Raw genomic sequence first — 48,221 nt, forward strand, 5'->3', positions numbered from 1 at the left:
GCTGGTGGCCCTGCCCCTGCGTCGCAGGAGGACTGCCGCATGAGCTCATCACGCCGCAAACTGTTCTTCGCGGCCCTGCGCCTGACTGCCGTACTGCTGGTCCTGGCGGCCGTAGTCGGCCTGACCTGGTGGGGCACCCGCACACCCCGCGCCACCAACCAGAATGTGACCGCCATTGCGATGCCTGCGCCTGGTGCGGACATCGTCTACGGCTGCCCGGCGGCGCCGCGCAACACCATCGGCGGCGTCGACGTCGGGGAGGCGGCCAGCACGACCGCCATCACCGCCCGCGACGAGGACTCAGTGCTGACCTACGGCACGGAGGAGATTGGTGGAACCACCACCCTCGCCCAGGCCGACGGCGGCATCCTTACCGTGGGGGAGCCGGCCGGCGGCTCCGCCGGCGCCATCGGCACCGTCACCTGGCTGACCCCCTCCGGCGATTTGCGCGGACTGGCCGCCGCCCCGTGCACCACGCCCGCCTCCGTGGCCTGGATCGTGGGCGGCTCGGCCGACATCGGCGCCTCCTCCGAGCTGCGGCTGACAAATCCCGGCCTGACTACCGTCACCGCGACTATTCACCTGTACGGCTCTACCGGTGAGCTGACGCTGCCCTCCTCCGGACAGGTTTCCGTTAGTGCGGGGCAGACCGCGACCCTGCTGCTCGAGGTTGCGGGGGCGGCGGACGACCGGCTGGCGCTGAGCGTGGAGGCCGACGGCGGCACGCTCATCCCGGTCCTGGTGACCGAGTCACTCGACGGGGAGACCCCCGCCGGCGTGGACACGCTGACGCCCGGTGCCGCCCCGGCCACCGAGCTGGCCATACCCGGAGTCGTGCTCGTGGACGCCGCCGATCAGGGGGAGGCCCAGGTTGACGGTGCCGTCTCCTCCGATGCGCCGCTGGTGCGGGTGGTGAACCCCGCAGACGTGCCGACGACCGTATCCATCTCCCTGCTTGGCTCCGGGGGCGAGGAGCAGTTGGCCGGTGCCACCGCGGTGGTCGTGGATGCGGGCGCGGTATTCGACTTCTCGCTGGCGGGTGTGCGGCCCGGCGCCTACGGGGTGCGCGTCACGTCTGATACGCCCGTCGGCGCCGCCGTGAAGCTCGTGCGCAGTGCGGGGGAGTACCCCGACCGCTCCGGAGCGCTTGCACACGATATCGCCTGGGTGCAGGCAACCACCGATGCCACTAGGGGCTCAGCCCTGGCACTGCCGCGGGCGGGTAGCCTGGAGCCAACCGTGGTGCTGACCAATACCGGACCGGATGCCGCCACGGTCGCCCTGGCATCCGTGGGCGGGGACTGGGAGCAGGAGCTCAGCGTGCCCGCGGGCGCTACGCTCACCGTCCCGACCCCCGCAGAGGCAACCGCACTGGAGATTTCCGGTCCCGCCGGCCAGCAGGTGGTGGCGGCCGCCGTGGTCACCGCCCAGGTCGGGGAAGATGTGCCCGGAGAGCTCATCTCCGTGCTCCCGGCCGTGCTTGATGCCGATGTCCAGGGGACCCGCAGCCTCCTGCTGCACTGACCCCGGCTGGGCGCAGACGGCGCCGGCCCGCCCGGAATGATCGTTTAGGGTGGGGGCGTGGCTCGGTCATCCCAACTGCCCCCGGCACCCATCCCGGCGTCCCCGCGTCGGCGCGACCGCCACGGTCGCGGGCTGCGGGGCCCGCTGCTGCCGCCCCACCTGCCCGCCTGGCGTACCCGGGCCGAGCGCTTCGACGCCATGGTGATCGCCGCCGCCGACGCACTGTCCCGCCGGCACCCGGAGATCACCCAAATGCAGTTCGCCGTCGAGGAGGTTCCGCCCTCAGACCCCGCACCGTGGGAGCAGGGGGTTGTGCTCGGCCGGGGATTCGCTGCGGAGCCGCGCGCCGGACTGCCCACCCGGATCGTCCTGTACCGGCGTCCCATAGTCTCCCGCGCCGCAGACGACGCCGAGCTGGCAGAGCTCGTGCGGCGCGTCGTAGTTGAGCAGGTGGCGCTGGTGCTCGGGCGCCGTCCGGAGGAGATCGACCCGGATCTGTGAGCACTGCGCCTGGCGCAACGCTGCACCGCCACTCCCGCGGCTACCGCACCCGCCGCCCCGCGCGCGGTAGCCTGCGGGCGTGAGAAGAGTCCGCCACTGCCGCAGGCCCGGATGCGAGAACCCGGCCGTAGCCACCTTGACCAGCGTGTACGCCGACTCCACGATCGTGCTCGGCCCGCTGGCCACGCAGGCCCAGCCGGAGGCCTACGACCTGTGCCAGAAGCACGTGGAGTCCTTCACCGCGCCACGCGGCTGGCAGGTAATCCGGCTCGCCACGGACTTCCAGCCGGCACCGCCGTCGGACGACGACCTGACCGCCCTGGCCGACGCCGTCCGGGAGGCGTCACGCGCGCCGCGGCCCAAGCCGCAGCCGGCCGAGCACGCCGGCCGCCCCACCGGCCTGCTGCCCACATCACTGACCGCCCCGCTCCCGGATCACCTGACCGGACTGGGCGACGGCGAGATCACCCGGCGGGGCCACCTGCGGGTGCTGCGCGGCGAGAAGACCGAGGACTGAGCCGCCCCGCGGTGCCATCCCAAGGTACCGCCCCACGGTGGCCCGCCGCTCCCGCCTCACTTCCCCTGCGCGGGTGCGGCCACATCAAACGGCGCCGTGCGCAAGGCGGCGCGCGCATCGTCCTCCAGGCGCCGGTCCCGCAGCTCAAGCATGAACTCTCGGTCCCGCCGTGCCGCGAGCAGGGCCGCCAGGAAGCGCTCCGGGTGCGTGTGCGGGGGCGGTGGCGGGGCCACGTAGGGCTCCGCCTGCGCGGCCAGCTGCAGCCCCAGCCGCAGCCGCGCCTGGGGCTGCATGGATGACGCCCGCTGCAGGAAGGTCCGGATGACGAGCGCCAGGTGCCCGGGAAGGGCGCGCAGATCGGCGTCGGCGGCCCAGGCGGCCAGCTCCGGGGGAATGAGGATCGGCGGCGCATCAACCCCGCCGCTGCGCTCACGAACCGCATAGGTGCCCGCCAGCAGGTCGCCCAGGCGCTTGCCGCGGCGGGTGACCACGCACGCTGACACCGCCGGCACCCCAGCGAGCAGCCAGATCTCGACGACGCCCACCAGGACTCGCACCAGGCTGTGGCGCAACCGCACCGCTCCGCCGTCGTCGCGGACGATGCGGGAGCCGGTGACCATCCGCCCGGCGGAGCGCCCCCGCGTGAGTACCTCCACTCCCAGCGGCACCACCACCATCCAGCCCAGGGCCACCAGGGCCACCAGCGCCATCACCAGCGCCTCGGACGGGTGGGGAATGACCCGGTCACCGATCAGGAGGCCCGTGACCACGGAGACCAGCAGGCCGGCGGCATACAGGGCGTAGTCGATGAACCCGGACAGGATGCGAGATCCGGGGGAGGCGGGAAGCACCTCCAGAGCTACGGCCTCACCGGTGATCATCAGGTCCGGCGTCATCATCCGCTCGGACGAGGCGGCAGCCTCATTCACCATGACAGACTCCTCTCGTGGACATTGACGCCTTTGCCGCAGCGCACCGCGACCAGTGGGACCGCCTGGACCAGCTCACGTCCCGCCGTCGGCTCACCGGAGCCGAGGCGGACGAGCTGGTATCCCTTTACCGGGCCACTGCCGCGCACCTGTCCCGGATCCGCACCGGCGCGCCCGACCCGGTGCTGCTGGCCGAGCTGTCCACCAGGATTGCGGCGGCGCGCGGACGCATAACCGGCACGCGCGAGGCGCGTATGAGCGATCTCAGGCGCTTCTGGGTGGCCAGCGTCCCCGCAGCCCTGTACCGGCTGCGCTGGTGGACCGTGGCGGTGACGGCGGTAGAGATCGCGATCGCCGTGATCGTGGGCGTGTGGACGCTGCGCAGTCCCGAGGCCATGGCCGCGCTCGGGTCGCAAAGTGAACTGGACACCTACGCGCAGGAGTCCTTCGAGGCCTACTACTCCAATTACGCCCCCTCGGAGTTCGCCGGCCAGGTGTGGACTAACAACGCCCGCGTCGCCGCCCTGTGCGTGGCCAGCGGCATCACCGGGGTGCTGCCGGCCTACGTGCTGTTCGCCAACGCGGTGAACGTCGGGCAGGCCGGCGCCATCATGGCTGACCACGGCCTGCTCGGGCAGTTCTTCGCCCTGATCACCCCGCACGGGCTGCTGGAGCTGACCTGCGTATTCGTGGCCGGCGCCGCGGGCCTGAAACTGTTCTGGACCATGCTGGCGCCCGGGGACCGGTCGCGCGGCGTGGCGCTCGCGGCGGAGGGCCGCGCCCTGATCACAGTTGCGGCGGGGCTGACGGTGGCGCTGGCGGTCTCCGGATTCATCGAGGCCTTCGTGACCCCGGCACCGCTGCCTTGGCTGCTCAAGGGCACGATCGGTGCGCTGGCCCTGGCGGTGTTCTGGGCCTACACCCTGCTGCCGGGGCGTCGGGCGGTCATGGCCGGGCACACCGGAGACCTGGAGACCGACGAGGCCGGCGCGATCCAGGCTGAGGCCGGCTGATCGGCCGACTGGTCCGGCAGCACCGCCGGACGCCCATACGGCCGCGGTGCCGCGCGGCTTACCCATCACAGCCTCCCCGCAGCCTTGAGCGCCAGGTAGGCGTCGGCAAGTGCCGGAGCCAGGGCGCCCGGCTGCTCCTCCACCACCTCCACGCCGGCGCGGCGCAGACGCGCTCGCACTGCGCTGAGCTCTACCAGCTCGCGCTCGGCGGCGGCAGCCGTGTAAACGCTTTCGGCGTCATCACGCCGGGAGCGCAGGTGCTCCAGGCCCGGATCGGTGGCGGAGGCCACTACTACCGTGTGCTTGCGGGCCATAATGCCCAGGGCCCGCAGCATGTCGGCGTTCGCTCCCGCCCCGTCCAGCCCGGTCAGCACCACTACCAGGGCGTGCTGGGACAAGGACGCCTCCACCGTCGCCGCCACCAGGGTCCAGTTGGTCTCCACCAGCGCCGGCTGCAGCGGGGCGAATGCGTCCGCCAGCGCGCCCAGGAGGGCGGATCCGGACACGCCCCGCACCTGCGCCCGGGTCTGTACGTCTGTGGCCACGGCGTCCACCCGGTCCCCGGCGCGCGCTGCCAGCGCCGCCAGCAGCAGCATCGCCTCGATCTGCGCGTCCAGCCGGGGAGCGTCATCCAGGCGCGCCGCCGCCATCCTCCCGGTGTCCACCACTATCAGTACCCGGCGGTCCCGCTCCGGCCTCCAGGTGCGCACCACCACCTCCGCGCGTCGGGCCGTGGATCGCCAGTCGATGGAACGCACGTCGTCGCCGACGACGTACTCGCGCAGGGAGTCAAACTCGGTGCCGGCCCCGTGCACCATTACGGCGCTACGCCCGTCCATCTCCCGCAGCCGGGACAATTTGGAGGGCAGGTGCCTGCGGGAGGCGAAGCGGGGCAGCACCCGCAGCCTGGCCGGCACATGCAGCGAGGCCTGCCGGCCGGCCAGCCCCAGGGGGCCGCGCACGCGCACGGTTACCAGGTCGGCGATGCGGTCGCCACGCCGGGTGGGGGTCAGCTGGGTGCGTAGGCGGCGCTGGCGCCCAGCCGGGACCGTCAATGCGCGGCGCTCGTGGGAGGCACCTGCCGAAGGCTGCCAGGCGTCCCGAACCAGGGCGGACATGCTGCGCCCAGTGGTGTTGAACAGGGTCAGCGTCTCGGTGACGGTCTCACCCAGGCGGACGGAGCGGGGCACCGACCTGGTGGCGCGCAGGCCCCGCGGCGAGGGCGCCGCCGCCACATCCACCGCCACCAGCGCAGCCACCAGGGCCGTCCACGCTACGACGGTGCCCGGGCGGGGCACGAGCGGCACGAGGACGGCGCCGGCGGCAAGCAGCCAGACGGCGCGCATGGTCAGGTACACGGGTGCCTCCTTAGCGCGATCGGCTACCGCGGCACCGGCACCGCACGCAGGGCACCGTTGACCACTGACTCGGTGGACACGCCCTCCAGCTCGGCCTCGGCCCGCAGCTGGATGCGGTGGCGCAGCGTCGGCAGAGCGAGCGCCTTGACGTCGTCGGGGGTGACGAAGCCGCGCCCCGACAACCAGGCCCAGGCCTTGGCGGTGGCCAGGAGCGCCGTCGCCCCGCGGGGAGACACGCCCAGGGCGACCGACGGCGAGGTGCGGGTGGCCCGTACCAGGTCCACGATATAGGCGAGCACCTCCGGTGAGGCGCTGACGGTGCGCACCTGCTCCCTAGCGGTTGCCAGGTCCGCGGGAGAGGCCACGGCCTGCAGGCCCGCCGCCGGCAGGTCCCGGGGATTGAATCCGGTGGAGTGGCGGGACAGCACCTCAAGCTCCTCACCGCGCTCCGGCAGGGGCAGGATGAGCTTGAGCAGGAAACGGTCCAGCTGCGCCTCCGGCAGCGGGTACGTGCCCTCGTACTCCACCGGGTTCTGGGTCGCCACCACCATGAATGGATCGGGCAGCGCGCGCGGGGAGCCGTCGACCGACACCTGGTGCTCCTCCATCGCCTCCAGCAGGGCGGCCTGGGTTTTGGGCGGGGTGCGGTTGATCTCGTCGGCGAGCAGCAGGTTGGTGAACACCGGGCCCTCCCGGAAGGAGAACTCGGCGGTGCGGGCGTCATAGATCAGCGAACCGGTCACGTCGCCGGGCATCAGATCGGGCGTGAACTGCAGGCGCTTGGTACCAATGTCAAGGGAGGCGGCCAGGGAGCGCACCAGCAGGGTCTTGGCCACCCCGGGCACACCCTCTAAGAGCACGTGGCCACCGGCGAGCATGGCGATCACCAGCCCGGTGACGGCCGGATCCTGGCCGACAACCGCCTTGGCGACCTCGGCGCGTACCGCCCGCAGCCGGGCCCGGGGGTCGTTGCCCGGGGGCGTAGTTGCGTGCGGCTCGGCACTGGCCGAGGCGCGGACGGGGCCGGCTGCGGCACCTGGCGAGGCGGACGCTCCCGCGCTCGCGGGCTGCCCTGTGCCGGGCTGTGCTGTCCCGGGTCGCGCAGTGGTGGGGTCCGCCACGGTGCCGTATCCGCGGACGCCCGTGGTGGGCAGGGCCGTGGTGGGAACGTCGCTCTCGTCGAACTGGCGCGCCGGGTCATTGTGTGGGGAAGGGGGAGTGGTCATCGCGGGTGGACCTCGCTCTCGAGTAGTTCCAAGCGAACGGCCAGATCCGCCAGGACGTGGTCATTCGCGGGGGTGGGCCCGTACAGGGCATGGTCGATTGCTTCTGGGGGCCAGCCGGTGGCCCGCGCAGCCGCCTCGACGAGTTCGCCGCGGGACGCGGACGGCGGCATTCCGAGGCTGCGGCCGAGCCGGAGAGCGGTTCCCGACCGCAGCGCCTGAGCGGCGCGCTCACGGTCGCCGGCCCGGCGGTACAGGCGGCCGCGGCCAATGGCGGTCTCGGTGGCGCGCACCACCACCGGCAGGTCCTCAGGCACAAGTCTTCCGAAGCGGCGCCCCCGCGTGAAGGCCAGCGCGATGACGACGCCGCAGCCCAGGAACAGCAGCACCGGCAGCCACGGTGGCAGCGAAGGCCTGTCCCACAGGGTTGAAATGGACGACGCTCGGGAGGCATCGAACCAGACCAGCCGGTCGTTGTGGCCAAGCGCGCGAATCGCCAGCGCCGCGTTCCCGGCCGTGGTCAGGTTCTCATTAGTGACAATGCGCGGGTCGGCGATCACCCGCAGTGTGCCTCCGCCCTCCAGCGGCGCGGTGGCATAGGCATAGGCGTCCTCCCTAACCGGGAAGCAGCCCACAGCGCCGCTGACGTCATCCAGGAGGACCGAGCCGGTCGAGCCGGCCAGCGAGGCCGCAGCCACGGCGTCGGGGTCGGCGCACTCCGGCCGCAGTGAGGTGTCGGCGCTCGCGGAGACGCCGACCGGGGTCATGTCGGTCAGGTCCTGAAGATTCTCGTAGAGGGTTCCCAGGACCACTACGTCCTGCCCGGTCCGGGCCAGTCGGAAGCGGTCGAGGTAGCTCATCTCCCCGGCGTGGAGCACCACCACGGTGGCGCCGTCCGCGGCAGCACTGACGGCGGCGTCGGCGGAGCTGACGCTACTGACATCGATCCCCTCGCTGCGCAGCAGCTCGGCCAGAGCCTGGGTACCGTTGGCACGGGAGTTGTTGATCGCGTAGGGGACCTTGGATGACTGCGGCGTGGTCCACAGGGTGGCCAGGGCCACGAGTACGAGGAGCGCCCCGGCGGCTATGAAGGGGCGCCAGCGGCTCAGCCGCTCGCCCAGGCGCGCCCCCACTACCTGATCGCCGGTGTGCGCAGGCGCGGTGCCCTCGCCCCGATCCGGGGCCGTGGTGGTGCTCATGGTGTCACCTGCCTGGCCGGCGTCGGCAGGGCAAGAGGCGCTCGCGTGACCCGCTCGGCGAACTCGCGCATCCACGCGTCCTGGGAGGGGGTGGAAACGACGCTGCCGTAACGCACGGAGTCGAACAGCCGGGCGGCCTCATCCATCTCGGCTGCCAGCTCGCCCAGCGGACGGGCTGCCAGCCCCGCCGCCTCGTGCGCGGTCATGCCCGGATAGTCCTCCAGCGCGCCGCGCTCATCGAGTGTACGCACTACTGCCCGGAAGCGCTCGATCACGGCGGTTGCCCAGTCTCCCTGGGCGGCAGCGGCGTTGGCGGCACGGGTGAGGGCCGAGGCGTCGCGGTCGTCCTCGAACAGCACGCCGTGCGCGCGCCTGGCGCGCCGTGCCCAGGTGATACGGGTGAACATGACCCCCAGGGCGACAACCAGGGCGAGCACCAGCACCACCACGATCAGCACGGACAGCCACGATGGCACCCCGGGCACGGCCCCGCGCGGGTCCAGGTGCTCCGCGAGCCAGCGCCAGGCGCGCTCCCACAGGGTGGCGGCGTGGTGATAGGCGGGCTTGGCCAGCTCCTTCTCGGCGGCGCGACGCGCGGTGTCGGCGTCGGGCGTGGCCGGAACATCCAGGGGTGGCAGGCCACACAGCTCCCGCCCCGAGTAGGGGACGTGGACGGCTGCGGGCACCGGTGGCATCGGGATCATGCGGAACCTCGGGCGCCGATCGCGGTCAGACTCCGGCGGAGCGGCGCAGCTCGACGTCCAGGCCCTCCTGACGCATGCGCAGGTCGATGTAGACCAGCGCGGTTGCGGCGGAGGAGAAGGGCCGGATCAGCGCGTCGAGGAGGCTGCCGATGAAGGCCGACACCATGATCAGCACAGTGGACGCCCCGATCCCGACGAGCAGGGTTCCGGCGCCGCTGAGGGCGCCGATGGCGCCCCCGAGAACCGCGGAGACGGTGCCAACCAGCAGGCCGACCAGCAGCTGGACGCCCAGCACGCGCCAGAAGTACCCCCGGGTCAGCTGCCAGGAGCGGCGGATGCCCTCCCAGATGCTGACGTTCTCCAGGATCAGCGCGGCGCCCGCCACGGACAGGCGCACGCCCAGGAAGGCCGCAGCGATCAGGCCGCCGACGCCGAGCAGGAAGCACACCAGCATGATCAGTCCCAGGTTGGCGGAGCTGCCGGAGTCGTCTAGGGCGAAGACAGAGCCGATTAACAGCCCAACGGCGCCGAGGGCGGCGACGAATGCGGCCAGTCCGGTGACCAGTTCCACCAGCAGTGCCTGGCCGATCAGTGCCCACAGCCGCGGCCGGACGCGCTCCCACACCTCGGCCGGCGTGGCGATGCGGCCCAGCACCGAGCGCGATACGGTCACGGTCAGCAGCCCCGTCAGGACGGTGATGGCGAAGAAGTTGATCGCCGTGCTCACTAGTGACAGGCCGGTGGAGCCGCCGAGATATGAACTGAGCGCGTTAAAGACTTCCTGGTCGGAGCCGACGGAGGCGTAATCGTACTCGTTGTAGGAGTCAATGATACTGATCTGGTTGGACAGGGTGCTGAATGCCAGGAATGTGAACAGCGCGGATATCAGGCCGGCGGCACCCATGACCACTATGGCCGGCAGGAACATGGCTCGGGGGTTGGCCCGCAGCGATTCGAAGGCGCCGGTGATGATCTCGGTGATGGTGAGCGGCCGCAACGGGATGATGCCGGGCTTGGGCGCCACGAAGAATCCGCCCGGACCTGCCGTGTAGGTGCCCGCCTGCTGGGCGTATTGGGAATACTGGGCACCTCCCGCGTAGGAGCCTTGACCCTGGGGCGCCTGCTGGCCGTAGGCGGGCTGCTCCGACTGGGCGTAGGTGCCATAGCGGGGCGCGGACGCCGACTCCGGCTGCTGCTGCGGGCCGGGTTCAGGGGATGGGCTCGCGTGAGTCCCTCCGGTGGGTGGCTGCCACCCGGTGTTGTCGGTGCTCATGGGCATACTGTGTCACGGCGGGGAAACCGGCGCTCTCCACCCAGAGGAGGAGATCAGGTGCCGGGGCCGCGGCCTTCGCGGCTCGGGCCGCCCGGCGCGACGGTGCGCGTACACGCTCCGACACGCCCGGGCGACGCCCCGCGGCGGGACGGATTTTCGTGGACGCTCGCGGGGCCCGGCGCCGACTCCGGGGGCCTCGCAGGGGCGATAAGACAGGGGTACCGGGCCAGAAGTCCCGGCCCGACAGCTGCTTAGTGTCAACTTAACGGGATATGATGAAAGTCATAGTGCACCATATCGGTGGCGTTTGTGGCTGGACTACGTGCCAAGATAGGCGCCATGCGCACTCGCATTCTGGTCGTTGACGATGACACTGCCCTGGCCGAGATGATCGGCATCATGCTCGAGGCGGAGGACTACACTCCGTCCTTCTGCGCCGACGGCGCGAAGGCTCTGGAGGCCTTCCGGGAGACAGACCCGGACTTGGTCCTGCTGGACCTGATGCTGCCCGGCATTGACGGCGTGGAAATCTGCAAGCTGATCCGCGCCGAGTCCGATGTGCCGATCATCATGCTCACTGCGCGTACGGACACCCAGGATGTGGTCGCCGGGTTGGAGGCCGGCGCGGATGACTACGTCACCAAGCCGTTCAAGTCCAAGGAGCTGCTCGCCCGCGTGCGCACCCGCCTGCGCCGCAATATCGACGCCAATGGCGCCGAGCACGTACGCGCCGGGGACCTGGACATCGATGTCTCCGGCCACCAGGTGCACCGCGGAGAGACGGTCATCAACCTCACTCCCCTTGAGTTCGACCTGCTGGTGACCCTTGCGCGCACGCCCTGGAAGGTGTTCACGCGCGAGGAGCTTCTGGAGCAGGTCTGGGGATACCAGCACGCCGCAGACACCCGCCTGGTCAACGTTCACGTGCAGCGCCTGCGCGCCAAGATCGAGAAGGACCCGGAGCACCCCAGCATCGTGGTCACCGTACGCGGAGTCGGCTACCGCGCCGGCGACGGCAAGTGACTGCGGGCGCGGTGGCCTCTGGGCCCCGCCCGCACCGCAGGCCTAGCCTCGCGGCTCACTGATCGTGGACGCCCAGAGCCCGGTCCGGAACGCGGGGCGCCAAGGCGCGCCGTCCCCACTGCGGGCGGCACGCCGGTCCCTTGGCACCTCCATGGTGCTGTTCGCGACCGTGACCGGAGTGGTGCTCATCGCCGTCCTGCTGGTTGCCGTCACCATAACCATCCGCAACGACGTCTTCGCCGAGCGGCGTGCCGCAATCCTGGCCGATGCCCGCCAGCGGGCAGTGACCACCCAATCGGTATTCGACGCGGCCGCGGTTGAAACTGCTGAGGACCTGACCGCCACCGCGCAGGCGCAGCTGTCAGCCATCAACGATTCCTTCGCGGGCGCGGGCGGTAAGGGGGTAGCACTGCGCCGGGCCTCCGGTGAGGCCTCCAACACCATAATCAACGACCTGGCCACCGATGCCGACCTGGCTGCGCTCATAACCGAGGAGCTCGCGGCCCAGGTGGAGGCAGGCGCACCCGGCGCCCAGTACTCCCAGCCCGTGGGCATCCCCGACGGCCACGGCGGCACCGACCCCGGGCTGGTCGTCGGCTCCCGGATCAACCTGCCCCTGGCGGGTGGGTACGACTTGTTCCTCGTCTATACCCTGGCGCCAGAGCAGCACGTCATCGACCTGGCTACCCGCGCCATCATCATCGCCGGCGCAGGCTTCTTGCTGCTGCTGCTGCTGGGCCTGTGGGCCCTGACCTCCCGTGTACTCATCCCCGTGCGCCGTGCCTCCCTGGCCGCCCAGCGGCTGGCCGGCGGGCACCTCCAGGAGCGGCTGCCAGTGGCGGGGGAGAACGAGATCGCTACCCTTTCCCGCTCCTTCAATAACATGGCCGATTCCCTGGAGGCGCAGATTCAGGCCTGGGAGAGCCTGTCGAAGGTGGAGAAGCTATTCGTATCCGACGTGTCCCACGAACTGCGTACTCCACTGGCCTCCATTCGGCTGGCGGCCGAGCAGATCTGGCAGGCGCGTGACGAGATCAAGGATCCTTTCGCCGCACGCAGCCTGGAGATCCTCATGCGGGAGATTGATCGCTTCGAGCAGATGCTGTCCGACCTGCTCGAGATCTCCCGCATCGACTCCGGACGGGTCCAGCTGCGATCCGCGGAGGCGGATATCAGCGCCGTCGTACGTGGCGTGCTCGACCTGGTTGCCGTGCACGTAGAGGCCTCCGGCTCCCCGATCCGCCTGCACTTGCCCGATGCTCCCGCCGTCGCCGAGGTGGATGTGGCCCGGGTGGAGCGCATCGTGCGCAACCTGATAGTCAATGCGCTCGAGCACGCGGAGGGCTCACCCATCGATATCACGGTTGCCGCCAGTGACGACGCCGTCGCCGTACGTGTGCGCGACCACGGGGTGGGCATGAGCCCGGACGTGGTCAAGAAGGTCTTTGACCGCTTCTACCGCGCCGACCCCTCCCGCAAGCGCACCCTGGGCGGCACCGGGCTGGGCCTGTCCATCTCCCTGGAGGACGCCGTCCTGCACGGGGGCACGCTCGTGGCCTGGGGGTGGCCGGCCGACGGCGCCTCCTTCCTGCTCACCCTCCCGCGCCGCCTCGGGCCCGACGCCACCCCCGGTGCTTTCACCAAGCCGGGACCGCTGGACGTGGTCCCCGACGACGCCCCGCCGGTCTCCCGCGTCGGTGCCCGTACCGTGGAGCCTGGCCAGGTCCCGCCGGCGGTCCCGGCGTTGACGCCGTCTCCGGCGTCTCGGCGCTCGGACGTCGAGCGCGACGTGGAGCAGGAGGAGCCTGAGGCCCCGGCCCCAGCGGCCCTGTCGGGCGGTGAGCCGGAGCCGCCCGTACCTGCCGGCGCGCACGGCTCCGGGGAGGGCCCCAGCGCCCGCACCCCGGAGGACGTGGACGCCCGCAGGAAGCAGGGGGAGGTGCGCCGGTGACTGGGGCCGAGTCCAGTGGCTCCTCCGCTGCGCCCGGGCTCACTCGGCAGATGCCCCGGCGCAGCATGCTCGCCGCCATGCTCCTAGGTGGGGGAGCGCTCGCCGCGTGCACGGCGCTGCCCACGTCCGGAGAGATCACCGAGTCAGATCTCCCGGGCATCACCGAGGAGCAGCTCATTCAGACCGCGGCCGGCCCGGTGGACGGCGCGACGCCGGATGAGATCGTCACCGGGTTCCTGCGTGCCTGCGTAGCCGGCCTGTTCGATGACTTCGCCACCGCCCGGGCCTTCCTCACCGATGCCGCCTCCGCCTCCTGGCAGCCGAGCGCCAGCGTAGGGATCTACGAGGGCTCCACCATGCCCGTCGTCACGGTAGTCGAGCACGAGGTCACGGTTACGGTGGACCTGATCGGCACTATCGACGCGGGCGGAGCGTTCACCGCGGCGTCCGAGCCCGACCATGCCTGCCACTATGTGCTCAGCGCCAACACCTCGGGCCAGTGGCGTATCGCCGAGCTGCCCGCCGGCATGCTGCTGTCCGATGGCGACCTGAGCGCGGGCTTCGCATCGGCCCCGTTGTTCTTCCTGACCCCGGACCACTCCCGCCTGGTACCCGAGCTGCGGTGGCTGCCCCGGCACGAGTTTCCCCGCCGCCTGATTGAGGCGCTTCTGGGCGGGCCCTCGCACTGGCTTGCCGCAGGTGCGACCACGGCGGTGCCCGAGGCGGCCGCGGTAGGCGATGACGGTGTAGTCGTCGAGGCGGGCGTCGCGAACGTGGACCTGACCGGACTGGGCGGTCCCCACGCGCTGGAGGGCTCACAGGCAGCACTTGTGGTGGCGCAGATACGCGCAACCCTGGTCGGGGCGGCGGACATCACCCAGGTACGGGGTGTCGTCGTGCGCGCGGACGGGGAGGAGCTCGGTGGCGCGGCGCCGCTGCCCGCGGTTGATGCGGCGCCGGGAGCGGTCGTCGGAATGTGCCTGGGGGCGGTGGTGCAGGGGACAACCTCGACGCGAACCACTTTGGTTACGGCCCAGACCCTGGGTGCAGGAACGGCCTCCCACCCCACGCTGGGCGCGGATGGAACTGTCTACGTCCTGAGCCGTTCGAGCCTGCTGCGCGTGCCGCCGGGGCAGAGCGCGGCGGACGTCATTATGTCGGTGGGCGATGCCGATTCCGGGGAGGACTCGGGGACCGGCGCAGAGCAGGATGCGCAGGACGGCGCGCGGGAGGACCCCGACCCGGGCGCTGCGGCCGGGCCCGGCGGCGTCGGGCTGCTGCCGCCTGTCGCCGACCGCCACCACTGGGTCTGGACCGGTGCCGAGGGCGAGCTCCTGGCGGTTGACGACCGTGGTAGGAGGGTTAGGCCGGCCGCCGCCTGGCTGGACGGTCGGAAGGTGATTTCCTTTGACGTCTCAGCCGAGTCCAGCCGCATCGTGGTGCGTCACAGCGCGGGCACGGGCGCGGCCGACGAGCGCGTTAGCGTGGCGGCCATTACCCGTGACGAGGGCGCTCCGGCAGGCCTGGGCGAGCCGCTCGAGCTGCCTGCGGCGACCGGGGCGCGCACCGGCGCAGTCGTGTGGTACGACGCGCTGAGCATCGCGGTCCTGCCCACGGCCCCTGAGGGGCAGACGCCGACCGGAGTCCTGCGGGTTCCAGTCGGCGGGCCACTTGCCACCACGATCACCTCCCCGGCAGCGGTTGCCATCACCGCCGACCGCGCCACCGGGGCGGTGCAGCTCACCGACGCGGCGGGGCGCATCTGGCAGCAGACCGGCACAGCCTGGCGCGTAAGCGCCACCGACGTGACGGACATCGCCTACCCATTGCCCTGAGGCGCAGGCAGGGGCGGGACGGCGGTGGGGCCATGCCGGCCGGTGCAGGCACCGGCATACAGCGCGCCCCGCATGCGGCACAGCGCATGCGGGGCGGGTGAATGACCGATCCGGCCGGGTGCGCGGGGGTCAGTCGGCGGGGGAGACCTGGGCGTTCAGGCGGATCACGCCGTAGGTCCAACCGTGCCGGTGGTAGACCGCGCAGGGCTGCATCGTGGACTTCTCAATGAACAGGTAGAAGGGGTGACCGACCAGCTCCATCTGGTACAGCGCCTCGTCGACCGTCATCGGTACCGCCTCGTGGAGCTTCTGCCGCACCACCACAGGAGAGTCGCCCAACTGCGACTCCACGGCCACGCCCGGCTCGGTGGGAGCCGTGGGGGAGTCCTCGATGGGGAGGTCATCGGTGTCCGGCAGCTGCGGCTCCTCGGCGGGCGCGGGCGGTACCGACTCCGGGAGGTCGACGATGTAGCGCCGGTGGTTCTTCTTCCGGTCCCGTGCCCGGCGCAGGCGCTCGGTCAGCTTCCCCATGGCGATGTCGAAGGCCGCGAAGCGGTCCGAGGAGCTGGCCTCGGCCCGGATTACCGGGCCCTTGGAGATCACCGTGATCTCAGCGCGCTCGGCCGTGTCCGCCTGGCGCGGGTTGCGCTCATGGGTGATCTCGACCTCGACTCTCTGCACGCGCGGGTCGAACTGCTCGACCTTGGCTGCCTTCTCCTCGACGTAGTCCCGCAGGCGCGAGCTGATCTCCGCGTTGCGGCCGACGACGTTGATGTCCATGGTGGAACCTCTTTCTAAGTCCAAGTGATCCTTGTGAGGGGATCGGGCTGGGGGAAACACCCGCCGCACCTTGCGACGAGCTTCGGAGTGGTCGGCCACCTCCTTGTGTGCTGCCGGTGTACAACCGGGCGCGGAATCTGCTCTCGGCGCCGCGCTGCCGTGTGTGTTACGACACATAAGCTACACCATTTCCGGGGCCGCCACGTACAGCGCACCGTTCGCGGTGGAGCCGGGACGCCGATGCCCTGGTGGCCCGTGCGTGAGGGCGTCCCAGCAGACCGGGGCGCGGGCTACGCGTCCGCAGCGGTGCCCGGCTGGGCCGGTACGCCACTGGGGTCGACCTGGGTGCGTGGCCGACTGGGACGGGCGGGTGCCGACCCGCTGGGTACCGGCCCGCCGGGGACCGTGATCGGGCGCCCGCGGGCCGGCGGGGGAGCCGCCGCCACCACCAGGGCGGCCCCGACTACCGCCCCGGCCTGCCGCAGCGCTCGCGCACAGGCGCCCAGGGTCGCCCCGGTGGTCACCACGTCGTCCACCAGCACTACTCCCGCGCCTTGCACCGGTGCCAGTACCCGCGGCGGCTCGGAGCGGTTCGCCCGCCGCTGGGCCGCCGAGCGGCCCGCCTGGTGCACGCCCCCGGAACCGAGGCGACGTCGCAGCACGTCCGTGCTGGCCACCGTCACGGCTCGCGCCGGCCCCGGGGTGCCGGCAGCAGGCCAGCCCGCTGCCAGGCCCCGCGCGACGGCGTCGGCCAGGTCCGCCGCCACCAGCAGCCCGCGTGCGCGCCGTCGCAGTCCCGACGGCGCCGGCACTACCAGCAGGTGCCCGCTCGAGGCTGCGGCCGCCACCACCTGGTCCGGCAGGTGGGCTGCGAGCCATCCGCCCGCGTCCTGCCCCACCTGGGACATTAGGCGCCCCAAGTCCTCCCGCGCTCCGCTCTTCCAGCCCAGGACCAGGGCGCGGATGGGGCCTGCGTAGGTGGCAAGCGCCCATACCGGCAGGTCGCCGGCCGCGTCGACGTGCTCCACCCGGTGCGGCTGCGCGGCGAGCAGCGCGGCGCACTCCTGGCACAGGGCGACGTCCCAGCGGCCGCAGCCCGCACAGGTCACGGGTAGGGTGAGGCGCAGCGCGGCGGTGAGCGTGCCGGAGCGGGACGGGGGCATGCGGCCAGTGTGCTGGGCCGGCTGCACGCGCGCACGCCACTGCCCCGGGGCCTCCACAGGGAACTGCTGGGGGCTGTCTCCGGGAGCGCCTGTGGACGGGGGCGCAGGACGCGACGGGAGGCGGCGGATGGGGCGGGGCTGCCAGGGCATAGGGCCGCAAGGACAGGGCCGCAAGGAGCGGGCAGCAGGTGGCGGGCCGGCGAAGCGCAATCGCGGCTCTGCGGTGAGCGATAGCACTGATCCGTCCGCGGCGGCGTCGGCGGGATGGCATACCATGGCGGAGTTCGCGCCCGGTCCGCCCGGGCACGGGGCCCGCCCGCCTAAGGGGCCGCGCCGCGGCGGGCTCCCACCAGCTACCAGGGGAGATACCAGCGTGTCGATTGTCGACCGGATCCTGCGCATCGGTGAGGGACGGACCCTCAAGAAGCTCGATGCCCTCGCCACCCAGGTGGAGGCCCTCGCCGAGGACTACAAGGACTTCACCGATGCGGAGCTGCGCGAGCAGACCGCGGAGTTCAAGCAGCGCTACGCCGACGGGGAGACCCTGGACGAGCTCCTTCCCGAGGCCTTCGCCACCGTCGTAGAGGCGGCCGACCGGGTGCTCGGCCAACGCCCCTACCACGTGCAGATCATGGGCGGCGCCGCCCTGCACCAGGGCAACATCGCGGAGATGAAGACCGGTGAGGGCAAGACCCTGGTGGCCACCATGCCCTCCTACCTGCGCGCGCTGACCGGCAAGGGCGTCCACGTGGTCACCGTCAACGACTACCTGGCCGAGTACCAGTCCGACCTCATGGGGCGCGTGCACCGCTTCCTGGGCCTGTCCACCGGCTGCGTGCTGGCCACGCAGAATCCCGCCCAGCGGCGCAAGCAGTACCAGTGCGACATCACCTACGGCACCAACAACGAGTTCGGCTTCGACTACCTGCGCGACAACATGGCCCAGCGTCCGGAGGACCTGGTCCAGCGCGGGCACGCCTTCGTGATCGTCGACGAGGTGGACTCGATCCTCATTGACGAGGCCCGCACGCCGCTGATCATCTCCGGCCCCGCCACCGGTGACGTGAACAAGTGGTACAAGGAGTTCGCCAAGCTTGCCCAGCGCCTGCGCGCCGGCCGCGACTACGAGGTCGATGAGAAGAAGCGCACCGTGGGCGTGCTCGCCCCCGGCATCGAGCGGGTGGAGGACTACCTGGGCATCGACAACCTCTACGAGGCGGAGAACACGCCCCTGATCGGCTTCCTGAACAACGCCATCAAGGCCAAGGAGCTGTTCCACCTGGACAAGGACTACATCGTGCGCGACGGTGAGGTCCTCATCGTCGACGAGCACACCGGCCGCGTCCTGCCCGGGCGCCGCTACAACGAGGGCATGCACCAGGCCATTGAGGCCAAGGAGCGGGTGGACATCAAGGCTGAGAACCAGACCCTGGCCACCATCACCCTGCAGAACTACTTCCGCCTGTACCCGGAGGGATCCCGCTCCGGCATGACCGGTACCGCCGAGACCGAGGCCGCCGAGTTCTCCGGCACCTACGGGATCGGCGTGGTCCCAATTCCCACAAACAAGCCGATGATCCGCCAGGACCAGCCGGACCTGGTATACACCAACGTGGCCGCGAAGCTGGCCGCGGTCGTCGATGACATCGCCGAGCGGCACGCGGCCGGCCAGCCCGTGCTGGTGGGCACCACCAGCGTGGAGAAGTCCGAGCAGCTCTCGCGGCTGCTGGACAAGCGCGGCATCCCGCACGAGGTCCTCAACGCCAAGCAGCATGCACGTGAGGCCGCCGTCGTCGCCCTGGCGGGCCGCAAGGGCGCCGTCACCGTGGCCACCAACATGGCCGGACGCGGCACCGACATCATGCTGGGCGGCAACGCCGAGCACATTGCGGTGACGGCCCTGAAGGAGGCGGGGCTGGATCCGGAGGAGAACGCCGAGGAGTACGAGAAGGCCTGGCCCGAGGCGCTCGCGGCGGCGCAGGAGTCCTGCGCCGCGGAGCACGACGAGGTCGTCGAGCTGGGCGGGCTGTACGTGCTGGGCACCGAGCGGCACGAGTCCCGCCGTATCGATAACCAGCTGCGCGGGCGCTCCGGCCGCCAGGGGGATCCGGGTGAGTCGCGCTTCTACCTGTCCATGGAGGATGACCTGATGCGCATGTTCGCCTCCGGGGCTGCGCAGCGCATCATGAGCTCCGGCGCCTACCCCGACGACGTGCCGATCGAGTCGAAGATGGTCACTCGCGCCATCGCCTCCGCCCAGCGGCAGGTCGAGTCGCGTAACTACGAGATCCGCAAGAACGTCCTGAAGTACGACGACGTCATGACCGAGCAGCGCGAGAAGGTGTACTCCGAGCGGCGCCGCGTCCTGGACGGGGAGGACCTGGAGCCGCAGCTGGCCGGCTTCCGCGCCCAGGCGGTGGGCACGATCGTGGCCGCCCGCACGCAGGAGGGACGCCCCGACGAGTGGGACCTGGACGCCCTGTGGAATGACCTGGCGCACGTCTACCCGGTCAGCGTCACTCAGGAGGACCTGATCGAGGAGGTCGGCGGTCGCGACCTGCTCTCCACCGAGCGCCTGTCCGCCGAGCTCAGCGATGACGCCGCCGTTGCCTATGAGGAGGCCGAGCAGCGTCTCAATGACAACCCCATTGCCCGCGCGCAGCTGGGGGAGGAGCCCATGCGTGCGCTGGAGCGGCGCGTCCTGCTGGCCGTTGTGGACAAGCGCTGGCGCGAGCACCTGTATGAGATGGACTACCTGAAGGAGGGAATCGGCCTGCGCGCCATGGCCCAGCGGGACCCGCTGGTGGAGTACGCCAACGAGGGCGCCCACATGTTCAAGGCCATGATGGAGGGGATCCGGGAGGAGACCGTCGAGCAGGTGTTCGCCAACGCCGCCCGCTTCGATGCCGCGGCCGCCCGCGCCGCAGCCGCGCAGGCGGATGCGGAGGGCGAGTCTGCTACCGCGGCGGCGGGTACCGCTGCGCCGTCCGCCACTGAGCGGCCCGCCCGCGGGCGCAGTGCCGCCGTGGCCTCGGTTATGGGGGCTGCCGGTCAGGAGCCCTTGAAGCAGCGCCTGACCTACACGGCGCCTTCGGAGGACGGCACCGCTACTGCGGCCACCGAGCCCGCGGCTCGAGGCCGGGACGCGGCCCGGCCCGCGGCCGCCGGTGCATCTGCCGGCGGCGCAACGCGGCCGGCCGCCTCTGCAGCAGGCGGAGGCAACCGCAAGCAGCGGCGGGCAGCGGCCAGGAAGCGGCGCAAGTAGCAGGGTGCTGGTGCCGCCCGGTGGGCGGATGCCACCTGGCTCGGGCCTCAGGCGATCTCCAGGGCAGCCAGCAGCCAGCGGCCCCGAAAGGCCTCAAGCCGGGCCGCCGCAGCGCGTACGCGGGCGCCGTCGTCGAGCAGGATCGTCACCTCGCAGGTGCCGTTATCGGACTTTTGGGCGTGGGCCGAGCGCGGGCGTACGCGCGTCGGCGCCTGGCCCAGGAGCCTGCGTGCCAGTCCTGCCCGCCGGGACAGCGCCTCGAACAGCTCCGGCGTGGTCCAGCGCGCCAGGTGGTCGGCTCGGCGCTGGCCGTGTAGTACTTCTGCAGCGGCGGTCACGACTACGGCGGCGAAACGTGCCGGGTCCGGCATGTCATCCCCGGTGCCCGGTGCCTGCCGACTGGCGGTGCCGCCGGTGCCCAGGGAGGGGCGAAAGTGCAGCCGGTCCCACTCCTCGGCCCGCTCGGTGCCCTCCAGGACCGGACGCGGAACCAGCGCCCCGGCGGGGCTGCTCGTCGAGGTGCGCAGGCCCGGGACGGGCCGTAGCGGTGGCGTCGGGCCGGTGCGGCGCCGGTTCCGGCCGGCCGGGTGCGCGGCGTCCTCCTTTGCCTCGAGCGCGCGTAGGTGCCTACGCGCTGCGGCGGGGACGGCGTCGGGGCGGGTATCGGGAACGGTGAGGATGGACATGACGCTTCTCCTGCGCGGTGACGGGCGCGCGTCTGTGCGCGCAGCGGGTGTTTGTTCAGGAATTGGGCTGGTCGGTGAGTGTGGGGACGTCCAGGTCGGTCCCGGGGTGGATGAGCCCCGGGTCGGTGCCGATCTCCTGGGTGTTGGCCTGGTACAGGCGCGGCCAGGCGTCCGCGATTTGCGCCGGCGAGGCCTGCGGGCCCAGCAGCTCGGCGGTGATCGACCACAGTGACTCGCCGACGGCCACGGTATGGGACTCCGATGAGCCGGGTTCCTGCGCGGAGTCTGGTGCGGAGTCTGGTGCAGGGGCGGACGGGGGCGAGCTCGGGGCCGCGGCGTCGGGGTCAGTCGGTACCGTCACGGTCGGCTGCCAGCCGAGGTCATCGGTGCCGACCTCCGATTCCGGGGCGGCGAGTGCCGGACTGGTGGTGATTCCCGCGACCAGCACGCCGGCGGTGATCCGCCGCACCAGGGGCGCGCCCCACCGTTGTAGTGCCCGCGCAGCTGCTCGGGTGCTCCTGCTCGGCGGATTGCCGGGGGCGGAGGCGCCATGACGGTTGCCGGCCCCGGCCGCAAGCGCGAGGAGCACGGATAGCAGGTGCCAGAGTGCACCCAGGGCTCCGGCGGTGCAGGCGAGGGCTGTGATTGCGGCAGTCAGATGGGCGCTGCCCCACCAGGCGGTCGGCAGCTCCAGGAGGCTGCGGGCGCTGTTGGCGGCGGTGCTCGCCAGCACTGGGATCAGGGCTGCGGACAGCACGCCGATCGTGCCAAGCGCAACGTGGCTGCGTACGTGCCGCAGGGTTTGAGTAGTCCGCGTTGATGACGTAGCTGCACACATGACTCGCTCCATCGCTGGTGATGATGTTTGATGATGTTAGATCATTGTAGAGCGATTGAGATGTGTCAAGTGTGTGTTGAATGAGGCTGGGTGTGCCTGAGTGCCGGTTGGATGTACTCAACCCGCAGTCGCCGGGTTTCGTACCGGCGCCTGCGGGTTGGCGGTGAGGGTTTCAGTGAGTGTGCGGCGCTCAGGCGCGGTGCCGTCCGCCCTGGTTGCGTGCCCGGGAGTCGGCCGGGCCGGGCGGCGGGGCGAGGAGGCCGGTGGAGTCTGCTCTGGTAGCGGCGGTAGGCGGCGCCTGCGGCACGTCCGGGCCGGTCTCCGCCGGTGGCGGTGGGGGCGCAGGGGTGCTGGCTCCGACGAGCGGGCCGGGCGTCTGGGCTACAGGGGCGCCGCGGTTGACGACGGCGCTAGCTGCATCTTCCGGCCGACCGCCACCGGGCGCACTGTGGTTGGGCGAGGTGCGGCTGGGGCTGGCGCCGGCTGTCCTGGAGCGTCGGGGCGCCCTTCGCGCTGTCAGGCGGCGGAGCCGGGCCCCGCGGGCTGCTCGTCCCGCGCTGCGCCTGGCCCCCGAGCGCGGGTCGATCTGGTCCACCAGCTCCGCCAGTGCCCGGCCCAGGGGAGATCCCGGCGCGGCCTCAAGCACGCTGCGCCCCTCCAGCAGGCAGCGGTCTGCGGTAGCCGCGTCGTCGGGCAGTAGCGTGACTTCTTCTATGCCGCCGAAGCGTGCAAGTGCCTCCCTGACGGCCTGCTGTGGTGAAGGGCCGGCGGCGGAGGCCCGCACCCGATTGACAACCACCTCAATGCGCCCGGTCGGCCGGGTGCCCCCATCCAGATCGTCGATGAGCTGCAAGAGCCGCCGTATGCCGATCGGATCGCCGGCGCCGACGATCACCACCACATCGGCGTTGCGCAGCAGGTGAGCGGTTACGGCGCCGGGACCGGGCTCCAGGGTGAAGTCGTCGACGGCGTCGTCGACCTGGCCCCCGGACACGTCCACGACGGTCCAGGCGGCCGCGCGCCGGCACTGTTCCCACACCTCCGGCATGGCTGCCGCCGGTAGCTCGCGCCATCGGCCCGCTCGGCCCAGACCGGACAGTAGGCGCCGGTCCTCGCTCACCGGTATGAGGATGCGGCCCAGCGCCTCGGGGTCCAGGCGGCCGCGGGAGGCGAGCCGTGCAGCGGTAGCCAGGGCGGAGGAGTCCTCGGGTAGGCCCAGTAACTGCGTGAGGCAGGGGGCCTGAGTATCTGCATCCACCAAAATCGTGCCAGCGCTGAGTCCGGCGGCCAGTGCGGCGGCAATCGTGGAGCGTCCGGGGGCGCCCTGCGGGCCCCACACGGCTACCAGCCGTCCTCGAGGTTTGTCCGCCTCATTCGCGTGCGCGCGCACTGGCCTCGGAGCCAGATCTGGCGTGGGGGCGAGTGGTGCCGTGGGGGTCGCGGCGTCGAACTCGTCCCACAGGTCCCGCTCGGCCGTCGGCGGGCTCGGTGCGGATGCGCGCGGTGCTGCCGGAGGAAATGGCGGCTGGGGCGGGTCCTCGAGGCCGCGCGCGATGCTCTGCAAGCGGGCGCAGATGCCGGCCGCGGCCGTTTCGGCAGATTCCACGGGCCAGCCTGCTCCCGCCCACCGCTCGCGCTCGGCATCGGGCGCGAGCAGGAGTCCGAACGCGCCGGCGCGGCGCAGGCGGTCAAGCACCGTGCGGTCGAGGTCGTCGAAGGCGGTGTCGGTGACGACGAGTGTGGCCAGGCCGGCCATGGCGGCGCTGAGTAGTTCCGGCGTGTCGGCGCACCGGCGCACCACTTTCAGCCCCGAACCGGGTGCGTCGAGGGCGCGCAGGATGTTGGAGTCGTCACCGGAAAGCGCGAGTAGGACCCCGTGCGGACTGGATGGGGCTGCTTGCGGCTCGGTCATCACTGTCCCTGTCCGGTGGGCACCAGCACGAGCGGGCCGGCCGCGCCGACGGCGCTGAGCACGTCGGCGACTGCCTGCTCAGGCACGAGCACCTCCACCTGCAGGCTGGAGCCGCCGATGAGGCTGGGGCCCGCCTCGCCTATCGAGGCGATCAGCAGCCCGCGTGCAACAACCTCGGCCTGGCCGGGCTCCTGCGCCGTGACCTGGGCGGCGGGCAGGGCCCACAGGTCCACGATGTCTCCCGCGGCCGTACCCGCGGGCAGTCCCGAGGCGAGATTGAGCACAACTGACCGCAGGTCGACATCCGCCGCCTGGCCGATCGCCCCGGATGGCAGCAGCTCGCCGGCCTGGAGGGAACGGGTTGCGACGGCGTCCTCGGGCAGCTCTCCCGCCGCCACGTACACGGTGGTGCCGGGGTGGGAGTCAACCAGGGTCAGCACGCCGTCCGCGGTCAGGTCGGTGCCGGGGGCGACGTCGCGGGAGAGGATGTAGATCTGCTCGGTGTCTGCCGCGGCGTTGACGGCCCAGGCGCCCAGGGCCACCGCGGTTCCGATCAGCACCAGTCCGCCGGCCAGGCGCGGATCACGCCAGGTGGGGCGGCGCGGGCGCCTGCGTGGGGTTGGGCGTGCGGCCCCAGCCGGGCTGGGTGCGCTTCGTCGCGCGGAACTCACTGGGCCCTCCTTGATCATGTGTGCTGCCGTTGAACACCTTGGGAGTGTAATTGATTATCCACAAGTATGTTCAGCTATGGCGTATACGGCAAGATGGTGAGAGCATAGTGCCATGCCGGAGAGTTTTCTGACCATCGCTGAAGTAGCCGAGCACCTGCAGCTGTCTGCCCAGGGGGTGCGGGCCTTGATCCAGTCGGGTGAGCTCCCGGCGATTCAAGTGGGGGCCCGCCACTTGTGGCGCGTGCCGGAGAGCGCCTTTGATGAGTACGTGGAGCGCCAGCTCGCGGCGACTCGCGCGATGGTGGCGGCCGGATCGCTGCGGGCGACCAGGGGCGCGGACGCCTAGCCCGGGTCCCGGACTGGGCGTGCGCGGCGCCGCTGATGCGTTCAGCGGCTGCGTATCACCTCGATCATCGGCAGGGCGATGGTGACCGCGCCGGGAGCGCGCCCCGGGGCGGCGCCGTCGTGGATGACGTCGATGTAGTCGGCCCCCACGCGGGCGAGCCGTCCGGTGAACTCGCCTGCAGCGAATACCACGCGCACGCGTGCGCCGGCGCGCGCGAGCCGCCGCAGTACCGCCTGGATGGTGGGGCGGCGTCCGGCCGGCGCGGGTGCTGGGCCCGGCAGGGGTGTGGCCAGGGCGATTGCGTGCAACGGCACAAGTGACTGCATACCCTCGCTCTCGGTGAGCAGTACGAAGGCTTCCTCGGCGCGGCTGACGACGCCGTCCACGGACGTTCCGCCGCGGGTGCGCAGGTGCACGGTGCGGCCGACGGCGCCGTGTAGCCGGTCGGCCAGGCGCAGGCTGGCTACTTCCGCCTCGGCGAGCTCTGCGGCCTCGGCGGCGAGGTCGGCGCGGCGCTCTGCGTCAAAGCGGCTTTCCAGATCGGCCAGGAGGCTGTCCCAGTTCATGACCGCAGCTCACCACACCTGTGGTGCCACGCCAAGCGGGTGGAGGCGTTGGGGTGGGGGCCCGCTGCGCTTGCTGGGCGCGGCGCCCCGGATTTCAGTGTTGCCCTGCCGTCCGGGTCGTGCCGCGCACCGGCTGGAATCGGGCACACTTGGCCCATGCGTGCTTACCTTCCTGCCACTGCCTCCGACCTGTCCGCCGTCCGGATCAGCCCCCGTATAGCCCATGCGGTCACGCCCGCGCTGGCCGACGCGTTTCCCGAGGAGGATCAGGAGGGGCTGGAGGTCTCTGCGAGCCTGTGCGCCGCGGACTCCTCGGTGCTGCTGCTGGCCGCGCCTGGCGCGGAGGCGGAGGCGGATCGACGCGTAGTGATCGCCGCGGATGTTGAGGATGCGCAGGTGCGGGAGGTGCCGGTGGTGGGCGACGTGCTTCCGGGCACGGTTGAGGTGACCGCGCCGGTGGAGTGGGACCAGGTGGCTGCGCTGCTGGTGGACGAGGCGGAGGCGGAGGCCGATGTGCGCGCCGCGCGCACCGGGGATGAGGCTGCCTTTGAGCGTGCCGCAGATGCGGACCTGCTGTGGTATGACGTCTCCGAGCGTGCCGCGCTTGCGCAGGAGCTGGCCGCCACCCCGCGAGACCGGCACTAATCACACGCCGAAACCGGCACAAGTGACGTGCCGAGACCGGCACAAGTGACGTGCCGAGACCGGCACAAGTGACACGCCGAGACCGACACTGATCACACAGGGAGGGGTGAGCTGCCGGCGGCGGCTCAGTCAGGAGGCGATGACGCGCAGCCTGGAGCCCGCGGGCGAGCGGGTGACCTCGATGCGGTCTGCTACCTGCCGGCGCAGCTCCTCCACGTGGGAGACGATGCCGACGGTGCGTCCGCCGGCCTGTAGGCGGCCCAGCTCGGCAAGTACGTTTTGGAGGGTTTCGGGGTCCAGGGAGCCGAAGCCCTCGTCGATGAACAGTGTTTCCATGGTCACTCCGCCGGATTCGGCGGTGACTACGTCGGCCAGGGCGAGGGCGAGGGACAGGGATACGTAGAAGGTCTCCCCACCGGACAGCGTCTTGGGGCCGCGCACACCGGAGTCGGAGAAGCGGTCGATGATGCCGAGCCCCAGTCCGCGGTCGGTGCGGCTCCTGGAGCCGACCTCGTCGTCTACGTGGACGAGTTCATAGCGCCCCGCAGACATCTGGGACAGGCGCTGGTTGGCGAAGACGAGAACTTCCTTGAACCGCTCTAGCAGCACCCAGGTGGCCAGGGGGGTGGCGGAGTCGTTGTAGCCGGAAGCCACGGCGACGACCTCCCACAGGGCGGCGGAGTCCTTGACCACGGCGGTTAGGGCGGTGGCGGCGTCGCTGACGGCGTCGGCGGCCTCCTGCACGCGGGCCAGGTGGGAGCGGGCCTGCTCCCGCTTCTCCACCGCCGCCTGGTAGGCGGATTCGGCGGCATCCAGCCGTTGGCGCGCGCCGACGACGTCGGCTTCCTCCTCTCCGGTGAGGGAGGCGATCGCCTCATCCTGGGTCAGGCCGTGCCGGACGCGTTCGCGCCGTGCGGCCGCCTCGGCGACCTTCTGCTCCAGTTCCGTCAGCTTCTGGCCGGGCAGGTAGGCGGCGTTCGCGTCCGTGGCGGAGACGAAGCCGGCCTGGGTGACGGCATCTGCCAGTTCGGTACGGGCTTGCGTGGCCGTCCGGGTGGCCTCGGCGGCCTGAGCGAGTAGGGCTGCGAGCTGGCCGGTGGCCTCGGCGGCATCGCTCAGGGCGCGCATGTGGTCGGCGACGGAGTTGTAGGCGCCCTGCGCGGTGCGGCAGTTCTCCCGGTCCCGGGCGAGAGCCTCAAACTGGGAGTCCAGCCGGGCGCCTTCCTGCGCTAGCTCGGCCCGGCGCTGCGCGAGTTGTTCGCGCAGCTGCTCGGTTGTGCTGGTGAAGTCGGCGAGCTGGGACTCCAGTTCTGGCGCTGGTGCGGCGGCTTGCTGTGCGGAGTCGAGTTCACGCTGCGCGGCCTCCAGCGCCTGGGCGAGCTGTGCCGTGGGGGACTGCCCGGCGGCGGTGCGGGCCGTGGCCTGCTCGGCGACCAGTGCCTCGTGGGTCTTGACCTGTGCCGCCAGCTTGGCGTCGGCCTGGCGTTGCGCCGCCTCGGCGGCCTCGACGTCCGCGCGGGAGACGGTCCCCTGGTCGGGGACGGCGGGGGCGGGGTGCTCGGTTGAGCCGCACACCGGGCAGGGCTGCCCGTCAACGAGTTCGGTGACGATCGAGCCGGCGGTGGCGCTGATCCAGGCCTCGCGCTGCTGGGAGACGAGCGCGTTGGCGTCGCGCGCCGCGGCGGTGGCGGCCTCGACGGCGTCATGCGTGGCGGCGATCTGGCCGTCCAGTGCGTCGGCGCGTTGGGATGCCTCGAGGCGCTCGGCGAAGGCGGCCCGCTGCAGGCGCAGCTCGGGCACTCTTGCCTGGGCGGCGCGCGCTGCGGCCAGCGCCTCTTCCAGCTCGGTCTGCAACTCGGGCCGCTGTGCCAGTTGGGCGGCGGCGTCTTCGGTGTCTGCCTGGTTGGCGGTGAGGCGCTGCTGGGCGGTCTCCGCCTCCTGGGCGCGGGCGGCCAGTCCGTCTTCCAGCTTGACGACGGCGCTGAGTGTTCCCGCTCGGGTGCGCAGGGCGTGGCTGCGGGTGGTGATGGTGCGGGCGGCCTGTGTGAGGGCGTCCAGGGCGGGGAGCGCCTCCGCGTAATCCGCGTCGGCCGGTGCGGGTGTGTCGGTGGCTGGGATCAGGGCGGTGAGCGCCTCCAGCGATGCGCGGGCGGGTTCGTATTCGGCGATGGTGAGTGGGGTTGTGGTGTTGTTCCCGGGGTCGGAGCCGGTGGTGGGCGGGCGGTTCTCCTCCAAGGCCGTGATGGCTTGCGTGTGTGCGGTGCGGGCGGCGTCGGCGGAGTCCTGGGCGCGGGCCAGCACGGGGATGACGGAGGCGGCCTGCCGGGCCGCTTTCGCACGGGCGGCGTCGGCGGCGTCCTGGGCGGCGCTGGCGTTGAGCTGCTGCTGCTCGGCCACCAGGCGTGCGCGCCGGTCCAGGCGGTCCTGCAGGGCGATGGCGGCGTTGACGGCGTCGACCGCCTCCTGGCGCGCGGCGCCGGCCGCCTCCAGGGCATGCTGCGCCGGTTCGGTCGGTGCCTGCGCGGCCTGGACGGCGGCGTGAGCTATGGATGTGATGGCCCCGGCATCTGGCACGCGGGCGGACACGAGGGCCTCCAGCTGTGCGGCGGGAGAGGGCGGCGGGGAGACTGGTTCGCCGCCGTCTTCCCCGGGAGAGTCGGCGCTTGCTGCAGGGGACTGCATGTCGGCGGCGGTGCCTACGGGGCCGCCGGCGGGGGAGTCGGTGGCGGCGTCGCCTGTGTCGGTAGTCGCCGGGGGGTCGGATTCGGAAAGCAGGGGTGCCAGGATCTCGGCGCGGGCGCGCAGTACCTGGCGGGCAGACTCCGCCTGCTGCTCCAGGGCACGGCCGCGGATACGCAGCGCCTCCTGCATGTGATCGAAGACGCCCGTGCCGAATACGTCGCGCAGCAGCTGGCGGCGCTGCTTGGATTCGGCGCGCAGGAACTGGGCGAACTTCCCCTGCGGCAGGATGACGGTCTGGGTGAACTGGCCACGGTCCAGACCCACGATCCGGAGGATCTCCTGGCCTGCCTCATCGATGCGCGTGATCGGCTCGCTTAGGGCTTTCCCGTCCGGGGCGGACAGCCGCCACAGCTTCACGGAGGCGTTCTGCTTGGTGGTGCCGCTGCCTCGCCGTTTGGGGCGCATGTACTCGGGTGTGCGCACAACCCGGTAGACGCCGGCGGAGGTGGAGAAGACGAGCTCGACCTCGCTGGGGGCGGTGGGGGCCACCAGGGTGGAGCGGATGCGCTGCTTGGAGGACCCGTCTGAGTCCGCGACCTCCCCGTAGAGGGCGAAGACGATGGCGTCGATGATGGTGGTCTTGCCCGATCCGGTGGGGCCGGTCAGCAGGAAGCGGCCGGAGTCGGCGAAGCGGTCGAAGTCGATGGTCTCGGTGCCGGGGAAGGGGCCCACCCCCGTGATGGTCAGGCGGTGTAGGCGCATCAGCGGTCCTCCTTGAGCTGGGTTTCGGCGCGGGCGGCGTCGTAGGCCGCGGCCATGATGGCGTGCTGGGCCGGGGTGGGGCGGTGACCGAGCATCTCGGTCAGGAAGCGGTCGGCCACGTCCACCGGGTCGGAGGCGCGGGTGACGGTGATGGTTTCGCGCTCGGCCTGTTCGGGGCGGGTGTGGGAGAAGGCCAGCAGGTTGGGGAACCGTTCCTTGAGCTGGGCCATGGTGCCGGGGGGCATGGGGCCGGTGAGTTCCACGCGCACCCAGTCGCGGGTGTAGATCGCGTTCGCGGGGGCGAGGAGCTGATCGAGTGTGCCGTGCAGCGTGGTGGCCCGGTAGGGGGTGGGGGTGGGGATCCGTTCCATGCGGGTCACGCCGGTGGGGCCCAGTTCCAGCAGCACGGAGGACTTGGTGGCGTCGGCCTCGGGGAAGGAGAAGGGCAGCGGGCTGCCGGAGTAGACCAGGCGCGGGCGTGCGGGGGCGTGCGCGGCGGACGGGTGCGCATCAGCGGCAGGCGCGTCGGCCGTGGCGGTGTCGGCCCCGGCGGCGGGGGAGTGCAGCTCTTGGGGGCGGTGCAGGTGTCCGAGGGCCACGTAGTCGAGCCCGCCGGAGGCGTCGGCCAGGGGCGAGCCGCCGAGCGTGGTGAACACGCCCGCCGGCACGGAGTCCACCCCGCCGACGCGGATGTCCCGCTCGGAGTCGGGGCTCGCCTGCCCGCCGACGACAAAGGCGTGCGCCATGGCCAGCGCGGGCACCCTGGACGGGTCGTCGGCCCGCCGCTCAGCCAAGTCGTGCGCCACCAGCCGCAGTGCTGCGGAGACAACCGCCTCGTGGCTGCGCGGCAGCAGGGCGGGACCGCCGGCGGGTACGGGCGCGGCTGCATCGGGGGGACCGGGGAAGGCCGCCGGGTCGGCGGGAGAGGCGGCGTCGGCCTGCGCCTCCGGTTCGACGATCCCCTCCCCGAGGCGTGCGGCCAGCAGGGGTGGCAGGGACTCGCGGGCGGCGTCGGGATCGAGGTAGGGCAGGGCGTAGACGTACAGGCCGGGATGGCCGGCGGCGTCGGGGATGACGACGGGCCGGTCGACGTCGGCCACGCGCACGCGCAGGTCCAGTCCCTCGCGCAGCAGGGCGGCGGCGAAGCCGAGCCGCTGGGCGGAGTCGTGGTTGCCGGGGGTGACCACCACGCGGGTGCGTTCGGCCAGGCGGCACAGGGTGTCGTCGAGCAGGCGGACGGCGGCGGTGGGCGGGATGGCGCGGTCGTAGACGTCCCCGGAGATGACGACGGCGTCCACGCGTTCGGCCTTGACCACCTCGATCAGGTGCTCGGCGAAGACAGCCTGGGCGTCATCGAGCACCCGGCCGTGGAAGGTGCGCCCGAGGTGCCAGTCGGAAGTATGGAGGATCCGCATGCCCGCAGCCTCTCACAAGCCTCCGACACGAATTCCAGGGTCTTAGCGGGTGGCGTCCAGGGGGATGCTGCCCAGCGGCCAGCGTGCTGGATGCGTAGCGGTCAATCGACGGCACGAACCTGGGCTAGGGAGTCGACTTGGGGGACGATGTCGATCTCCCAGCTGGAGTGGTCGGTGGCCGCGTCAACGGTATCGAGGTAATCGACGACCTGCTGGCGTGCCCGGTCGAGGTGGGCTACCTGGGTGTGGTGGTCGTCGTCGAGCTCAAGCTCCCAGCCACCCGACCAGCGGGTCGCAGTGACCGTAACACTTCGGTTCATGCCTCGACCTTATACTGGCGGCTGTGGGGCAAGGCATGGATCAGATCGCGGCTTCGCCTTTTCATCCACTGCCCGCGGACAAGTGGCAGTGGCGTCCGTCCCCGGTGCCCGGACAGATCGTGTATGTGACGACTCGCGATGCCGACGGCGAGGTGAACCTGGCGCCGAAGAGCTGGGTGTCAATGGCCGCCTTCCGCGGGCCGATCATCGGGTTCGGATGTTCCGAGCAGCATCAGACCTGCGCCAATGCGACCGCTACCGAACGCTTCACTCTGAACTTCCCTACCGCCCGGCAGGCCGAGCGGGCCCCAGAGGTCGCGGATGCACCCAGGGAAAGCAGGCTGGCCGTGGCGGGCCTGACGCTGGAAGAGTCACGCGTGGGCGGGGTGCCGCATCTGCTGGAGTGCCCGGCGTACGCGGACTGCAGCCTGACTCGAACAGTGCGGTTTGATGGTGGAGAAGTCTTCCTATTCGGAAGGATCGACCTGCTTGCGATGCACGAGGAGCTTTTACGGCTCCCCACAAAGGATGCCTACGCACGACTCGCTCCGGCCTTCTTCTATGAACCCGGCGTTGTCGGAGAGCTGCGGGTGGGGGTAAGGAAGAATGTCCGAGATTGGCATTAACGTGCCCGCAGCCTCTCACAGACCTCCGAGACGAATTCGAGGTGCTTAACGGGCGGCGTGCAGCGGGCGTATGGATGTGGTTAGCGAGTGCGCGGCACGCACCGTCGGCGGCGGCTCAGGAAGGCGCGTCTTCGAGAAGGCTCTTCCACCAAGCCGCGAACGTGGGGCACCGCCGCAGAAGCTCTTCCGCGCCCGCCCGCTCGGCGAGCTCCCGGCCATCTTGCACTTTGCGGTATTTGCGACAGACTCGGTGGATGCGCTTGGACGGACTCGTATCCGGCCCGTTGTTGACCTCCTCCGGGCCGCCACTCGCCTCGACGGCTTTGACGAGCTGTTTCAGTGCCTTTGTTGAGAAGGCCCCTGTTGAATGACCTGCGGAGATGGAGGCGAGCGCCAGAGCCTCGATCTCATGCTTAACGACGAGTGGGCGGAACCTGGGGTCCTCGAAATGGTCTCGGAGGGCCTGCTCCAAGGACTGCCGGTACGACTCCCCTTTGCCGTTGGCAATATAGCCGGGCGCGTTGCGTGGGTAGCCGTAGAAGTCTATCAGCAGGCCGACTCTGCTCAGATGAGTGTTCTTAAGTAACCTGCGCAGGTGGTCATCATATTTTCGCCAGTTGCCGCCGCCTCGATTTGCACCATGTGACGTGTCGGAGGTGATTACCGTAATAGGTTGTATATAGATCGAGTGAGTCAGTGCCACGGGTGCGAAGACGCTCTCCAAGACGCCTTGCTCGGTTTGTCCTTCAACGAGCACCATGACATGTCTGAGAGCTGTCATTGGACAACCTCGATCGTCTGCTCGTGGAAGGACGGATGGCCCGTGAGCAGGTTCATCTCCCACAGGGCTCCTACCGAGTACTCCTCGAGGAAACCCGCTAGGATCTCGGGGTTGGGGCGTGTGGCGACCGTGGCGCCGTCGACTCGGTTCAGTACCAGAACTTCGCCGATCTCGAAGTGCGACAGCAAGGGCACGGACTGGGTGGCGACCAGGACGCGATGCCCGGTCCTGCCTGCTGCGTGGATCATCTCCGCGAGCAGCGTAATCGCCGCTGGGTGCAGGCCGAGCTCGGGCTCGTCCAGAACTACAGTCGAGGGAAGGTCCGGACCCAGAAGCAGAGTTGCCAGGCACACGAAACGCAGGGTGCCGTCGCTCATCTCGCGGGAGGAGAAGACGCGGTCGAGTCCGCGCTGTCGCCAGCGTAGTCGGAGTCGCTCGTTCTGGTTCGGCTCCAGCACGAAATCCTCGAAGAATGGCGCCGCGGAGCGTACGGTGGACACGATCTGCTCATAGCTGCGAGGGTGCTCTTGTCGGGTCTTGAGCAGGAACGGGCCTATGTTTGAGGCATCGGAGTGAAGCGCAAGATCATCTGCGGTGTTGCTGTACTGCCGCACAGGGGCGTTGGGGGAGACGTCGTCGAAGTGGAATACGCGACATCCGGAGACGATCGGCGCGACGTAATAGGCAATAGTACGTTTGCCCTGCCCCTCGTGAGGAACGGTCTTGCCCTTTCCGTGCAGGTCGCTTCGGGATATCCTCTCCTCGAAGGGACGCTCGTGCCATGGCTGTTGGAACAGGAGATCCTCTGTGACGCGGGGAGCGTCGTCGTCGTCAAGCGCGAGGGCTACGCGGTAGCCGTTGACGGGACGCCCCGGGGCGGCTGCGCCGAAGATCGAGATGCGTGCGGTACCGTCCTCATCTCGAAGGGACGGCGCGATCCCGCCCCGATCCGTGAGGTAGTTCTGGAATGTGTCGTCCCAGACGCGCGAGACAAGCTCAAGGGCGCTGACCAGGTTGGACTTACCAGACCCGTTGGCGCCGATAAGGACGGTGACATCACTCGTCAACTCCAGGTCGAGGTCACAAATCGAGCGGTACCCCTGGATGACGATTCTTCCGAGCGACTCCTGGGCGGCCATGGCACCAGGCTACCGTGTCACTGCCCTCCGGCGGTGTGCCCAAGTCAGGTGATCGCCTTTGAGTCCTGAGATCTTCCGGGGCCCGGTGTTGCCGCCGAACTGCGGGCGGGGGCGGGGAAGAATGTCTGAGATCGGCATAAACGTCCCCGGTCGGCCGGAGGGGCTCTCGGAGAGCCGCGTCATTCCAACGATCGCGAAGTCGCGGTTCGACGCGGTGAACGCGTTTATGCCGAACTCGGACAGTTTGGCGCGCTACTTCCGCCCGAAGAGTCCGCGCAGGAAGCCCGACGGCGCGGCGGGCTCGTCGTCGTGGCCCTGGCAGCGCTGCGACTTGGGCACGCCCGCCAGCGCCTGCTCAATGTGCTGCCCGCAGCCCGCCCAGGTGGGCTTGCCGCACTTCTTGCACGTCACCTTGCGACACATGATGCTCTCCTTGTTTTGGTTTCGGTTGATCGGGTTGAAAGAAAAGTGGCGGTGCCCGGCGTGCCCTGGGCGCCTAGACCAGGGACAGGAAGATCTTCTCCAGCTCGTCCACGGTCAGCGTCTCCGGCGCGACCACCTCGTCCGCCGCGGCTCCGGCCCCGCCGTCGTCGCCGGCGGATGCCGCCCGCTCGGCGTCGACGCAGTTGCGCATCGCGCTGGCGACAATGACGAACCCGGCCCGGTTCAGCGCATGCGTGACCGCTGACAGCTGCGTGATCGTCTCCTTGCAGGAGGCCCCGCGCTCGGCGGCGTCGATGACGGCGTCCAGCTGGCCGCGCGCCCGCTTGAGCCGGTTGACGATCCGCCGCTTCGTCTCCGGATCGCACTCGAGGCCCGGGGCGGCCGGCGCCGTCGTCGCGGCGGCACCTCGAGTTGCAGCATCTTGAGTCTTGGCCACGGCGATCACGCTCCCACCAGGAAGGAGTCGGCGTCGTCACCCAGCCAGGCGCGCAGGGTGATCATGCCGCCGGTGAGAACCGAGGACTTCAGCCCATTGCCCACCAGGATCCGGTGGGCGATGTTCGCCCGCACCCCCACCTGGCAGATCACGCCGATGGGACGGTCGGCCGCCGCCTGCCGCACCTCGTCGATGCGGCCGCGCAGCTCGGTATGCGGGATATTGAGCGCCCCCGGCACCATGCCCCGGGCGACCTCGGCCCTCGTGCGCACGTCCAGCAGCAGGTGGGTGCGCCGGACCTGCTCCAGGTCGCGCACGTCCCACACCTCCACGCTTCTGTTCAGCACGTTCGAGCCCAGCATCCCCGCCAGGTTCACCGGATCCTTCGCCTGACCGAAGGGCGGGGCGTAGGCCAGATCCAGGTCGATCAGGTCCGCGACGCCCAGGCCGGCGCGGATGGCCGTGGCCAGCACGTCGATGCGCTTGTCGACGCCGTCGCGCCCCACGCACTGGGCGCCCAGGATGCGCCCGTCTGGGGTGAAGCTGACCGAAAGGTGCAGCTGGGTGGCCCCTGGGAAATAGCCGGCGTGCTGGTTGGGGTGCAGGTGAATGGTCGTGTACTCGATGCCCGCCGCATCCAGCGCGGCGCGGTTGGCGCCGGTCATCGCCGCCGTCATCTTCCCGACGCGCACAATGGCGGTGCCCAGCGGCGCGGGAATCGGCCGGGCATGCGCAGGATCCATGATGAAGTCGGCCACCAGCCGCCCCGCGCGGTTCGCCGGGCCCGCCAGCGGGACGGGGCGGCGGGCCCTGGTCACCGGATCGGTCGACACGGTGGCGTCGCCGACGGCGTACACGTGCGGCAGATTCGTGCGGCCGTGGTCGTCGACGACGATCGCCCCGCGCTCCAGCTCCAGGCCGGAGGAGACGAAGGCGTAGGTGTCCGGACGCACCCCCGTGGCCAGGACGACCAGGTCGGCCTGCACTCGCGTGCCGTCAGTGAGAAGGACCTCGTCGGCGTCGGCGCCGTGGATGATGGACTGCGCGGCCGTTCCAGTGCGAACGTCAATGCCCAGCCGGCGCAGCTCCTGGGTGATCGGGTAGGCGTGCTCCCGTTCTAGCGGCGGCAGCACATGCTCGGCGAACTCGACGACGGTGGTGGCAATACCGCGCTTGGCCAGTACCTCGGCGGCCTCAATGCCGATGAACCCCGCACCCAGGACGACCGCCGACTTCGCTCCCGCGTCCGCCCACTCGCGCAGGCGGACGGCGTCCTCGACGGTGCGCAGGGTGGAAACGCGCGGAGAGTCCAGGCCGTCGACAGGCGGGCGTGCGGCCTTCGCGCCTGGGGCCAGCACCAGGGCGTCGTAGCGGATGCGCTGCTCGCCAGCGGCGGTGCTCACGATCACCTCCCGGGCGGTGGGGTCTATGCCGGTGACGTCGTGGCCGGTGCGCGCATCCAGGTTGAGCCAGGCACGCAGCCGCTCGGGGGTCTGCACCAGCAGATCATCCTGGTCCTCGATCTCCCCGCCCACGTAGTAGGGCAGGCCGCAGTTGGCGAAGGACACGTGCTGCCCGCGGTCCAGGACGATGATCTCCGCATCCTCGCTCAGGCGGCGCGCGCGGGCGGCGCAGCTCATTCCGCCGGCGACGCCGCCGACGACGACCAGCCGCAGGGGGCGCTCGGAGCCGGTGGGGGATGGGCGCGGGGCGCCGTCCTCAGGTGCAGAGACGGAATCCCGTGAAGTGGCGGGTGGGGTCATCTTCATGCCTTTCGCGTGGTGGTCCTCTGCGGCGCTGTCGGTTGCCCGGCACCATCGGGGCGCACGCCAAGACAATACCCCAGGGGGTATTAATGGAGCCACTCGGGCCCGCGCCCTGTTAACGGCTTCGAATTCGTGTCGGTGGCGCCTGGCAGCATGGCTGACGTGAGCAAGAAGAAGCCCGAGCAGACTCTCGGCCGATCGGCCGCCGCCAGTCCCGATTCCTTCGGAACGGCGTCGGTGTCGGCATCGGTGTCAGGGGTGCGCTCACTCGCGGCTCGACCTGGCGATCGTTCGAGTCTTATGGATCGCATATGGTTGAGCGCACGGGTTGTGGCGGATATCTCGCTCATGCGCACCACTCATCCATCGAAGGAGCAGAAATCATGACTGAACTCACATTGGACGCCCTGCGGGACAAGCTCGCGGACCCGGAGTGGGCGGCGGTCCGCGTGGAGGCCACCTACCAGCCCAGCGGCGGTCCGGGCGCGCGTGTGTATCCGCCGACGTTCCCCATAGCAAAGGGCGCTGCCAAGGACAAGGACCGCTATCTCGTGGAGGAGCGGCGCTGCGATGGTGAGGTTCGTGAGGCGGCGGTGTTGGACCAGGTGCCGTCCCAGGCCAATCGTTGTGAGGAGGCCGAGGCGAGGGCCTGGCGCCAGGGTGTTATCCGAATGCCGATGCTGCGGATGAGGCACGAAGGCGCGGCTGACTTCGAGCTCATCGGTCTGGAAGCGCCCCACCGCGCCTTTGACGCCTACTGGCGCGACTGCATGCTCGGTGGCGTCAAGTTCGACCGGAGCGAGATCGGCAAGGCGATCCTGGCCGCGTCGCCTGCGGATGCAACGGCGCTGCTTGCCTACGACCCTGCCACCCTCGTCTACGGAGGCTGGAACTCCCACCGCAAGGGGCGGCAGGCCAAGTTCCCGCGCCTGTACGCCAGCGAGATCATCGGTTGGGACCCGGAGGAAGGCAAGCGTAAGGCCGGGCGCATGGACCCGGCTAACCTCACCGGATCCCGTGGTGGCGAAGGCGACGAGTGGTCATACTCCGCCGTGAAGGCGAAGAAGGAGGACTCCAAGCTCAGCGAGATTGGACACGGCAATATCGCCCCGGACGTCACCCACGGCGGCGTCACCATTAGCGAGGCGACTCGCACCGCCGTCCTCAGCCTCACCGCCACCCGGCGCCTGGGCTTCGGCTCCATGGATCCCGCCGCCGTCGAGGCCGCACGAGCCCTGCTCGTCGCACTCGGGCTCCTGGGCGACCGGCTCGCCTTTGGCGACGCGGGCCTGTGGCTGCGCAGCGGCTGCGATCTGGTTATGCAGACCGAGCAGCTGGAGTGGATCGGCCGTGGTGGAGTGGCGGAGTCCTTCGCACTGTCCCCTAGAGCGGCGGTCCAGCTGTACGAGGAGGCGCTGCAGGCGGCGCTGGACGCCGGGGTGCCACTGCACCTGGAGACCGTTGAGCTGGTTCCCAACGATGCCCTGCGCAAGGCGATCGACTTCAGCCTGACCAAGGCCGAGTCTGCGGGGGAGTGACATGACCCTCCGCTTGGACATCACGCTCCTGAGCGAGCGCTACGACGCCGGGGGAGGGGAGGATCCGCGTGCCGTGGAGTGGCCTCCCCACCCGGCCCGGGTATTCGCCGCCCTGCGCGCTGTCGCCGGTGAGGATGAACTAGGACCGTTGGAGGAGTTGGAGCGCCTGGCGCCGCCGGTGATCCATGCCTCCAGGGCGGAGACGCGGCGTTCTCGGGGATACGTCGTGACGAACGTGCGTGACAACAAGGGTGGCCACCAGATTTACCCCGCACGCACCAGCGGCTTCCGGCAGCGCACCAGCACCCTGCCTGAGGACGCCCGCGTCCAATTCGACTGGCCGGATGGGGACGCACTTCCCGATGGCACGGTGGCCGCCCTCGACCGCCTCGCCCGGCGCGTGCCGTACCTCGGCCGCTCGACGTCGTCGGCAACGCTCGCCTTCAGCCGGGTGGGGGAGCCGACGCCGCTGCCGGGCCTGACCACCTATGAGCCGACGGTAGGGCGTAGCCCCCTGAGTATCCGGGTGCCTTACCCCGGCTACCTCGACGAGCTCAACGCCCTGTATCGGGAGGATCAACCCGCATGGCAGGCCGCCGGCCCGCGTGCGCGCCGTTTCTACCGTGAAGTCGGGGCGGCGGAGACCAGTGACGAGAGCAGCGAGGAGATCTCTGCGGTGGACGACTTCGATTCCCCCTACCCGGACCTGGTCATTCTCAGATTCGAGGAGCTGCGTCCCTCCGGGCACCTGGTATCCATCTTCACCGAGGCCCTGCGTCGCAAGGTCATGGGGCAGACGGAGGACCCGCTGCCGCCCGCACTGCACGGCCACGGCACCCCCGGACTGCCGCATGTCGCCTACCTGGGGCTACCCTTCGTGGGCAATGAGCACGCCGACGGGCAACTCATGGCTTTAGCCGTCGCTGTCCCCGGGCTGGAACACGACGAACGCCTGCGAATCCTGCGCGGCATCCTCGGGGAGGATCCGGAACGGGAGATCTCGCTCCGGGTGTCCGGCTTCAGGCAGGAGTTCAAGCTCCGGTACGCGTCGGACGAGACACGGCCCTTCACTTCCACCATCGAGCGCTGGACGGACCCCGCGCGGACGTGGGCGACGGCCACGCCACTGGTCCTGGACCGCTACCCGAAGGACGGCGACCTCGCCGCGGCAGTGGCCGAGTCCTTCGTCAACGCCGGCCTGCCGGAGCCGCGTGAGGTCGAGGTGAGCAGAGAGCCCATGCTGTACGGGGCCGTGCGGCTGAAGCCACAGGAGCTGCCCAAGCGCTGCCACGGCCGCCTGTACACGCATGCGCGCGTTGCCTTCGATCGCCCCGTCAGGGGGCCGATTCTGGCGGGGGCGGGGCGCTACTTCGGCGTCGGGCTGTTTGCCCCCGAATATGAGGAGGAGCAGCAATGAATGTCACCGATTTCGAGAAGTTCATGCGGGAGGTGCATGGACATGACCCCTTCCCATGGCAGTCGGCGGTGATCGAGCAGGCGGTGGAACGGGGCACTTGGCCGGCGCTTGTCGACGTGCCGACCGGCATGGGCAAGACCTCCATGCTGGACGTGGCCGTATTCCTCCTGGCACTAAGCGCCGGAGGCGAGGCGCCCGCAGGCCTGGGGCGGCGTCGCATCTTCCTGGTGGTGGACCGCCGGATCGTGGTTGACCAGGCCGAGGCGCACGGGCGACACATCGCTGACGCTCTGGAGGAGGCCGTTGAGGGCGAGGTCCGCTTCGAGGTGGCTCAGAGACTACGTGGCTTGGCGGGAGACGAGGACCACGCACTGCGGGTGGTGAAGATGCGCGGCGGAGCGACCTGGGATGCCGCCTGGCTGCCGCGTCCCGACCTGCCCGCCATAATCACCGGCACCGTGGACCAGGTGGGCAGCCGCCTGTTTTTCCGCGGATACGGGGTCAGCAAAGGACGACGGCCCATCGACGCCGCGCTCGTGGGCACCGACTCGGTCGTCATGATCGACGAGGCCCACCTGGCACAGGCCTTCACCACCTCGCTGGCGTCCGCCCGTCAGGCCGACCGGACCTGCCAGCTGGGGCTGCCGGAGAGCTCGGTGATTCACCTGAGTGCTACGAGTGCGGAGAGGCCCGGGAAGGACCCTGGTGCCTGGGAGGCGTCATTCGATGAGGACGCGCATCTACGGAATAGGACCGCCGCGCAGAGGCTGACCGCGCATAAGCGCCTGACGCTCGTCGACTCGACGGAGAAGAAGATCGTCAAGGACATGGCTGCCCGTGTCGGTGAGCTGGTCGGCGAGCCCGGTTCCCGGGTGTTGGCGGTGTGCAATACGGTCGCCCGCGCCCGGGAAGTGTATGAGGCGCTCACCACCGGGAGGACCAAGCTCGGCGAAGTCGAGGTGCTGCTGCTCATGGGGCGCTCGCGCCCGCTGGACCGTGAGGGGATCGCCGAGCGGGTCACTGAGCTGTTCGGCGCCGGCCGGGAACCAGGCGACCACAAGGCGGTGCTAGTGGCCACCCAGACCATTGAGGTCGGCATCGACCTCGACGCCACGGACATGGTCACCGAGACCGCCTCCTGGGATGCCTTGGTGCAGCGCTTCGGCCGGGTCAACCGGCGAGGAGATCGTGCCTCCGCTTCCATCACAGTGGTGGAGGACCGCGCCAAGAAGCCCCCCGTATATGGGTCGGCGAAGGTGGCTACGGCCGAGTTTCTGCGAAGGATCGCGCAGAACGGGCTTGACGTTTCTCCGCTGGCGCTGCGCCATCTGCCGGAGGACGTGTCGAGAGACCTGATCTCGCCGCCGCCCCTGCTGCCGTTGTTACTGCCCGCTCATCTGGACGCCTGGGCGAGGACAAATCCCGCTCCGGTGAACGATCCGCCGTTGGACCCGTACCTGCACGGAATCAACAAGGCCGCCGCCCGGATCACCATCGCCTGGCGCGACGGCCTGGAGATCAGGAGTGGCGGTGAGAATGCCGAGGGCGACCCTGAGTTGCTGCCCCCAGATCATGCGGGAGCCGTGGTGGAGTCGGTGCCGGTGCGCAGCGAGGAATGTATAGAGGTCTCGCTCATGGCGGCACGTGCATGGCTGCAACAGGGCCAGTTGGAGACCATGGCCGACGTCGACGACTACGACGGCTTCGATGACATCCCCTTCAAGGACAATGAAGGCAATGCCAATCTGCAGGTGTTGCGCCGCGGCTCCGACGATCAGTGGCGGTGGATCACCGCTCGTGAATTGCGGCCGGGAGACACGATCGTCGTTCCGTGCGAGTACGGCGGCCTGGACCGCTTCGGCTGGAACCCCTCCAGCAAGGCGCCCGTAAAGGACATCTCCGAACTTGCCTCCCTGCGACGTGGGCAGCCCATTCTGCGCCTGGACTCCGACCCGGGGAGCCGACTGGGCCTGCCGCCTCTTGAGGGGCTGCGGGAACTGGTGGCCAACTGGCGGAATGCGGAGGAGCCGGAGGACCGTGACGCATGTCAGGGCGCCCTCGTAGAGGCGGCACGCCAGTGGCTGGGCTCGTCCGGCGCCCCCGAGTATCCCTGGACGCCGGAGGATATCGAGTGCTTGCGGAACGCTTTTGAGCACAGCGGTGCCCTCATCTCAACCGGTGTGGACCGGCGCCGTTGGAACGGGAGACGTGGACCTTCCGACGCTGGTTCGAGGGAACTGATTCCGGTGCTGCGGGGTACTGCTCCAGCAGACGACTGGCGGACCGTCGGCACGAGCGGAGTCCGCGCGGGCGGCAATGCCGCATCATCAGTGCCGTGGCGCACCGTCAGCGAGGAGGACCAGGCGGGCACTTCCACCCTCAACAGGCGCGTGACCCTGGCGGAGCACCTTGCGGCGGTGGGCGAGCGCGCCCAGCAGATCGCAACTAGCCTGGGGTTGCCGGAGGAGCTGCGGCGCGTTGTCGTAGACGCTGCCCGCTGGCACGACCTGGGCAAAGTGGACATGCGTTTCCAAGCCATGCTGTTCGACGGTTCCCGAATTGCCGCGGAGCTCGCCCGGGAGCCGCTGGCGAAGTCCGGCATGCCGCCCGGGGACCGCGCCCGACGTCGGCGTGCACAACGGCTCAGCGGCCTGCCCAGCGGCGCCAGGCATGAGGCGTGGTCGGAGGCGATCGTCACCGCCCACCTGGAGGGACTCCCCGAGCCATACCCGGGCGACGTCGAGCTGCTGCGGCACCTAGTGGCCAGCCACCACGGCCGCGCCCGTCCCTTCCTGCCACCCGTTGACGACCGGGGAGACGGTGCGCTTCGGGCGGCGATTGGTGAGGTCGCCGTCGAGGTTCCGCTGCCGGTCGAGTTGCATCTGGCAGACGCGGATCGATTCGCCAGGCTCACTGATCGCTACGGCCGGTGGGGCCTGGCGCTGCTTGAGACAGTGGTGCGCAGCGCCGACATGACCATTTCATCGGAGGGATCATGAGCCAAGTCAAGTTTCCTGCACTGGTTGGCGAATCACCGCTGGCCATCCTTGCCGCCATAGGTACATTTCGGCTGATCCGTGGCTTCGTTGACGACGATGCTCGCCTCTCCTGGGACCCGGACGACCGCGCCCCGGTACTGCACTCGATACTGGCATCGATAGACGCCGTCGCCGAGGAACTGGCGGAGATCGTCACCGAGATGCCCGAGGATGTGGTTGTGCCCGGAGGACCTCCGGGCTTCCCACCGCCTGGGGAAGCGCCTGACAAGCTACGGCTGAAACAGGGACAGTTGTACGAACGCTTCGGCGACGACACTCCGTCGCCCGTGGTGCAGAGATGGCTCGCCAGCCTCGTGACCGACCTAGTCGCTGACCCCCAGGGGCGCGGTGCGATCAGCCAGTTCACCGCGCCCGCAGGCAAGCAGTCCATGGCGACCATGCTGGAGAAGCCTCTGCGGCTGGTGCAGTCCGAGCCCGAGTATTTGCGTCAGGCGCTAATCGGCTGGCGCAGAGTGCCTGGCGTAACCGGCGAGTACCTGGATCATCGTGCCAACTGGGACAGCGGCGAGGACGGCAGAGGCAAGGCCGAGATGCGCGGCGTGCCCGGGGCGACGTGGCTAGCGCTCATGTCCTACCCGCTTTGGACCACCACGGCGGCCGGACAGCAGGTCCGCACCAGTGGGTGGCACAGTCAGCCGGTCGGTCGTGACGACCGCCGCTCGGCTCCTGAACTGAGACTGCCTCTGTGGCGAGAGCCGTTGGGGTTGGCGGCGGTGAAGGCACTGGTTGAGGACCCGGTCTTGGACGGAAAGTGGGATGCGGTGGAGCAGGACAAGCTTCGCGTCATGGGGATCTTCCATGTATGCCGTGCGCATCGTCGTAAGGCGGAAGGTCAGAAGTCCGCGGGCGTATTGGTGACAGTGTCATGAGCATCAACACCATCAGGCCTGACCTGCCGGGACTGCCGGAGACGGTGCCCGCACGCATGCTGAATGAGTTCGTGTACTGCCCACGGCTGTTCCACCTGGAGTGGGTGCAGCAGCAATTCGCCACCAGCGACGACGTCGAGGAGGGGCTGTACCTGCACCGGGTTGTTGACCGGGAGGCGGGGGACCTGCCGGACAAGTCCGAGGCGTGGAACGGGCGGGTCGCCAGATCCGTGTCGCTGTCCTCACCGAGGCTCGGGCTGGCTACCAGGCTGGATCTCGTGGAGGACGGCGGGGACGGGACCGTCGTCCCGGTCGACTACAAGAAGGGACACCCCAACAAGGATGGTGGTGCTTGGCCCAGTGATCGCGTGCAGTCCCTGGTGCAGGCGCTGTTGCTGCGCGAGGAGGGTTACGCCGTCGAGCGGGCCGAGATCTGGTACGCCGAGACCCGGCAGCGCGTCCACATCACCGTGGACGATGCGGCGCTGCAGGAGATCACCGACACCGTGACACGTGCGTGGCGGGTGGCGTCCGACCCGTCGGCGCCCCCACCGATGCGTGACAGCCCGAAGTGTGCCCGCTGCTCGCTGGTGGGCATCTGTCTGCCCGATGAGCTGGACGCACTGCAGACGCCTCCGAAGCAGCGCAGACCGCTGAAGCGGTTGATGGCGCCGATTCTGGAGGGACGCCCGGTCTACGTGACGCTGCAAGGTGCGGTGGTCGGCGTGCGAAGCGACCGGCTGGAGGTGCGCTTGTCGGGCGAGTTGAAGGCCAGCTATCGCCTGATAGACGTAAGCCAGGTGTGCGTCTTTGGGAACGTGACGGTGTCCGCCCAGGCTGCCAGGACCCTGCTTTCGCGAGACATCCCGGTGCTGTGGTTCAGCTACGGGGGCTGGTTCTCCGGCATTGCCGAAGGACTGCCGGGTAAGAACGTGGACCTGCGGATCGCGCAGTTCCGAGCGCCCGAGCAGCAACAGCTTGAGATCGCGCGCCGGATGATCTCCGGAAAGATCCGCAACAGCCGCACGATGCTGCGCCGAAACGCGCGTGGCGAGATGCCCCGAGTTGGCGAGCAGCTCAAGCAGCTAGCCATCCAGGCGATGCAGGCCGAGTCTTCGCAGCAACTGCTCGGGATCGAGGGGACGGCTGCACGCCTGTACTTCGGGAGCTTCTCGGCCATGGTCGGGAAGAACTCACGTGTGGACGTCTCGGACTTCCAGGAGAACGGGCGCACGCGGCGGCCGCCGAAGGATCCGCTCAACGCACTGCTGTCCTTCTGCTACACGCTGCTGGTTAAGGACCTGACTGTCACGCTCATGGGGATCGGCTTCGACCCCTACTACGGGATGTTCCATAAGCCCCGGTTCGGGCGTCCTGCGCTCGCGTTGGACCTGGCGGAGGAGTTTCGGTCCCTGGTAGCAGAGAGCGTGGTGCTGCAGGTGCTAAACAACGGTGAAGTCGGTCCGCATGACTTTCAGAGTCGGGCCGGCGGATGCATGCTGGAGGCGAGTGGCCGCAAGGCCGTGCTCAGGGCCTATGAGCGGAGGCTGGAGCAGGAGATTACGCACCCGCAGTTCGGCTACAAGGCCAGCTATCGTCGCGTCATGGACATCCAGGCACGGGTGCTCGGTGCGGTCATGTTGGGGGAGCTGGATGACTACACGGCGATGGTGACTAGATGAGGACGAACCGACGCCGATATCTCATCGCGTACGACATCCGCAAGCCCGGGCGGCTGCGCCGGATCTGCAAGCTTATGGAGGCCAACGGCGAACGGCTCCAGTACTCTGTGTTCATCTGCGACCTGAACCGGACCGAGCTGGTCCACTTAAGGGCTGACAGTGAGGAGATCATGAACCTAGACGAGGACTCGGTGGTGATCGTCGACCTCGGCGAACTGGGGGAGGACCGCTTCACGTTCGTCGGTAGGCGTGCGGGTCTGCCCACTCAGGGGGCCCAGATTGTTTAGCGAGCGCTCCGGTGCTGCCCCGATCCCAGGGGAGTGCTCGAAAGGGCGGTATGACAGGGTTTTCTGGTTGTCGGCGGACCAGCGGACACGATTCACTTGCCCGTTTCTGCGGCAGCGCTCGCGAGACCGCGTAGAATCCTTGACCAGCCGCGGCAAAATCCGCGAGCTGTCTTCCCGGCCTTCATGGCCGGGCTCCATTGAGGCAGAAGTAACTTCTAACCAGACCAGACCTGACCTGAGGTCTTCCCGGCCTTCATGGCCGGGCTCCATTGAGGCATGATGTAAGCGTATCCGCTAGCACCGGCACGGCGTGTCTTCCCGGCCTTCATGGCCGGGCTCCATTGAGGCTCCTTCCTTAACTGCCCTGCTTGCCGCCCTGCTTGGGTCTTCCCGGCCTTCATGGCCGGGCTCCATTGAGGCATCCCGGGGCGTGTTTCGGTATAGTCACGCACGAGGTCTTCCCGGCCTTCATGGCCGGGCTCCATTGAGGCATGATGCAAGCGTATCTGCTAGCACCGACAAGGCGCGTCTTCCCGGCCTTCATGGCCGGGCTCCATTGAGGCATCTGGTCGGTGAAGTTGTCCAGCTCCTCCTGTGAGTCTTCCCGGCCTTCATGGCCGGGCTCCATTGAGGCACCTGGGAGGAAAACATTCACGACTGGGACAAGGGGGTCTTCCCGGCCTTCATGGCCGGGCTCCATTGAGGCATTAACCGCTGAAGCATAGTCTTAAATGACGTGCCAGTCTTCCCGGCCTTCATGGCCGGGCTCCATTGAGGCATGTGCGATACGGTAGACCGAAACACCGGCCTTGGGTCTTCCCGGCCTTCATGGCCGGGCTCCATTGAGGCAACACACCTCACAAGGCCCTCATCGACACACTCACGTCTTCCCGGCCTTCATGGCCGGGCTCCATTGAGGCCAGTAGCCAATCCAGGCGGGCGGGCATGAAATCAGGTCTTCCCGGCCTTCATGGCCGGGCTCCATTGAGGCACCGCACGCAACCGCGTAGGTTACCGCCGTCGTGGTGTCTTCCCGGCCTTCATGGCCGGGCTCCATTGAGGCCTGCGCTCAGGCGTCAGCCAGGACAGGAGGGTGCGGTCTTCCCGGCCTTCATGGCCGGGCTCCATTGAGGCTCCACCACAATCGCCTTGTACTGGTGGTGCTCGGCGGTCTTCCCGGCCTTCATGGCCGGGCTCCATTGAGGCCGGCGGTGGTCAGCTCGCCGCTCATGAGCTGGGCACGTCTTCCCGGCCTTCATGGCCGGGCTCCATTGAGGCAGTGTGACCTCCGGCTCGCTCACTTGGTCTCCTCCCGTCTTCCCGGCCTTCATGGCCGGGCTCCATTGAGGCGTCACCGACAGCACGTCAACAACACGCGTCAACGCCGGTCTTCCCGGCCTTCATGGCCGGGCTCCATTGAGGCAACGCCTGGCAGCGCCGCCACAACCTCTAAGAGGCAGTCTTCCCGGCCTTCATGGCCGGGCTCCATTGAGGCTCTCTTGCCGAATACAAGGATCGCATCTCTCAGGAGGTCTTCCCGGCCTTCATGGCCGGGCTCCATTGAGGCACGATGCCACGCGGATAGTCATGCGGGTACAGGTACGTCTTCCCGGCCTTCATGGCCGGGCTCCATTGAGGCATGAACATCGGCATCATCGCCGGTGGCGCAGTGGGCGCGTCTTCCCGGCCTTCATGGCCGGGCTCCATTGAGGCCAGATGCCGCCGAGGAAGAAGTGCTGGTAGCCGCGGGTCTTCCCGGCCTTCATGGCCGGGCTCCATTGAGGCACACCCCGGGCGAGCCCGCGAGCGCCCCGCCTAAGGTCTTCCCGGCCTTCATGGCCGGGCTCCATTGAGGCTCTGCTTCCCGCCCGTTGGTCCACTCAACGGGAGCCGGTCTTCCCGGCCTTCATGGCCGGGCTCCATTGAGGCGGGTGCGCCGGGTCAGCATGAATACGATTTCACAGCGTCTTCCCGGCCTTCATGGCCGGGCTCCATTGAGGCAGTTCGACGCAGAGCACTTTGGACATGTCATCCTCCGTCTTCCCGGCCTTCATGGCCGGGCTCCATTGAGGCGAGTAGGTGCCCTGCCGGATGCCGAGCAGCTCGGGCGGTCTTCCCGGCCTTCATGGCCGGGCTCCATTGAGGCACGGCCTGCTCGCCGCCGACGGCGCGCACCCACTCCGGGTCTTCCCGGCCTTTATGGCCGGGCTCCATTGAGGCAAGTCCCAGGACCGAATCCTGCGCTTCAAGCCGGCGCGTCTTCCCGGCCTTCATGGCCGGGCTCCATTGAGGCCTTGGCGTGCAGCCATTGGAAAAACCCGGTGAGTGCGTCTTCCCGGCCTTCATGGCCGGGCTCCATTGAGGCAGCTTCATCTCCCGCCGCAACGCCGGCACTGCCCGGGTCTTCCCGGCCTTCATGGCCGGGCTCCATTGAGGCAGTCAGCGGGCCGTCAAGGCGCTCAAGGTCTACGGCGTCTTCCCGGTCTTCATGGCCGGGCTCCATTGAGGCACTGGAGGCCGGGTCACCGCCTCCGATCACAAGAAGGTCTTCCCGGTCTTCATGGCCGGGCTCCATTGAGGCTGAGCGGCCGCGTCGGTGGTGGCGTCAACAAACACCTGTCTTCCCGGTCTTCATGGCCGGGCTCCATTGAGGCCGCTGACGGCGGCAACAACCCGGTCGAGGAGCCGAGTCTTCCCGGCCTTCATGGCCGGGCTCCATTGAGGCGCCGTCTCAATGCCTAGTGACTGGCCGAGCACGTCGGGTCTTCCCGGCCTTCATGGCCGGGCTCCATTGAGGCGGCACCCTGATCCTGTCCGCCATGGGCCGCGGCGGGAGCTTTCCCGGCCTTCATGGCCGGGCTCCATTGAGGCTCACCAATGTCCGCGTGCAGATCCTCATTCGACAATGTTTTCCCGGCCCTCATGGCCGGGCTCCATTAAGCGGTGTCAGGGGCAACCTGATGCCGCAGGCCGACCTCCGTCGGTCGCTCTGTCACGCTCCGCTCGCGCAGACGCGCGCCCGCTGCAAGGTGCCAACGCGGAGGGCCCGAACCGCCGACCTGCGGTTCGGGCCCTC

The 48,221-nt window shown here is 69.8% G+C and carries 39 protein-coding genes and 1 CRISPR repeat array (1 of these 40 running past the window's edge); of the genes, 18 read left to right on the plus strand and 21 right to left on the minus strand.

What is annotated here, in order from left to right; all coding sequences use genetic code 11:
* From GZ998_RS05000 to GZ998_RS05015, 4 genes are all read left to right on the plus strand, one after another.
* On the plus strand, positions 1 to 43 hold the final stretch of the coding sequence (locus GZ998_RS05000; protein ID WP_219109212.1) for a glycosyltransferase. It extends 4,016 nt beyond the left edge of the window; 43 of the gene's 4,059 nt are visible here — the last part of the coding sequence; its start codon lies off the left edge, out of view; it ends in the stop codon at positions 41 to 43.
* Positions 40 to 1,524: a DUF5719 family protein gene (locus GZ998_RS05005; protein WP_219109213.1), complete on the plus strand. Its 1,485-nt coding sequence runs from the start codon at positions 40 to 42 to the stop codon at positions 1,522 to 1,524. The genes GZ998_RS05000 and GZ998_RS05005 overlap by 4 nt, the downstream gene beginning before the upstream one ends.
* Before the next feature lie 57 nt (positions 1,525 to 1,581).
* Positions 1,582 to 2,025 carry a metallopeptidase family protein gene (locus GZ998_RS05010; protein WP_237564117.1) on the plus strand — a complete coding sequence of 148 codons (444 nt, stop codon included), beginning with the start codon at positions 1,582 to 1,584 and terminating at the stop codon, positions 2,023 to 2,025.
* Between the two features lie 79 nt (positions 2,026 to 2,104).
* The gene (locus tag GZ998_RS05015) at positions 2,105 to 2,542 is read left to right on the plus strand and encodes a DUF3499 domain-containing protein (protein WP_161924567.1); all 438 of its coding nucleotides are present in this window, start codon (positions 2,105 to 2,107) and stop codon (positions 2,540 to 2,542) included.
* A gap of 56 nt (positions 2,543 to 2,598) precedes the next feature.
* Here GZ998_RS05015 and GZ998_RS05020 read toward each other — a convergent pair whose 3' ends face one another.
* Positions 2,599 to 3,474, minus strand: a complete 876-nt coding sequence (locus tag GZ998_RS05020) for an RDD family protein (RefSeq protein WP_219109214.1) — start codon at positions 3,472 to 3,474, stop codon at positions 2,599 to 2,601.
* A 14-nt stretch (positions 3,475 to 3,488) separates the two neighbouring features.
* On the opposite strand from GZ998_RS05020, the gene GZ998_RS05025 reads away from it, so the two are divergent.
* Positions 3,489 to 4,484, plus strand: coding sequence for a stage II sporulation protein M (locus tag GZ998_RS05025; protein ID WP_161924565.1), 996 nt, complete (start codon positions 3,489 to 3,491; stop codon positions 4,482 to 4,484).
* A gap of 65 nt (positions 4,485 to 4,549) precedes the next feature.
* Here GZ998_RS05025 and GZ998_RS05030 read toward each other — a convergent pair whose 3' ends face one another.
* Genes GZ998_RS05030 through GZ998_RS05050 form a run of 5 tightly spaced genes read right to left on the minus strand, consistent with a single transcriptional unit; the run spans position 4,550 to position 10,241 of the window.
* Positions 4,550 to 5,842: a DUF58 domain-containing protein gene (locus GZ998_RS05030; protein ID WP_219109215.1), complete on the minus strand. Its 1,293-nt coding sequence runs from the start codon at positions 5,840 to 5,842 to the stop codon at positions 4,550 to 4,552.
* Positions 5,843 to 5,865: 23 nt separating this feature from the next.
* A complete protein-coding gene (locus GZ998_RS05035) occupies positions 5,866 to 7,068 on the minus strand; it encodes a MoxR family ATPase (RefSeq protein WP_238994141.1) in 1,203 nt (400 codons plus the stop codon).
* Positions 7,065 to 8,264 (minus strand): DUF4350 domain-containing protein, encoded by a 1,200-nt coding sequence (locus tag GZ998_RS05040; protein WP_162678453.1) that lies wholly within the window; start codon positions 8,262 to 8,264, stop codon positions 7,065 to 7,067. The genes GZ998_RS05035 and GZ998_RS05040 overlap by 4 nt, the downstream gene beginning before the upstream one ends.
* Positions 8,261 to 8,968 carry a DUF4129 domain-containing protein gene (locus GZ998_RS05045; protein ID WP_237564116.1) on the minus strand — a complete coding sequence of 236 codons (708 nt, stop codon included), beginning with the start codon at positions 8,966 to 8,968 and terminating at the stop codon, positions 8,261 to 8,263. Before GZ998_RS05045 ends, GZ998_RS05040 begins: the two co-directional genes overlap by 4 nt.
* 25 nt (positions 8,969 to 8,993) lie before the next feature.
* Positions 8,994 to 10,241, minus strand: coding sequence for a glycerophosphodiester phosphodiesterase (locus GZ998_RS05050; protein ID WP_161924563.1), 1,248 nt, complete (start codon positions 10,239 to 10,241; stop codon positions 8,994 to 8,996).
* Between the two features lie 339 nt (positions 10,242 to 10,580).
* Here GZ998_RS05050 and mtrA point away from each other — a divergent pair, with 339 nt between their 5' ends.
* The 3 genes from mtrA (at position 10,581) to GZ998_RS05065 (ending at position 15,050) form a co-directional block, all read left to right on the plus strand.
* Positions 10,581 to 11,264, plus strand: coding sequence for an MtrAB system response regulator MtrA (gene mtrA / locus GZ998_RS05055; RefSeq protein WP_161924562.1), 684 nt, complete (start codon positions 10,581 to 10,583; stop codon positions 11,262 to 11,264).
* Positions 11,265 to 11,328: 64 nt separating this feature from the next.
* The gene (gene mtrB, locus GZ998_RS05060; RefSeq protein ID WP_272927750.1) at positions 11,329 to 13,215 is read left to right on the plus strand and encodes an MtrAB system histidine kinase MtrB; all 1,887 of its coding nucleotides are present in this window, start codon (positions 11,329 to 11,331) and stop codon (positions 13,213 to 13,215) included.
* Positions 13,216 to 13,265: 50 nt separating this feature from the next.
* Positions 13,266 to 15,050, plus strand: a complete 1,785-nt coding sequence (locus GZ998_RS05065; protein ID WP_161925411.1) for an LpqB family beta-propeller domain-containing protein — start codon at positions 13,266 to 13,268, stop codon at positions 15,048 to 15,050.
* A gap of 129 nt (positions 15,051 to 15,179) precedes the next feature.
* Here the strand turns inward: GZ998_RS05065 and hpf are convergent, their stop codons facing one another.
* Positions 15,180 to 15,830 (minus strand): ribosome hibernation-promoting factor, HPF/YfiA family, encoded by a 651-nt coding sequence (gene hpf / locus GZ998_RS05070; RefSeq protein WP_161924560.1) that lies wholly within the window; start codon positions 15,828 to 15,830, stop codon positions 15,180 to 15,182.
* A gap of 290 nt (positions 15,831 to 16,120) precedes the next feature.
* Entirely contained in the window at positions 16,121 to 16,993 is an 873-nt protein-coding gene (locus GZ998_RS05075; protein WP_219109216.1) for a ComF family protein, read from the minus strand.
* Between the two features lie 373 nt (positions 16,994 to 17,366).
* Between GZ998_RS05075 and secA the strand changes: the two genes are divergently transcribed.
* Positions 17,367 to 20,258, plus strand: coding sequence for a preprotein translocase subunit SecA (gene secA / locus GZ998_RS05080; RefSeq protein ID WP_162678450.1), 2,892 nt, complete (start codon positions 17,367 to 17,369; stop codon positions 20,256 to 20,258).
* A gap of 47 nt (positions 20,259 to 20,305) precedes the next feature.
* On the opposite strand, the gene GZ998_RS05085 is transcribed toward secA, so the two are convergent.
* The 4 genes from GZ998_RS05085 to GZ998_RS05100 all read right to left on the minus strand — a co-directional run bounded on the left by GZ998_RS05085 (position 20,306) and on the right by GZ998_RS05100 (position 24,365).
* The gene (locus GZ998_RS05085) at positions 20,306 to 20,944 is read right to left on the minus strand and encodes an Rv3235 family protein (protein WP_219109217.1); all 639 of its coding nucleotides are present in this window, start codon (positions 20,942 to 20,944) and stop codon (positions 20,306 to 20,308) included.
* A gap of 55 nt (positions 20,945 to 20,999) precedes the next feature.
* Complete coding sequence (locus GZ998_RS05090; RefSeq protein ID WP_238994140.1) at positions 21,000 to 21,782, minus strand: LysM peptidoglycan-binding domain-containing protein; 783 nt, start codon at positions 21,780 to 21,782, stop codon at positions 21,000 to 21,002.
* Between the two features lie 190 nt (positions 21,783 to 21,972).
* Positions 21,973 to 23,694 (minus strand): hypothetical protein, encoded by a 1,722-nt coding sequence (locus tag GZ998_RS05095; RefSeq protein ID WP_162678449.1) that lies wholly within the window; start codon positions 23,692 to 23,694, stop codon positions 21,973 to 21,975.
* Positions 23,694 to 24,365, minus strand: coding sequence for a hypothetical protein (locus GZ998_RS05100; RefSeq protein WP_308807166.1), 672 nt, complete (start codon positions 24,363 to 24,365; stop codon positions 23,694 to 23,696). The genes GZ998_RS05095 and GZ998_RS05100 overlap by 1 nt, the downstream gene beginning before the upstream one ends.
* A 112-nt stretch (positions 24,366 to 24,477) precedes the next feature.
* Here GZ998_RS05100 and GZ998_RS05105 point away from each other — a divergent pair, with 112 nt between their 5' ends.
* Positions 24,478 to 24,711, plus strand: a complete 234-nt coding sequence (locus GZ998_RS05105) for a helix-turn-helix domain-containing protein (protein ID WP_161924556.1) — start codon at positions 24,478 to 24,480, stop codon at positions 24,709 to 24,711.
* A 41-nt stretch (positions 24,712 to 24,752) separates the two neighbouring features.
* Here the strand turns inward: GZ998_RS05105 and GZ998_RS05110 are convergent, their stop codons facing one another.
* Entirely contained in the window at positions 24,753 to 25,277 is a 525-nt protein-coding gene (locus GZ998_RS05110; protein ID WP_162678448.1) for a Fis family transcriptional regulator, read from the minus strand.
* A 156-nt stretch (positions 25,278 to 25,433) separates the two neighbouring features.
* Between GZ998_RS05110 and GZ998_RS05115 the strand changes: the two genes are divergently transcribed.
* A complete protein-coding gene (locus tag GZ998_RS05115) occupies positions 25,434 to 25,922 on the plus strand; it encodes a DUF6912 family protein (protein WP_219109218.1) in 489 nt (162 codons plus the stop codon).
* Positions 25,923 to 26,051: 129 nt separating this feature from the next.
* Here GZ998_RS05115 and GZ998_RS05120 read toward each other — a convergent pair whose 3' ends face one another.
* The 3 genes from GZ998_RS05120 to GZ998_RS05130 all read right to left on the minus strand — a co-directional run bounded on the left by GZ998_RS05120 (position 26,052) and on the right by GZ998_RS05130 (position 31,101).
* Positions 26,052 to 29,366 carry an AAA family ATPase gene (locus GZ998_RS05120; RefSeq protein WP_219109219.1) on the minus strand — a complete coding sequence of 1,105 codons (3,315 nt, stop codon included), beginning with the start codon at positions 29,364 to 29,366 and terminating at the stop codon, positions 26,052 to 26,054.
* Positions 29,366 to 30,781 carry an exonuclease SbcCD subunit D gene (locus GZ998_RS13310; RefSeq protein WP_219109220.1) on the minus strand — a complete coding sequence of 472 codons (1,416 nt, stop codon included), beginning with the start codon at positions 30,779 to 30,781 and terminating at the stop codon, positions 29,366 to 29,368. The genes GZ998_RS05120 and GZ998_RS13310 overlap by 1 nt, the downstream gene beginning before the upstream one ends.
* 101 nt (positions 30,782 to 30,882) lie before the next feature.
* Entirely contained in the window at positions 30,883 to 31,101 is a 219-nt protein-coding gene (locus GZ998_RS05130) for a hypothetical protein (protein WP_161924551.1), read from the minus strand.
* Positions 31,102 to 31,136: 35 nt separating this feature from the next.
* Here GZ998_RS05130 and GZ998_RS05135 point away from each other — a divergent pair, with 35 nt between their 5' ends.
* Entirely contained in the window at positions 31,137 to 31,727 is a 591-nt protein-coding gene (locus GZ998_RS05135) for a flavin reductase family protein (protein WP_219109221.1), read from the plus strand.
* A gap of 115 nt (positions 31,728 to 31,842) precedes the next feature.
* Here the strand turns inward: GZ998_RS05135 and GZ998_RS05140 are convergent, their stop codons facing one another.
* From GZ998_RS05140 to GZ998_RS05160, 5 genes are all read right to left on the minus strand, one after another.
* Entirely contained in the window at positions 31,843 to 32,508 is a 666-nt protein-coding gene (locus GZ998_RS05140; RefSeq protein WP_162678442.1) for a DUF4276 family protein, read from the minus strand.
* Entirely contained in the window at positions 32,505 to 33,647 is a 1,143-nt protein-coding gene (locus GZ998_RS05145) for an AAA family ATPase (RefSeq protein ID WP_219109222.1), read from the minus strand. The genes GZ998_RS05140 and GZ998_RS05145 overlap by 4 nt, the downstream gene beginning before the upstream one ends.
* A 252-nt stretch (positions 33,648 to 33,899) precedes the next feature.
* Positions 33,900 to 34,070, minus strand: a complete 171-nt coding sequence (locus GZ998_RS05150) for a hypothetical protein (RefSeq protein ID WP_219109223.1) — start codon at positions 34,068 to 34,070, stop codon at positions 33,900 to 33,902.
* A gap of 73 nt (positions 34,071 to 34,143) precedes the next feature.
* A complete protein-coding gene (locus tag GZ998_RS05155; protein WP_308807167.1) occupies positions 34,144 to 34,527 on the minus strand; it encodes a metal-sensitive transcriptional regulator in 384 nt (127 codons plus the stop codon).
* Between the two features lie 5 nt (positions 34,528 to 34,532).
* Positions 34,533 to 36,296, minus strand: coding sequence for an FAD-dependent oxidoreductase (locus GZ998_RS05160; RefSeq protein ID WP_257505177.1), 1,764 nt, complete (start codon positions 36,294 to 36,296; stop codon positions 34,533 to 34,535).
* Positions 36,297 to 36,676: 380 nt separating this feature from the next.
* Here GZ998_RS05160 and cas7u point away from each other — a divergent pair, with 380 nt between their 5' ends.
* Genes cas7u through cas2 form a run of 6 tightly spaced genes read left to right on the plus strand, consistent with a single transcriptional unit; the run spans position 36,677 to position 45,145 of the window.
* Positions 36,677 to 37,831, plus strand: coding sequence for a type I-U CRISPR-associated RAMP protein Csb1/Cas7u (gene cas7u, locus GZ998_RS05165; protein WP_219109224.1), 1,155 nt, complete (start codon positions 36,677 to 36,679; stop codon positions 37,829 to 37,831).
* Between the two features lies 1 nt (position 37,832).
* Complete coding sequence (gene csb2, locus GZ998_RS05170) at positions 37,833 to 39,248, plus strand: type I-U CRISPR-associated protein Csb2 (RefSeq protein ID WP_219109225.1); 1,416 nt, start codon at positions 37,833 to 37,835, stop codon at positions 39,246 to 39,248.
* Positions 39,245 to 42,247 (plus strand): type I-U CRISPR-associated helicase/endonuclease Cas3, encoded by a 3,003-nt coding sequence (gene cas3u, locus GZ998_RS05175; protein WP_219109226.1) that lies wholly within the window; start codon positions 39,245 to 39,247, stop codon positions 42,245 to 42,247. Before csb2 ends, cas3u begins: the two co-directional genes overlap by 4 nt.
* Positions 42,244 to 43,176, plus strand: coding sequence for a hypothetical protein (locus tag GZ998_RS05180; RefSeq protein ID WP_219109227.1), 933 nt, complete (start codon positions 42,244 to 42,246; stop codon positions 43,174 to 43,176). Before cas3u ends, GZ998_RS05180 begins: the two co-directional genes overlap by 4 nt.
* A complete protein-coding gene (cas1, locus tag GZ998_RS05185; RefSeq protein WP_202616185.1) occupies positions 43,173 to 44,858 on the plus strand; it encodes a CRISPR-associated endonuclease Cas1 in 1,686 nt (561 codons plus the stop codon). The genes GZ998_RS05180 and cas1 overlap by 4 nt, the downstream gene beginning before the upstream one ends.
* A complete protein-coding gene (gene cas2, locus GZ998_RS05190; RefSeq protein WP_092532301.1) occupies positions 44,855 to 45,145 on the plus strand; it encodes a CRISPR-associated endonuclease Cas2 in 291 nt (96 codons plus the stop codon). The genes cas1 and cas2 overlap by 4 nt, the downstream gene beginning before the upstream one ends.
* A 168-nt stretch (positions 45,146 to 45,313) precedes the next feature.
* A CRISPR array of direct repeats spans positions 45,314 to 48,088; the repeat unit is 36 nt; unit sequence GTCTTCCCGGCCTTCATGGCCGGGCTCCATTGAGGC.
* Positions 48,089 to 48,221: the final 133 nt, after the last annotated feature.

It is taken from the genome of Actinomyces sp. 594 (assembly GCF_019325145.1).
Lineage (GTDB): Bacteria > Actinomycetota > Actinomycetes > Actinomycetales > Actinomycetaceae > Actinomyces.

Excerpts from the sequence above, each read along its gene's own strand:
- GZ998_RS05005 (WP_219109213.1), top strand. The coding sequence starts at position 40 with ATGAGCTCATCACGCCGCAAACTGTTCTTCGCGGCCCTGCGCCTGACT.
- GZ998_RS05020 (WP_219109214.1), bottom strand. The coding sequence starts at position 3,474 with ATGGTGAATGAGGCTGCCGCCTCGTCCGAGCGGATGATGACGCCGGAC.
- GZ998_RS05035 (WP_238994141.1), bottom strand. The coding sequence starts at position 7,068 with ATGACCACTCCCCCTTCCCCACACAATGACCCGGCGCGCCAGTTCGAC.
- GZ998_RS05040 (WP_162678453.1), bottom strand. The coding sequence starts at position 8,264 with ATGAGCACCACCACGGCCCCGGATCGGGGCGAGGGCACCGCGCCTGCG.
- GZ998_RS05045 (WP_237564116.1), bottom strand. The coding sequence starts at position 8,968 with ATGATCCCGATGCCACCGGTGCCCGCAGCCGTCCACGTCCCCTACTCG.
- GZ998_RS05050 (WP_161924563.1), bottom strand. The coding sequence starts at position 10,241 with ATGAGCACCGACAACACCGGGTGGCAGCCACCCACCGGAGGGACTCAC.
- mtrA (WP_161924562.1), top strand. The coding sequence starts at position 10,581 with ATGCGCACTCGCATTCTGGTCGTTGACGATGACACTGCCCTGGCCGAG.
- GZ998_RS05065 (WP_161925411.1), top strand. The coding sequence starts at position 13,266 with ATGCCCCGGCGCAGCATGCTCGCCGCCATGCTCCTAGGTGGGGGAGCG.
- hpf (WP_161924560.1), bottom strand. The coding sequence starts at position 15,830 with ATGGACATCAACGTCGTCGGCCGCAACGCGGAGATCAGCTCGCGCCTG.
- GZ998_RS05075 (WP_219109216.1), bottom strand. The coding sequence starts at position 16,993 with ATGCCCCCGTCCCGCTCCGGCACGCTCACCGCCGCGCTGCGCCTCACC.
- GZ998_RS05085 (WP_219109217.1), bottom strand. The coding sequence starts at position 20,944 with ATGTCCATCCTCACCGTTCCCGATACCCGCCCCGACGCCGTCCCCGCC.
- GZ998_RS05090 (WP_238994140.1), bottom strand. The coding sequence starts at position 21,782 with ATGTGTGCAGCTACGTCATCAACGCGGACTACTCAAACCCTGCGGCAC.
- GZ998_RS05095 (WP_162678449.1), bottom strand. The coding sequence starts at position 23,694 with ATGACCGAGCCGCAAGCAGCCCCATCCAGTCCGCACGGGGTCCTACTC.
- GZ998_RS05105 (WP_161924556.1), top strand. The coding sequence starts at position 24,478 with ATGCCGGAGAGTTTTCTGACCATCGCTGAAGTAGCCGAGCACCTGCAG.
- GZ998_RS05110 (WP_162678448.1), bottom strand. The coding sequence starts at position 25,277 with ATGAACTGGGACAGCCTCCTGGCCGATCTGGAAAGCCGCTTTGACGCA.
- GZ998_RS05115 (WP_219109218.1), top strand. The coding sequence starts at position 25,434 with ATGCGTGCTTACCTTCCTGCCACTGCCTCCGACCTGTCCGCCGTCCGG.
- GZ998_RS05120 (WP_219109219.1), bottom strand. The coding sequence starts at position 29,366 with ATGCGCCTACACCGCCTGACCATCACGGGGGTGGGCCCCTTCCCCGGC.
- GZ998_RS13310 (WP_219109220.1), bottom strand. The coding sequence starts at position 30,781 with ATGCGGATCCTCCATACTTCCGACTGGCACCTCGGGCGCACCTTCCAC.
- GZ998_RS05130 (WP_161924551.1), bottom strand. The coding sequence starts at position 31,101 with ATGAACCGAAGTGTTACGGTCACTGCGACCCGCTGGTCGGGTGGCTGG.
- GZ998_RS05135 (WP_219109221.1), top strand. The coding sequence starts at position 31,137 with ATGGATCAGATCGCGGCTTCGCCTTTTCATCCACTGCCCGCGGACAAG.
- GZ998_RS05140 (WP_162678442.1), bottom strand. The coding sequence starts at position 32,508 with ATGACAGCTCTCAGACATGTCATGGTGCTCGTTGAAGGACAAACCGAG.
- GZ998_RS05145 (WP_219109222.1), bottom strand. The coding sequence starts at position 33,647 with ATGGCCGCCCAGGAGTCGCTCGGAAGAATCGTCATCCAGGGGTACCGC.
- GZ998_RS05150 (WP_219109223.1), bottom strand. The coding sequence starts at position 34,070 with ATGTGTCGCAAGGTGACGTGCAAGAAGTGCGGCAAGCCCACCTGGGCG.
- GZ998_RS05160 (WP_257505177.1), bottom strand. The coding sequence starts at position 36,296 with ATGAAGATGACCCCACCCGCCACTTCACGGGATTCCGTCTCTGCACCT.
- cas7u (WP_219109224.1), top strand. The coding sequence starts at position 36,677 with ATGACTGAACTCACATTGGACGCCCTGCGGGACAAGCTCGCGGACCCG.
- csb2 (WP_219109225.1), top strand. The coding sequence starts at position 37,833 with ATGACCCTCCGCTTGGACATCACGCTCCTGAGCGAGCGCTACGACGCC.
- cas3u (WP_219109226.1), top strand. The coding sequence starts at position 39,245 with ATGAATGTCACCGATTTCGAGAAGTTCATGCGGGAGGTGCATGGACAT.
- GZ998_RS05180 (WP_219109227.1), top strand. The coding sequence starts at position 42,244 with ATGAGCCAAGTCAAGTTTCCTGCACTGGTTGGCGAATCACCGCTGGCC.
- cas1 (WP_202616185.1), top strand. The coding sequence starts at position 43,173 with ATGAGCATCAACACCATCAGGCCTGACCTGCCGGGACTGCCGGAGACG.
- cas2 (WP_092532301.1), top strand. The coding sequence starts at position 44,855 with ATGAGGACGAACCGACGCCGATATCTCATCGCGTACGACATCCGCAAG.